The following is a 43,924-nucleotide window of genomic DNA, read 5'->3' on the forward strand; positions in this document are numbered from 1 at the left end:
CGCGAACGGGAAGCGCAGCAGTCCAAGCATCGCATGATGGATGAGTTCCATCGCATCGATGAGACAGTAGCGCTCTCGGCGATGTATGCCGCCAACCATCTCGAGGGCGTGGCTGGCATCGCCTGCCTGACCGAAACCGGCTATACGCCGCTGATCGCCTCGCGCATCCGTTCCGGGCTGCCGATCGTCGCGCTATCGGGCAATCAGCGCACCATGCGTCGCATGGCGCTCTATCGCGGGGTCATCGCCATTCACTTCGATACCGACGAGATCCCCAATGGCGAAGTCAACCGGCGTGCCATTGCCGAGCTCGAAAAGCGCGACCTGGCCCGCGCCGACGATTTCGTGATTCTCACCCGCGGTGATCATGTCAACGCCCAGGGAGGGACCAATACCATGAAGATCGTGCGCGTCGGCAGCCATATCGGCTGACCTCTCCCGCGCCGGAGCAGCCGGTATCACGCCACTGCTCCGGTACGCCCCAGGATCCATCCCTCCCAGTCCAGCAGTACCGGATCGGCCGGACGCTCTTCCGGTTGATGACCCGCCACCACGGTGGTCATGTGGAGCACGCCTAGCATGGCGTCAAAGGCATCCTCGCCCACAGCCCGGCTGCCAAAGCCGTCGGCCAGCTGCTCCAGCGCCGCACTCTCCCAGTACCAGACCGTCTCCTGTCGCTGCAGAAGCTGACGCCCCCAGTCACGGCGATCCGCCTGACGCCGCTTGCTGCGGCGTCCCCCGGTAGCCAGCCCGAGCGCCCGAGACGCCCAGCGCCCGCGCCAGATCGTGCTGACACTGGCCGCGCCGGGCACGGCGGGGATAGAAGGGATGTCCCGGGTGAACGGTGGCGATATCGTCGGCCACCTCGAAGAAGGCCTGCCAGCGCCCTCGCCCCAGCTCCTGCAGGGCTTCGGGGAAACGCCCTGCGGGGAGCGAGGGCCGCACTGCCCGGGACAGGCCGATGGGCATGTCGAACCCGGCCAGTGTGGCCCGCTCATCGGCCTGCTTGAACAGCAGTGTCAGGGTATCCCGCGGCACCGGTCGGGAAGGCTCGATGACCCAGCCGCCCGAAGTCCGGGTTGCCGTGGCATACCAGCACTTGTCAGCACGAACACTCCAGTCGAAATGAAGCAGACGCTCGAACATGGTAATGGGCGTTCCCTGGGCTCGCCACGGTAAAACCGGACCGCAGCAGGGTGGCAGTCGACAGCAGCTCCAGATGCGCCGCCGGCGAGGCCAGCCGGGTCCAGATCTGCTGATGGTGGTCGATGATCGTGTCAGCGGACAGCGCACCACGATCGCAGGTGGTATGAGCATCCGCCACGGCCACCACGTCGAAGCCGTGACTCAGCGCTGCGCGCAGCGTGGTATCGACTGCCAGTTCGGTGGCATGCCCGGTCAGCAGCAGGCGCGTGACCCCGGCCTCGCGAAGCGACTCGGCCAGGGCAGTCCCCAGAAAGGCATCGCTGGCGTCGCGGCGGATCACCCGATCCATGTCCGGACGCTCGATCGGGGGCAACAGCTGCCAGCCGGCGTGCAGCGGCGCCATGGCCGACTCGGGTGCGCCATCGAACTGCAGATGGATTACCGGGCTGCCCTGCGCGCGCATCCCTGCCGCCAGCGCATTGATCCGATTGATGACGCCATCGATATCGTGACAGGGCCTGCCGGTGCAGATTCCGATCTGCATATCGATAACAAGCAAGGCATCCATGAGGGGCACTCTCCGATATTCGTCACTTCCTCGCGAAAGTGCATTGATGTTGCAGTGAACGTCGCTGACGTTCCATGCCGATCAGGATGCCACCAACCGGCGCAGGCGATCGGATAAAAAGCGCGCAGACTTGTCGCCAATCGCGCCGTTCAGTCGGAATGGACCCGCTCGCTCCGGCCGCTGGCGAAAGCGTGACACTCGTGGATATCCTCGGCCAGGGTACGCCCCAGGGAGAGCGGCGGCAATGCATCAAGGGAGAAGAAATCGGCCGCATCGGTTTCGTTGTTGTCCACGAATTCGCCCCCCAGATGATCACAGACGTAGAACAGCTTGTAGATGTGATCCGGCGTCGCCGGCTGATAGGGATGCAGGCTGCGGTCCTTGAGCATGGCCAGTCGCGGGTTCTCGGCACGATGACCGGACTCCTCGACAATCTCTCGCAGCACGCCTGCTGACGGTGCTTCACAGACGTCCGCCCAGCCACCCGGCAGGGTCCATCGACCATCCTTGCGCTCGCGTACCAGCAGCACCCGGTTTTCGACGAATACCGCGCCACGCACATCCACCTTGGGCGTCGCGTAGCCGCGATCGGGCACGATGAAGTTTTCCACCCGTTCGACGGGGACATCACCGAGTACCGCAAACATCTGATTGGTCAGTGCTTCCAGCTCACGGTAGCGCTCGAGTTCATAGTGGTTGGTGGTATAGGTCTGCCCGGTCTGCGCAATCGAGCGCAGCTGCTTGGCGAAATCGACCCAGTCGTGTGCCATGTAACACTTCCCGTTGCTGAATGCCCGGATCACAAGTCGATCCCGGCGGATGGATGGATGCGGTCGCAGGGGGCGGCCTCTCCGTGTTGCTCGTGACTGCTGATCAGAACGGCTCCCTGATCAGGCCATGCACCACCGAGGATGGCACACGAGCCGGTTTTCCGCCTTGCACCGGGCGGCTTTCGGTGAGTCCATCCTGTACCCCCGGCAGTGGCCGTAAAAGGCGCAGCACCGCCCTGTAGCTGTTACCATACCCGAAGTCGGCCATCTGCAGTGACAGACGCTGTCATGCCACACAGGCAGCCAGTGCAGCGTCGCGCGCGAGCAGTCATCTGCTGCGCTGCCCGGCCGGAATTTCTGCCGCCACCCGACCCGGATCTCTGCATGACCCAGCCCGCGCTGCTCAATCGGCTGACCTTTCGTCAGTTGCAGGTTTTCCAGACCGTCTATCGCCAGCACTCCTATTCCCGTGCCGCGGCCGAACTGGGCCTTACCCAGCCGGCCGTCAGCGCCCAGATTCGGCAGCTGGAACAGGCACTCGGTCAGTCCCTGTTCAAGTATGCCGGCAAGACGCTGCATGTCCTGCCGCCGGCCGATGCGCTGGCGGAGTCGATCGGTACCATCTTCAGCGAGGTTGCCAGCCTGCAGATGGCGCTCTCCAGGCTGACCGGGACACTGCGCGGAGAGCTGAATATCGCGGCGGTCAGCACGGCGCAGTATATCGTGCCTCACATCCTGGCACGCTTTCGTGCCCGCTATCCCGAGGTGCGGCTGCGCCTGCGGGTGGTCAATCGCAACGAGGCCCTGGCCCATCTGGCCGAACGCTGCGATGACCTGGTCATCATGGGCATGGCCCCCGAGGACAGCGATCTGACCTTCATGCCGATCCTGCACAACGATCTGCTGCCGATTGTCTGGCCCGGCCACCCGCTGCTGCAGGCCGAACAGCCGGGTCTGGCGGCCTTCACCCGCTATCAGGTCCTGATGCGTGAACCCGGCAGCGGCACCCGGCTGGCGCTCGAGACATTCACCCGGCAACAGCAACTGGCACTCGATCACACGCTCGAACTGGGCACCAGCGAAGCCATCAAGCAGGGCGTCATGGCGCGGCTGGGGGTCGCGGTACTGCCCCGGGTAGCCGTCCAGCTGGAGTTGCAGAGCGGTCTGCTGGCGACCCCCAAACTGCCGGGCTTTCCCCTGCGGCACGCATGGGGGGTGGTACAGCATCGCGAGCGCTATCCGACACCGGTGACCGAAGCCTTCATGCAGCTGTTGCGTGAACTGCTGCCCGAACTCGAACAGCTTTTCAGCGACTCCCTTGCACCACGTTCCGATGCCACCTTCAGCTGTCTGCCCTAGGCCCTGGCGTGCCGGGGTGTGCTGGGCCACAATGAAGGCATCGAATCACATCGCCGAACAAAGAGGATCCGATGAAGGCAATTGCAACGAAAGGCGCCAGTGATGTCCGAGCGACCGGTGCACTGGAACTGATCGAGCTCGATATCGAAGAACCGCACGGGCACGATCTGCGGGTGCGCATCGAGGCCATCGCGGTCAATCCGGTCGATACCAAGGTACGTGCCGGGGCGCTCGGCCCGCTTGATGACGCCAGGATCCTGGGCTGGGATGCCGTCGGCCGGATCGAGGCGATCGGCGAGCGGGTCACGGATTTCGCGGTAGGCGAACGGGTCTATTATGCCGGGCAGGTGGATCGACCGGGCTGCAACGCCGAACAGCAGCTGGTGGATTCACGGCTGGTCGCGTATGCCCCGCGCTCGCTGGAAATCGAGGAAAGTGCGGCCATGCCGCTCACCGGTCTGACCGCCTGGGAGGGACTGTTCGATCAGCTGCGCCTGGCGGTCGATCCGAAGGCACACGGCGACGAGACACTGCTGGTCATCAATGGTGCCGGCGGCGTCGGCTCCACGGTCATCCAGCTAGCGCGCCAGCTGACCGGCCTGACCGTGATCGCCACCGCGTCGAGACCCCAGTCCGCCGAATGGTGCCGCGAGATGGGCGCCCACGAGGTCATCAACCATCATGAGCTGGTCAGCGAGCTGCACGCCACCGGCCGCCAGACGGTGGATTACATCTTCAACTGCCATGATATCGGCGTGCACTGGGAGAACATGGCGACGCTGATTCGTCCGCTGGGGCGAATCGTGGCGATTGCCGAAACCGCACAGCAGGTCGATCTGAATGCGCTGCAGAGCAAGGCGGTCAGCTTCAGCTGGGAGTTCATGTTCGCTCGCGCCCTGCACGGCTATCACCCCGAACGTCAGGGCGAGATTCTGGCCGAACTGGCCACCCTGCTCGACGAGGGACGGATCCGCAGCATCCTGGGCGAGGTCATCGGCCCGCTCGATGTCGACCATCTGACCCGTGCTCACGAACAGCTGGAAGCCGGCCATACCACCGGCAAGCTGGTGCTGACGGCCATGCGCTGAGCTGCGGCGGGCTCCCCGGAGACCGGCCCTCAGGGATCGAAAGGCCCCGGCGAGGGTCGGGGCGTCGGCCGCCGGCGCCCCAGCCGGGAGAGCCTCCGGCTTACCGGCGGCAACCGCAACAGCATCAGCGTCGTCGCCGCCAGCGCATACCCGCCCCACTGCCCGAGATCGGCCCGCACGATCCAGAAGAAGTGCAACAGGATCAGCGCCAGCGCGGCATACACCCATCGGTGCAGCGGCTTCCAGCGCTTGCCCAGCCGCTTCATGGCAGCACGATTGGAGGTCGCGGCCAGCGTCAGCAGGATGAGCAGCGCCAGCGCCCCGACAATGATGTAGGGACGCCGGCTCAGATCCGCCCCCAGCGCCGACCAGTTGAGTTCGAGAATGAACAGCAGATAGCAGACCAGGTGGAGTACCGCGTAGCTACAGGTCCAGAGCCCCAGCTGGCGCCGTATGACGCTGAACCCTTCCAGCGGATCAGCCGCGTCAGCGGTGTCAGACAGAGGGTCAGCAGCAGCAGGATCAGTCCGCCCTCCCCCAGATTGAGCAGCAGATAGCGCCCCGGCTCGGGGCCGGCGGCGTTGTTCGCCACCTGCCACCCCCACCAGAGCAGCGGCGCCAGCGCTGCGAAAAAGACCGCAACCCGCCATGACCGGATCAATAGTGCTTCCTCAGGTCCATGCCCCGATAGAGTCCGGCCACCTGTTCGCCATAGCCGTTGAACATCCGGGTATCAATCACGTTGGGATTGAACAGGCTGTTGGGCAGGCGCCGTTCGGTGGCCTGGCTCCAGCGTGGATGATCGACCTGCGGATTGACGTTGGCATGGAAGCCATACTCGTCCGGAGCCAGCTGATGCCATGAGGTCTGCGGCTGCTCTTCGACCAGCGAGATGCGCACGATCGACTTGATGCTCTTGAAGCCGTACTTCCAGGGCACCACCAGGCGGATCGGCGCCCCGTTCTGATTGGGCAGCACCCGGCCGTACATGCCCACTGCCAGAAACGCCAGCGGATTCATCGCTTCATCGAGTCGCAGACCTTCCCGATAGGGCCAGTCGATCAGACCGAAACGCGAGCGCTGACCGGGCATCTGCGAGGGCCGTTCGAGGGTTTCCAGACGCACGTATTTCGCATTGCCTGTTGGTTCGAGCCGATTGATGACCTCTGCCAGCGGTACGCCCAGCCACGGGATGACCATCGACCAGGCTTCCACGCAGCGCAGCCGATAGATCCGCTCCTCCAGCCGTTCGGGACGGATCAGCTCCGCCACACTGTACTGTCCCGGGCGGGCAACCTCGCCATCGACTCTGACGCTCCAGGGCTCGGTCACCAGCTGACCGGCATTCTCGGCAGGGTCTTCCTTGCCAGAGCCGAACTCGTAGAAATTATTGTAGTGCGTCGCATCCTCGAACGGCGCCACCCTGTCCAGCTCCGGATTGTCGGGCGTGACCGCCTGCCACCGGGCCCCGGCCAGCTTCTCCCCGAACCAGGCCGGTGCATCAGCCGGTTTGACGTTCTCGTATTCGGAAGCCGCCCATACACTGCGCGGAACACCTGCTGCCAGTCCCAGCGCTGCCACGCCGGCCATGAACTGTCGGCGCGAGTGATAAACGGATTCGGGAGTAACGTCATTCTCTCCCGCGGCACTGCGATCACGGCTACGAATCAGCATGGCTGTCACCTCGCTGCTGGAGATACCGGGAGTTACAGTACATCACCGGCAAGCCGTTGCGGGGAAAATGCCGGAAATTTCCTCGGCCGGCTGTACGGCAAGTACCGACCGCCCACACAAAAGCGCCCGATCCGGCAGGATCGGGCGCCATGATGCGAATCAGCCGGCAAAGTGTCCGGAATCAGCTGACCTTTTCGCCGTGCGCCTGCTTGTCGGCATGATAGCTGGAACGCACCAGCGGACCGGAAGCGACATGCCGGAAGCCCATCTCGTAGCCCTTCTCGGCAAACCATTCAAAGGTCTCGGGATGTACCCAGCGATCGACCGGCAGGTGATCACGCGAAGGCTGCATGTACTGCCCCAGGGTCAGCATGTCGACATTGTGTGCCCGCAGATCACGCATCACCTCGAGCACCTCCTCGTCGGTTTCACCCACGCCCAGCATCAGCCCGGACTTGGTCGGCACCTCGGGACGCACCTGCTTGTAGCGTTCGAGCAGATCCAGCGACCACTCGTAGTCGGCTCCGGGCCGAACCCGGCGATAGAGCGACGGCACCGTTTCCAGATTGTGGTTGAACACATCCGGCGGCATCTGCTCCATGATGCCCACGGCACGCTCCATGCGACCGCGGAAATCCGGCACCAGTACCTCGATTTCGATCTCCGGATTGAGCCGGCGGATCTCTTCGATGCAGTTGTTGAAATGCTGGGCACCGCCATCACGCAGGTCGTCGCGGTCCACCGAAGTGATCACCACGTAATTCAGGCGCATGTCGGCGATGGCCTCGGCCAGCTCGCGCGGCTCATCCTCGTTGAGCGCGTTGGGGCGGCCATGCGCCACGTCACAGAACGGGCAGCGCCGGGTACAGATGTCCCCCATGATCATGAAGGTTGCCGTACCGCCGCTGAAGCACTCGCCCAGGTTGGGGCAGGAGGCTTCCTCACAGACCGTGTGCAGGCCGTGCTTGCGCAGGGTCTGCTTGATCCGCGATACCTCGGGTGAGGCCGGCATGCGAACCCTCAGCCAGTCCGGTTTCTGTGGCAGCGTCTCGGTGGGAATGACCTTCACCGGAATGCGCGACACCTTGTCGGCGCCACGAAGCTTGACGCCGCGTTCAGCCCGCTGCTTCTTCGGCGTTGCAGTAGTCTCGGTCATCAGTTCGATCCTGTTCCTCGAGAGTGTTCGGCCAGCACTTCCGGTATGCCGGAAGCTTCCCTGAACGCCAGTCCGCCCAGTCGGCGTGAGAGATAACCAAGCCAGCGTTCGGCTTCCCGCGCCCTGTCGACCGGCCCAGCCACCAGCTCACGCAGCTGCGTCATGGTCTGACCGGCGTGGCCGCAGGGATTGATTTGCCCGAAGGGGCCGAGGTCCATGTCCAGATTGAAGGCAATACCATGAAAGCTGCTACCCCGGCGAATGCGCAACCCCAGCGAAGCGATCTTGGCCCCGCCGACGTAGACACCGGGGGCATCAGCGCGTGCATGGGCATCAATGCCGTGTTCGGCCAGCGCATCAATGACCGACCCTTCCAGCGCACTGACCACGGCGCGCACGCCCAGCCCCCGCCGACGGACATCCAGCAACGGGTAGGCAATCAGCTGACCCGGACCATGATAGGTCACCTGGCCGCCACGATCCGTCTGAACCACCGGAATATCGCCCGCCATCAGCACATGTTCGGCCCGCCCGGCCTGTCCCTGGGTAAAGACGGGAGCATGCTCGACCAGCCACAACTGATCCGGCGTGCGGGCATCGCGCTCATCGGTGAAGCGGCGCATCGCCTGCCAGACCGGCAGGTAGTCTCGCACTCCCAGGTGATAAAGCGACACCGGGAGAGGCGGAGAAGCTGCCACCTCGGCCGTCATCTGCTTACAGCACCATCTGGACCATGCCGGTTGCCTTGAGCTCGTCAAACAGCGCCTTGAGCTGCTGCTCACCGGTAGTATACAGGGTGACATGCAGCGAGCGGTACTTGCCGCTGCGGCTGTCATGATGGGTCACCGCGCCGCGATCGACCTCGGGATCGAAGCGCTCGACCACATCGAGCATGCTGGTTTCGAAATCGACGGCATTGTTGCCGACGATGCGAATGGTGTAATAGCAGGGAAACTCTATGCGCGGCGCCTGTTCACCCTCGGTGGCGCCCGCCGGTGCGGAAGGTGTCATATGCCTTGATCCGGGACTCAGCCTTTGTATCCATTCTACGCGAACAAGGGGCGCCCCGTCAGCCGGAACGCCCCCTTCACCGCCGAAAACGGATGAAGATCAGTCAAACAGACCGAGCACGAATTTCACGACCTGGTCCCACATGCGCTTGATGAAGCCGCCCTCATCCACTGCCGACAGGGCTACCAGCGGCTCCTGATCGATGCTCTTGTCACCCTGCACCACCTCGAGCGTGCCGAGCTGCTGGCCCTTGCTGATCGGCGCGCTGAGGTCGGACTGAATGTTGAGCCGGGCGTTCAGCTTGTCATCGCTCTGCGCGGAAATGGTGGTGTAGACATCGTGATCCACCCCGATCGGCACTTCATCCTGGGCGCCTCCCCAGACCCGGGCCCGATTGAGCACGTCGCCCTTGCTGTAGAGCTTTCGGGTCTCGAAATAGCGGAAACCATAGTTCAGCAGCTTCTGGGACTCCTGGGCACGAGCGTCCTCGGACTTCGTTCCCATGACCACCGCGATCAGTCGAGTGCCCTCGCGACTGGCCGAGGACACCAGGCAGTAGCCGGCTTCTTCGGTATGACCGGTCTTGAGACCATCGACCGACTTGTCACGCCACAGCAGCAGATTGCGATTGGGCTGACGGATATCGTTCCAGGTGAAGTACTTCTCGGAGTAGAGCTTATAATGATCCGGGAAGTCATTGATGATGTGACGCGCGATGATCGCCAGATCATGTGCCGAGGAGTAGTGCCCCTCGGAAGGCAGACCGGTGGGATTTTCGAAGTGGGTGTTCTTCAGGCCCATGCTCTGCGCATACTGATTCATCAGCGTCGCGAATGCCGATTCGCTGCCGGCCACGTGCTCGGCCACGGCAACCGTGGCATCGTTGCCCGACTGCACCACGATGCCCTGCATCAGATCCTTGAGCGGCACATAGCTGCCCACCTTGACGAACATCCGCGAACCGCCCGTCTGCCAGGCGTTGTTGCTGATGCGAATTTTGTCATCTTCCGAAAGATCACCGTGGTCGATCTCGTATTCGGTGATGTAGGCCGTCATCATCTTGGTCAGACTGGCCGGCGGCAGGCGCTCGTCGGCATCATGCTGGACCAGGATCTGGCCGCTTTTGGCGTCCATCAGCACCCATGACTTGGCATTGAGGCTGGGGGGCGATGGCACGAAACTGGCAATGCCCCTGGCATCTTCAGCCCATGCAGGGGAGGCAATCAGGGTGAGTGCCAGCCCGATCAGTGCGATCAGTTGACGCCAGCAACTCTTGGGTGCAGCTAAAAGTGTCATGTTACACGTTCTCATTGTGCCTGATGTTCAGTCATTTACCGAAACGATGTAGCCCTGGTCGAAACCGGCATCGCGCAGTTCGGACCGGACGGATTCAGCCATGATCGGATCGCTGAGCGGACCAACCTGGACACGATGGAGGGCAGCGTGCCGGGAAATCCGGACCGGCTGGTTCAGACGCGACTCCAGCCGCGCCTTGAGTGCCTCGGCGCCGGCCCGGGAGCTCAACGCTGCCACCTGCAGATACAGGGGAGAATCCCCTGCCGATTTCCCGCCGGCCCCGGCCCTGCCGGAAGCGCCCGGCGAGGTCGCGACCTGCGCATGCGCCTCGCGGGTGTCATTGGCAGCGTTGCCCTCGGGCGTCGCTGACCGTGGTGTTTGCTCCTCCCTGCCGGTCCGGACGGCAGCTGTCACGGACGACTGAGCCCCGTCATTCTGCCGGCTGTCGGCTACCGCCCGGCCGGGGGATGAAGCCCCCTCATGACGGCGCTGCCAGGCTACCGGATCAATCGCCGTCACCCGTACCCGGGCCGTGCCCTGATCCAGCATATCGAGGCGTGCCGCAGCCGCATAGGAGAGATCGATCAGCCGATCTTCGTGAAAGGGCCCCCGATCATTGACCTTGACGATGACATGCCGCTGGTTGGCCAGGTTGGTCACGCGGGCATAGGTCGGCAGCGGCAGCGTCTTGTGCGCTGCCGTCATCCGATACATGCTGTACTCCTCGCCGCTGGCGGTCGCATAGCCATGAAACTTGGTGCCATAGAACGAGGCCTTCCCGACCGCACTGTAATCGTCGGCACTCTGCATGACGTGATAGGTCTGTCCCCACACCGAATAGGTCGACCGATTGCCGGAGGCCGAACGCGGCTCCACCTTCGGAACGGCATCCGGCACCTCGGAGACATCGATCGCACCGTCCGGATAACCATCCTGCGACTGACTGTAGCGGCCACCATCGCCATTACCACCGCCCTTCGTCGCACCGCCGCCCTGCACGCCGCCGCCGGACCCGGCACAGCCTGCCAGCAGCAGGCAGAGTACACTACTCAGCCATGCCGATCTGCTGCCCATCATGATCTCAGTCGTCCTGATTCAGTTCGGCATGGATACGCTCGGCCAGCGTGGTCACGGCAGCCGCATAGAGATGGCTGTGATTGTAACGGGTGATGACGTAAAAGTTGTTCAGCCCGAAGGCATAGCGCTTGTGCCCGTCCTCGAAGTCCAGTGCCAATGGCATGACCCGGGTATCGCCGGCCAGACTGCGCTCGGGCGTGATCCCCATCTTCTCGAACCGGCTGACCGGCTGATCGGGCGCGCTGACGGCGTTGAAGCTGATGCCGTCATCCGGAGTGCCGGAAGCCTGCGCCGGAATCATGACCGGCTGGCCATGCTGCCAGCCGTGTTCGGCCAGATAGTTCGCCACACTGCCAATGGCATCGACCGGCTCATGCCACAGGTCTCGCACACCATCGTTATCAAAATCGACGGCATAAGCCTGATAACTGGTAGGGATGAACTGCGGATAACCCATGGCACCGGCATAGGACCCCTTCAGGGAGAGCGGATCCAGGTCCTGCTGCAGGGTCAGGGTCAGATAGGCCTCGAGCTGCTTGCGAAAGAAATCCGCGCGCCGGGGGTAGTCGAAGGCCAGCGTCGACAGCGAGTCGATGACACGATAGCTGCCCTTGTGACGACCATAGAAGGTTTCCACACCGATGATGGCGGCAATGACCTCAGGCTCGACCCCGTAGCGCTCTTCCGCACGCTGCATGGCCTGGCGGTGATCGATCACGAACTGGACACCCGCGGAAACCCGCGACGGCTGGATGAAGATATCGCGATACTTTTCCCAGCTCAGCCGCCCCTCCGCCGGCCGGGAGATGGCATCAATGATGCTCTGCTTGTGGGAGGCATCACTCATCGCCCGCTTCAGCGCCTGTCGATCGAGCCCCTGCGCGGAGAGCTGGTCGATCATCTGCTCGACCGGAGGGTGCGAGGCGGGGTCGAAATCGTTGGCAGCCTGACCCGCTCCGGGCAGGGTACCTGCTGCTGCCAGCACCATCAGGAGCATCTGGCGCGAACGACCGGCAAAACGGCGTGACTTCATGCAGTTTCTCTCTAACGCGGCGACATTTTACGGTGACCGAAAACGGCCATCAGAATACCGAAGCCCGCCAGCAGGGTCACGCTGGATGTCCCACCGAAACTGATCAGTGGTAGCGGCACTCCGACAATCGGCAACAGTCCACTGACCATGCCGACATTGACAAACACATACACGAAAAAGGTCAGCACGATACTGCCTCCGGCAAGACGGCCGAAGGTATCGGGCGCCTGTGCTGCCATGTAGAGCCCGCGCCAGATCAGGAGCAGATAGACGCTCAGCAGCACCATCATGCCGATCAGCCCGAACTCCTCGCCCAGCACGGCGACGATGAAGTCAGTATGGCGCTCGGGCAGGAACTCCAGCTGCGACTGGGTACCCTGCATCCAGCCCTTGCCCCACAAGCCTCCCGAGCCGATGGCCGTCTTCGACTGGATGATGTTCCAGCCGGTCCCCAGCGGATCGCTTTCGGGATTGAGAAAGGTCATCACCCGCTGGCGCTGATAGTCATGCATGTTGAACCACAAAAGCGGCATGACCGCGGCGACCATCAGGGCACAGATCCCCACCACACGCCATGACAGGCCCGCCAGCAGGATCACGAACACGGCCGAGGCAGCAACCAGCAGGGAAGTCCCCAGGTCCGGCTGATCGGCGATCAGCCCCACCGGAATGACGATCAGCAGCACACAGAAGATCAGATCCATCCAGCTCGGCGGCAGCTGACGCCGGGCCAGATAGCTGGCCAGCATCATCGGCATGACCAGCTTCATCAGCTCCGAGGGCTGGAAACGGAACAGCCCCGGGATCTCCAGCCAGCGCTGGGCACCCATGGCATGGCTACCGATCAGATCCACCGCCAGCAGCATCAGGGTCACGGCCAGGTACAGCAGCCATGCCAGACGCATCATCAGTCGTGGCGGGATCTGGGCAATGCACAGCATCACCGCAACGGCCAGCAGCAGACGCAGCGCCTGCCCCTTGACCAGCACCATCGACTCCCCGCCCGCGCTGTAGAGCACCATCAGTCCACCGGCCATGATGACCAGCAGCATGAGCAGCAGCCATGGATCAATGTTCAGCGTGGCCCAGTTGAAGCGCTGATAGCGGCGGCGCGAACGTCGAATCCAGCGGGACCAGGTTTCCTTCATCTCATACCTCAGTCATGCACGTCCTGCGTGGATTCCCGAACGGGCTGATCGAGCAGTCCCGGCTTGTCCTTCCTTTTGAGCCGGGGCAGCAGCCAGTGATCGAGCAGCTTGCGGACTACCGGCCCGGCATTCTTGCTGCCCCAGCCGGCATTCTCGACCACGACCGCCACTGCGATCTGCGGGTTCTCGACCGGTGCGAAGGCGGAAAACAGTGCATGATCGCGCAGGTGTTCCTTGAGCTCTTCGGCGTTGTATTTCTGATCGTTGTTGAGCGTAAAGACCTGCGCGGTGCCCGACTTGGCCGCCATGGTGTATTCGCGACCGGGCCCGGTCGCCTCGGTCTTGTTGGCGACATCCTGCATGGCGTCGATGATCAGGTTCCACCACTCGGGATTCTCGAGCTCGATATCCGGTGGCGTATCGGGAAACGGCGGCTCGATGTCACGATCCCCGATCCTTTTGGCCAGATGTGGCCGTACCCACTCGCCCCGGTTGGCCAGCACCGACATGGCATTGGCCATCTGCAGCGGTGTTGCCAGCCAGTAGCCCTGGCCGATCCCTGCCGACAGGGTTTCGCCGGGATACCAGACCTTGTCGTAGCGGGCACGTTTCCACTCCCGGGACGGCATCAGGCCGTCGCCGGCCCCCCAGACATCGAGGGTATGATCCTCACCGAAGCCGAACTTGTGCATGAAGGGGGCAATGCGGTCGATGCCAAGCTCATGGGCCAGGTGGTAGAAGTAGGTGTCGTTGGACACCACGATCGCCCTGTGCATGTCCACCCGACCGTGCCCCCAGCGCAGCCAGTTGTGATACCGGCGATCGCCGTTGGGCAGCTTGTAGTAGCCCGGATCATAGATGGTGTCCGAAGGCCTGACGGCCCCCGTCTCGAGACCATCCAGCGCCATGTAGGGCTTGACCGTTGATGCCGGCGGATACTGGCCACGGGCGGCCCGGTTGTAGAGCGGCAGGTCGGTATCCTGCTGCAGTGCCTGGTAGGCCTTGCTGCTGATGCCGTTGACGAACTGGTTGGTGTCATACCCCGGCGTCGAGACCATCGCCAGGATATCGCCGTTGCGCGGATCGATGGCGACGATGGCGCCCCGCTTGCCCTTGAGCAGCCTGGCGCCGAAGGCCTGCAGATCCTTGTCGATGGTCAGGGTCAGATCCTTGCCGGGCTGCGGCGGGGTACGGCTGATTTCCCGCAGGATGCGCCCCCGGGCATTGGTTTCCACCCGGCGCACGCCGGCATTCCCGTGCAGTTCCTGTTCGTAAAAGCGCTCGATGCCGGTCTTGCCGATGTAATGGGTACCGGCATAGTTACCGCTGTCGATGCGCTTTTCATCCTCCTGGCTGATACGCCCGACATAGCCCAGCACATGCGCCATGATCCGGCTGTCGGGGTAGTAGCGCATCAGCTGGGCCTCGACCTCGACGCCCGGCAGTCGGTACCGATTGACGGCAATGCGCGCGATCTGGTCCTCGGTCAGATCACTCAGCAGCAGTGCCGGCTCGAATGGGCGCTGACGCTGACGTGAACGCTTCTGCAGGGTGTCATACATGTCATCCGGCAGGGCCAGGATCCGGATCAGGCGCTCGAGGGTCTGATTGACGTTATCGGCCTGTTCGCGCACCAGGGTGAGGTTGTAGGTCGGCCGATTCTCGGCCAGCACCTGGTGATTGCGATCGTAGATCAACCCCCGATTGGGCGGCAGCGGCTCGACCCGGATGCGGTTGTTATCCGAACGGGTGATGAAGACATCGTGCTCGAAGATCTGCAGGTAGACGAGCCGTCCGACCAGGGTCCCCATCAGCAGCAGCACGATCAGCGCCGCCAGCAGGCTGCGTCGGCGAAAGACCGCGAGCTCACGCTCGGTATTGCGCAACGAAGAGTGTGGACGACGCATGAACTAGCGATGAACCGGAAGGAAAGAGGAGATGACTGCAGTCGGCATGACAACGATCAATAGCGGCTCGAGCATTAGACACAATCGCCTGACTGAAGGATGAAACCGGTTCCCGGGGCGCACCTGTACACGGGCCGTTGATCGAGTAATCACCGGCTCCGACCCTGCCATGTCGGCCCCGCCGCTGCCTCAGCGGTGATAGGGATGCCCCACCAGCAGCGTCCAGGCCCGATAGAGCTGCTCGGCCAGCACGATCCTGACCAGCGGATGCGGCAGGGTCAGGGCCGACAGCGACCAGCGCTCTGCCGCCTTCGCCAGACAGCGTTCATCCAGGCCATCCGGCCCGCCGACCAGCAGCGCTACATCACGCCCGCCATGGCGCCACTCATCGAGCCGCCCGGCGAGCCGTTCCGTGCTCCACTGCCGGCCTGCCACGTCCAGCGCTACCACATGATCATCCCGGCCCAGGCGGGAGAGCATGCGCTCCCCCTCGTGCGCCACGGCACGGGCAGGATGATCGCTGCCGCGCCGGTTACCGGGCGCTATCTCGATGATCTCCAGTGCCATGTCTCGCGGCAGACGCTTGCGATATTCGGCAACGCCCTGCTCGACCCAGCCCGGCATCTTCTGACCGACAGCCAGAACACGCAGCCTCATTGCGGTGCCGGGCTTGCGCCTTCGCGTACCACATCACTGGGCAGCTCGGTCCAGAGCCGCTCGAGATCGTAAAGCTTGCGGGTCTCGGGCATCATGACATGGACCACCACATCGCCGAGATCCACCAGCACCCACTCCTGGCTGCCCTCGACTCCCAGCGGTCTGACACCGCTCTTCTTGGCATGTTCCACCACGTTGTCCGCCAGCGCGCCAACGTGGCGACTCGATGTACCGCTGACCACCACCATCACGTCGGTGACACTGGTCAGCCCGGCAACGTCAAGTTCGGCAATCTCGCGCCCGCGGAGTTCCTCGAGCGCCTCGATTACCAGCGATGAGAGTGCTTCTGTCTGCATAGCTCCTCATGGATGTAGTCACGCAGTCGGCATTGTACCGATGCATGGCGGTTTCGGCACTGATGTTTTGCCCTTCCCCGCGGTCGAATCGGCTCTCGGGCGCCTGCCCCTCACTGGCTGTCGGGACCGTAAAGCTGATGATCGCGGATATAGCGCTCTACCCCTGCCGGAAGCAGATAACGCACACTCGTACCAACAGCAAGCCGTCGGCGAATTTCGGTGGCCGAAATCGCCATGGCCGTGGGCAGCTCCAGATACATCATCCGCCCGTGCGCGTGCGCCATCAGCGATGGGATATCACTGACCTCGCGCCCGCGGATCAGCGCCTCGAGCGCCGGATCGTCCGGGCGCTGATGCTCGGGACGCCCGATGACGACAATGTGTGCCTGATCAAAGAGCGCTGCCGGCGCATGCCATTCGGGTAACAGCCGAAAGGCGTCCAGTCCCAGCACCATGATCAGCCGGGCCTGCTCGCCATACTCGATACGCAGTGATTCGAGCGTCTGCAGCGACCATGACGGACCATCACGACGCATTTCGCGATCATCGGCCGTCAGTCCCGGAGTGTCACCGATACCGGCCGCCACCATGGCCAGCCGATCGCTTGAAGCCACGCCCGGCGCCTCGCGATGCGGCGGCAGGTGGCTGGGGATGAGATGGAGGCGATCCAGCGCCAGCACTTCCCCGAGCTCGACCGCTGCCCGCAGATGACCGAGATGTATGGGATCGAAGGTACCGCCCAGCATGGCAACCCGTGGCGGCCCCGTTTCATCGCCTGTTTCAGTGCCGGACATGGCCATCGCCGATCACGATGTATTTCCGGGTAGTCAGCCCCTCCAGCCCCACCGGACCGCGCACATGCAGCCGGTTGGTCGAGATGCCGATCTCCGCGCCCAGGCCGTACTCGGCACCATCGGCAAAGCAGGTAGCCGCGTTGACCATCACCGAACTGGAGTCAACCGCCGCCATGAAGCGGCGGATATTGCCCTGATGCTGGCTGACAATGGCATCGGTGTGATGGGAGCCGTAGTGATTGATGTGATCGATCGCGCTCTGCAACCCATCCACCACGCGAATCGACAGGATCGGGGCCAGATACTCGCTCGACCAGTCGCTCTCCTCGGCAATACCGGCCTCGATCAGCTGCCGGGTGCGGTCGCAGCCGCGCAGTTCAACGCCCTGCTCGCCCAGCCGACGCGCCATCTCCGGCAGGAAGTCGGCGGCCACTGCCTCATCCACCAGCAGGGTTTCCATGGCCCCGCAGATGCCGTAGCGGTAGCACTTGGCATTGAGCGCAATCTCACGGGCCTGGTCGAGATCGGCATGGCGATCGACATGCACGTGACAGATGCCTTCCAGATGCTTGATGACCGGCACGGTCGCACCGGCACTGATGCGCTCGATCAGCGACCGGCCACCTCGCGGGATGATGACATCGACATGCTCATCCATGCGGATGAGCGCACCGACCGCTTCCCGGTCACTGGTGCCCACACGCTGTACGCACGCCTCCGGCAGACCGGCCTGCACCAGTCCGGCCCGGATGCACTCGGCAATCGCCGTGTTGGAGTGCACCGCCTCCGAGCCGCCGCGCAGGATGGCGGCATTGCCCGACTTCAGACAGAGCGCGGCGGCATCGATGGTGACGTTGGGACGGGACTCGTAGATGATCCCGATCACCCCCAGCGGCACACGCATCTGTCCGATCTGCAGGCCGTTGGGACGGGTACGCAGGCTATCGATCTCGCCGACCGGGTCCTGCAGGGCAGCCACCGTTTCCAGGCCGGTGATCATGGCGTCGATGCGCCGATCATCCAGCTGCAGACGATCGACCAGCGCTGCCGAAAGGCCCTCCTGCCGGGCATGTTCGAGGTCACGCGCATTGGCCGAACGCAACTGTTCACGCTGCTGTTCGAGCTGGGCCGCCATGGCTCGCAGGGCGGCATTCTTCTCCTCGGCAGTGGCTTCACGCAGGATGGCCGCTGCACGGCGGGCCTGCTGACCCAGACGGGTCACATGCGCGGCAACATCCTCGCACCGCTCGCTGTCGGCAATGGTCCGGGTCTCGGCTGAAGACGCCATCTGGCGCACTCTCCCGTGGGCAGATACATGGAACCGTCGGAGCGGCGTATAGACGAACGGGTACCGTCGGTCGGGGCGGTCACCTATACTGGCTGCCCCCGGCGACCTGCAACGCGCTCGGCAGGCCGTTCGCCGACTGTCCGGCGGCGCAATGGTACTGCCTGTCACTATACGGCAGTCGCCTGACCCGATACAAAGTCGCCGGCCGAACCCCCATCGTTCGCCCTTCCGCTCATGGAGTCCCGGATGTCGCCCGTTGACTGGATCACCCAGCTGAGCCACAGTCCGCTGCTGCTGATTCTGGCCGTGGCCGTGACCGCCTTTGCCGAATCCCTGGCGCTGGTGGGGCTGCTGGTCCCGGGCGTGATCATGCTGACGGCAGCCGCCTCGCTGGCGGGCCACGACCAGGTATCGATCACGGCACTGCTGATCAGCGGCTTTATCGGCGCGGTACTCGGCGATGGCATCAGCTACTGGCTGGGTCACAGATACCGCGAGCGCATCGTGCAGTGGTGGCCGTTCACACGGCATCCGGAACTGATCGAGCGCGGTCGAGCCTTTTTCGAACGTTACGGCAGCCTCTCCATCATCTTCGGCCGTTTCGTCGGGCCGGTCAGACCGGTCATTCCGCTGGTCGCCGGCATGATGGCGATGCCCTGGCGGCGCTTCATGCTGGTCAATGCGCTGTCGGCCGCCGCCTGGTCACCCGCCTATCTGCTGCCCGGTTACTTCCTGGGGCGCAGCTGGCAGGAGCATTTCGATCTGCCGATGCACAGCGAACACTGGCTGAGCGTGCTGCTGCTGATCGTGATCGTGGCCGGCCTGCTGTTCTCATGGCTGCGACGCCGACTCGATCGGGACAGCCGCTTCTACCGGCTGCTGCTGCGTCAGGCACGACGCCACCAGCCGCTGCGCTGGCTGTGGCTGCGTCTGCGTCACGACCATCTGCATGGCGAAGTGCCGCTGGCCTCGGTCGCCATGCTGCTCACCACGGCCATCGGCTTCGTGACCTGGACCCTGCTGGCCACGGGGCTGCAGCAGCCGCTGCTGATGGATGTACAGGTCCAGTCCATCTTCCAGCTTGTCCAGCACCCCTGGCTGACCCGGCTGGCCGTGATCTGTGCGCGCATCGGTGACGCCTATGGCACCCTGGCACTGCTGCTGCCCTGGCTGCTCTGGCTGCTGGCAGGGCGCTATCGTGCCGCCCTGTTTCACTGGCTGGTGGGGCTGGGGCTGCTGTCGATCGGCAACACCCTGCTCAAGCAACTGATCGGCCGCACTCGCCCGGACGCCCCGGAGTATCTGGCCCACTCCTTCTCCTACCCCAGTGCCCACGCCTCGACGGCAGTCCTGGTCGCCGGCCTGGCCAGCGCCTTCTGGGCCGAATCGCTATCGCTCAAGCGGCGCCACTGGCCCTATCTGCTGGCAGTGCTGTGGGTCACCGTGATCGGCATGTCACGGCTGGTCTTCGGCGTCCACTGGAGCAGCGACATCATCGGCGGCATTCTGTTCGGGCTGACGCTCTGCGCGGGATTGCGCATCAGCTATCACGCCAGCACCCACAAGGTAGTGACCGGCGCTCCCTGGCTGATGCTGGGGATGGCCTCGCTGGTCCTGGTCGGCGCGCGCATCCTCTGGCTGCCGCCCTTCTAGCAGCGCCCGGCTGCCATGTCAGCCGGGCAACCCTCATGACAGCGGAGCGTCGGCACGCTGCATGAGCGCCTCGAGCAGGCGCTCGTGCAGCCCGTCAAAGCTGCCGTTGCTCATGATCACGATGCGATCCCCGGGCTCGGCATCGCTGACCAGCGCATTGATCAGCGCATCGATGCCGTCGAAGACCGCCGAAGGAGGACGACAGGCCTCGGAGACCTCGTGCACCGACCAGCTCAGATTGGGGGGCTGATACCAGTAAACCCGATCGGCAGTGGCAACGCTCTCCGGCAGGCGAGTCTTCATGGCACCCAGTCGCATGGTATTGGAACGGGGCTCGATGACCGCCAGCAGTCGCCCGCTCCCCGCCAGCGAACGCAGCCCGGTCAGGGTGAAAGCAATGGCGGTGGGATGATGGGCAAAATCGTCGATGACCTCGATGCCATTGACCACGCCGCGCAGCTCCTGACGCCGCCGCGGCGAGGCAAATTCGGCCAGCGCCCGGCCGGCGGCTGACACACTGACGCCCTGGGTTTCGGCCGCGACTATCGCCGCCATGGCATTGGCCAGATTATGCTCACCGCTCAGCGACCATTCGATGGCAACCGGCGCGTGATCGCGATGATGCAGGGTAAACCGGCGCGTCTCGCCCGGCTCATGGCTGACCTGCCAGTCACCCTGTCGTTCACCGACGACACCACCGAACCGGGTCACCGGCGTCCAGCAGCCCTGCGCCAGCACCCGCTCCAGCGCCGGCTCAGCGGCATTGACGATCAACGCCCCCCGTCCCGGCACGGTACGCACCAGGTGATGAAACTGGCGCTCGATGGCCGCCAGGTCGTCGAAGATATCGGCGTGATCGAATTCGAGATTATTGAGTACGGCCACGTCCGGTCGGTAGTGCACGAACTTGGAGCGCTTGTCGAAGAAGGCCGTGTCGTACTCGTCGGCCTCGATGACAAAGGGAGCGCCCGCGCCGCCCAGCCGGGCCGAAACACCGAAATTGCGTGGCACGCCACCGATCAGAAAGCCCGGTGCAAGACCGGCATGCTCGAGCAGCCAGGCCAGCATGCTGGCGGTGGTCGTCTTGCCATGGGTACCTGCCACGGCCAGTACCGGCCGCCGTGTCAGCACGTGCTCCTGCAGCCACTGCGGGCCGGAGGTATACGGCAGATGGCGATCCAGCACCGCCTCGACCTCGGCATTGCCGCGCGACAGGGCGTTGCCGATGATGACCAGATCGGGCGCCGGCTCGAGATTGGCGGGCGCATACCCGTCCATCAGGGCGATCCCCTGCGCTTCAAGCTGGGTACTCATCGGGGGATAGACACCGGCATCCGAGCCTGTCACCCGATGCCCGAGTTCGCGTGCCAGCAGCGCCAGACTCCCCATGAAGGTGCCGCAGATGCCGAGGATATGAATATGCATGCCACTCTCTGTATGAAATCAGCCAACCGGCCGGAGCTTACCAGAAGGCGACAGCCACGAACGAACATCATTCGACGCCGGCCCGCCATCCATCGGGGAGCCACGCCGATGCCCGGATCGGCCTGGCAGCCACAGGAGCGCGGCCTCACCCTGTAGCCGGCAGCGACATCCTGTCGCACCCGGTCCGGGAGTCGACTATGCTGCCCGGGCGGCGAGCGGCTTCGCCGTCGCGAGCTTCATCCGCCCGCCGGATGGAGCATCATCGGCCGTTACCAGAACGGCTACTGTCGAGAGAGCTCCGATAACGAAGCAGGAATTCCATGACTGCCTATAATGCCTTCTACGCGCAATCCGGCGGTGTCTCGGCCGTCATCAATGCCAGCGCCTGTGGCGTGATCGAAACCTGCCGCCGGCATGACGATCGGATCGGGCGTGTCTACGCCGGCCGCAACGGTATCATCGGCGCCCTCACCGAGGACCTGATCGACACCACCCCGGAGAGCGATGAAGCCATCGCCGCGCTGCGCCATACCCCGGGCGGCGCCTTCGGCTCCTGTCGCTACAAGCTCAAGGATATCGAAAGCCACCGGCGTCAGTACGAGCGTCTGATCGAGGTCTTCAAGGCCCACGATATCCGCTACTTCTTCTACAACGGCGGCGGCGACAGTGCCGATACCTGTCTCAAGGTTTCCCAGCTTGCCGAGCACATGAACTATCCGATCCAGGCCATTCATGTTGCCAAGACCGTCGACAATGACCTGCCGGTGACCGACAACTCCCCCGGTTTCGGATCGGTTGCCAAGTACATTGCCACTTCCGTGCGTGAAACCGCCCTGGATGTGGCCTCGATGTGCTCGACCTCCACGAAGGTCTTCATCCTGGAAGCCATGGGGCGCCACGCCGGCTGGATTGCCGCGGCCGGGGCGCTGGCCAGCGAGGACAACGACGGACCGCCCCACATCATCCTGCTGCCGGAAGTCCCCTTCGACCGCAAGCGCCTGATGGCACGCATCGACGAGACCGTGAAGCGCTGCGGCTACTGCGTGATCGTGGTCTCCGAGGGAACCCGCTACGAGGATGGCACCTTCCTGTCCGATGCCGGCAACACCGATGCCTTCGGTCACCGCCAGCTCGGTGGCGTGGCGCCCACGCTCGCCGGCATGGTCAAGCAGGATCTGGGGCTGAAGTATCACTGGGCCGTCGCCGACTATCTGCAGCGCGCAGCGCGTCACATTGCCTCCCGGGTCGATGTCGAACAGGCCTATGCCGTCGGCCAGCGCGCCGTGGAGTGCGCGCTCGAGGGGCAGAATGCGGTGATGCCGGCCATCCGCCGCGACAGTGAATCCCCCTACCGCTGGTCACTGTTCGATGCGCCGCTGAGCGAGATCGCCAATCAGGAGAAGTTCATGCCGCGGGAGTTCATCCGCGAGGACGGCTTCGGCATCAATGAGCTCGGGCGGCGCTATCTGCGACCGCTGATCCAGGGCGAGGATTTTCCACCATTCGAAAACGGGCTGCCGAAGATGGCGCAGCTGGCACTGCGTCCGGTCGAACGCCGGCTGCCCGAATTCGAACTGTAGGCAGTCGTCGGCCGGTTCGGCCCGCCGGGCCGGACCGGGTCAGTGCAGCCACCAGGAAAGTACCAGCAACAGCAGCAGCACACCCGCCACCATCTGCCAGAGCTTGGCGGGCTCGCGCCAGACCGGACGCTTCTCCCTCTCCTCTTGCTCGGTGGCAACGGCTGCCACGTCGGCTTTCCGATCCCCGCCCCGGGGTTCCTGACGCAGCGCATGCACGAATTCCGACAGGCGCCGATAGCGCAGTGCGCGCTGCGGCGAAAGCGCCCGCTCCAGCGCACTGTCCAGCGCCTCGGGAATCGCCGGATCATAGCTGCGAATGCTGCGATACCGCAGCTGCGAGAGCTCGGCAGGCTGACGCAGCGATGTCATCGGATAGTCATAGGGCAGCGCACCTGACAGCAGCCAGTAGATGGTCGAGGCGAGCGAAAACTGATCGCTGCGCCGGCTGACCTGCCCCTCCAGGGCATACTCCGGCGCGCTGTGCACGCTGAGCCCCACCTCGCGTGCCAGCCGCACGGCCTCTCCGTGCTCTTCGTCCTCACGCCGTGAGCAGGCGCCGAAATCGATCAGCACCACCTGCTCATGCGGGTCGAGCATGACATTTTCCGGGCGAATGGCCTGGTGCAGCAGCTCGCGGCGATGCAGCGAGTGCACGGCCTTGGCGAGCTGACGCGCAATATCCAGCCGCTGCTCGAGCCCCGCCGCGGCATGGGTCTTCAGCCACTGATCCAGAGTCACACCCCCGACATCGCGCATCAGATAGTAGAGATAGCGTCGCGGCCGGGGCGGGTCGACCACCTTGACCACGAACGGTGATCTGACCCGACTGGCAACCCAGTGCTGCAGCATGAAATGCTCCAGGTAGGCGTTGCGCTGTGACAGCTCCGGGCTGGGAGCCTTCATGATCAGACGTGTGCCGTGCTCGCCATCACGCACCCGATAGACCCGCGCCTTGGCGTTGCGCGACAGCACCGCCTCCACCTCGTAACCATCGAGCCGATCGCCCGGCTCCATTTCCGAGGGGATCGGCAGGGTGTCATAACGCTGAAAGCTCGGCTCGCCCTTCGCCTCCGGCAGCCGATCCACCCGCACCAGCTGAAAGCAGAAGGCCTCGGCGCCGTAGCCCCGATCCAGCGCCCGCTCGCTGGCAAAATGGGCCAGCCGCTCACAGGCAGCATCGAGATCGCTGGCATTGCGACGGATCAGCTGGACATAGTCCGAGGGCAGCAGCGTGCCCCGCACGGCCTGGGTGGTGAAGAGAAAGATATCGCCCTGCTTGAGCGGCATGCTCAGATAGTCGATATCGATGCTGCCATCCATGCCCAGCGCCCGGGAGGGGTAGCGATAGCCGCCGAGATCGGTGACATGATCACGCGAGAGCTGCTCGAACTCCGCGCCGCGCAGCCGGAACACCAGCGTGTCGCCCATGTGGAAGAGATGGGCCTCTTCCCCGCGGAACACCACCGCCGACAACGAGCTGACATAGCTGCCCCCGGTCACGAAACGGCTCTGGCTGAAGCACCAACCGTTGAGGGCCCGCAACACCCGGGTAGCGGATGTCTTGACGTCCCAGTGCTCGGGAGTGGAAAAGTAATCCGCCAGAAAGCCGCGCACCGAGAGATCGCCCGCCTGGCGGGCAATGGCATTGCGCCAGGTGGAATCGGCGATCACCGCGCAACCGCCCTTGGCCGCCAGCTGCACCGATTGTTCCGGAACCTGAACCGCCATCGAGGAGCGATGATGGCGCTGATCGGGTGCAACAAAGGCGTGGCCGAAGCTCAGCGATAGTTCATTCTCCACGTAACCCCCTGTCATACCGCGTCCACTGTCTCCCTGCGCACTATGCGCAGATGGCGATCGTTCCGGACCCGTATTGGTAATCGCACAACCCAGTTCGTATAATTCCGGGGATTCTCGCCCTTAAGACCATCAACCCGCAATGCAAGGACTCAATCAATGAGTTTCGACAGGCTCCCTGCCGGCAAGGATATCCCCGATGATCTGTACATCGCGATCGAGATCCCTGCCAACCATACGCCGATCAAGTACGAGATCGACAAGGAACTGGATGCCGTGATGGTCGATCGCTTCATGGCGACTCCCATGTTCTATCCGGCCAACTACGGTTTCATCTCCAACACCCTGGCAGATGACGGCGATCCACTGGATGCCCTGGTCGTGACCCCCTATCCGGTACAGGCCGGCTCGGTGATCCGGGCGCGTCCGGTGGGTATCCTCAACATGAGCGATGAAGCCGGTGAGGATGCCAAGCTGATCTGTGTGCCGCATCGCAAGCTGACCAGCCTCTATGACAGTGTCGAGGAGATCACCGATCTGCCCGAGCTGCTGCGCCAGCAGATCGCCCACTTCTTCGAGAACTACAAGGATCTCGAGAAGGGCAAGTGGGTCAAGGTCGACTCCTGGGACAACGCCGACGCTGCCCGCCGCGCCGTCGAGAAGGCCGTTCGCGCCTGGGAGCAGGAACAGCAGCAGTAATCCGGCTGCTGCCGGTCGACAGTGGCCAGCCCTGCCTCCCTTCTGCGCCCGGCCTCGCCGGGCGCAGCTTTATCCAGCCCGCTCCGCGCTCTCGTCAAGCGCCATCGGGACGGCTATCCTGCCGCCTGATTCACTGCCGGAGCTCACGATGCCTCGTCCCGTTTGGGTCCTGCTTGTTCTGCTCGGCTGGATGCTGCTCCTGCCTGCCATGGCTGAACCAACGGCATCATCGACCTTTCCCGATAGTACCTCATCCCCGGCGTCCGGTCGCTGGTTCGACGGTACATCACCGAATGACCTGCTGCCTGCCGAGCGGGCCTTCAAGAGTCATGTCTGGCGCAGCAATGGCCAGGTTCATGCCGGCCTGCAGAGTGCCGAGGGCTACTACCTCTATCGCCACAGCCTCGCCCTGCACAGCGCCACGCCGGGACTCCTGCTCGGCTCCTTGCAGATGCCCGCCGGCGAGCACAGGCAGGATGAGTGGATGGGCGAGGTGCAGGTTTTCCACGACCGTGTGACAGTCAGCGCCCCGCTCAGCACCGTGGCCGATGTCGACCCGCGGCTGCTTGATGTTCGACTGGAGTTCCAGGGCTGCGCCGAATCACGTCTCTGTTACCCGCCCCGGCAGCGCCAGCTGGCGGTTTCCGCCCGCCAGCCGCCAGCTGGTTTCACCCCTCCCGACACCTTCAATGCAGCACCATCCGGCGAGCGTTCCACTGCCACTTCGGATCCGGCTGCCTCCATCCCCGACCCGGCCACCGGCAACGGGCATTATACCGACCTGCTTGCACAGGCTTCGCTGCCCTGGCTGCTGGGCCTGTTTCTGCTGGCGGGACTCGGCCTGACCTTTACTCCCTGTGTGCTGCCGATGCTGCCGATCGTCACTACCCTGGTCGTGGGACAGCACGCCCGGCGCAGCCGGGCACTGGTGCTGTCGCTCGGCTATGTCGCGGGCATGGCCGCCACCTATGCGCTGGCAGGCACCCTGACCGGGCTGTTCGGCGCCGGGCTCAACCTGCAGGCACGCCTGCAGTCTCCCTGGGTGCTGGGCAGCGTTGCCCTGCTGTTCGTACTGCTGGCGCTCTGGCTGACGGAGTGGGTTCGCCTGCCCGCGCTGCCCGGCAACCGGCTGCGTCAGGGCCTCGAGGCCCTTCAGCACCGACTGCAGCAGGCCGGCCTCGGCGGCGCCATGCTGGCCGGCGCACTCTCCACGCTGGTGGTTTCGCCCTGCATCTCGGCGCCCCTGGCCGGTGCCATGGTCTACATCTCGACGACCGGCAATGCCCTGCAGGGCGGGCTGGCGCTGCTGGCACTGGGGCTGGGCATGGGCATTCCACTGATACTGGTTGCCACGCTCGGCGCCGGCTGGCTGCCCCGCAGCGGCCCCTGGCTGCACAGCGTACGCCTGGCCTTTGCCCTGCTGCTGCTGGCCCTGGCGCTCTGGCTGATCCAGCGTCTGCTGCCGCCACCGGTCACCGTGCTGCTCTGGGGCGCCCTGGCGCTCTGCATCGGCGTGGGGCTCGGCGCCCTGCGCCTCGACACCCCGGCCGGCTGGCCGCGCCTGCGTCAGGCCCTCGCCCTGGTCGCCACGGTCTGGGGCATTGCCTGCATCATTGGCGCAGCCCGGGGTACAAGCGATCCGCTGCAACCACTGGGAGCGACGGAAACATCCGCTCCAGCCGGGGCCTTACACCATGCCAGCGAGCCGCAGTTCACCACGGTCACCTCTCCCGACGAGTTGCAGGCCGCTCTGCAGCGTGCGGCCGAGCGCGGCCGGCCGGCACTGGTGGACATCTACGCCGACTGGTGCATCAGTTGTCGCAAGATGGAACGGGATGTCTTCCCCGCTGCCACCCTGGCCGAGCGGCTCGACCGCTTCACCCTGATCCGGGCCGATGTCACCGCATCGCCCGGGCAGGCCATCCTGCGCAATCGCGACCTTTTCGGCCCACCGGCCGTGCTGTTCTTCTCGCCGAACAGCGATGGTGCGCCAACAGAGCAGCGCGCCCTGCGCAGCCAGGGAGAGATCGGCATCGAAGAGCTGGGCCGGCTGCTCGATAGCGCTCTGGCGAACGCGACCTCCCGGCACTCCCTGTCCGAACGGCAGTGACATGGGGGTCGCAAAACGGTGTTCGTCATGCGCTGGACAGCACAGTTTTTTTTCGGCAAACTCCGCCGACATCGTACCCGGACGGCAACGTCCCTGATTGTGACGTGATCTTGTCGCTGAAAGGGCAGGTTAACAGCGTCTCTCATGCCCGCGATCACGGCGCCCATCACGGCCATCGCTGCCCGTCCGGATTCGGGTTCCCCCGCGGGACCGGGTCGACCAATCACTTATTCAGCGGAACAACGACATGGACATTCGCAAGGTCAAGAAACTGATCGAGCTGCTGGAAGAGTCCAACATCAGCGAAATCGAGATTCAGGAAGGCGAGGAGTCCGTGCGGATCAGCCGCAATCTGCTCGGTCAGGGATCAGCGCCCCAGCAGCCGATGGGCTACTATCCGCAGCCCCAGGCACCGCAGGCCGCACCTCAGCAGGGGGCAGCCCCCACTGCGCCCGCCGAGGAGGCACCAGCCGAGACACCGACCGGCAACAGTGTCAACTCGCCCATGGTCGGCACCTTCTATCGCGCTCCGGCACCCGGCGCCAAGCCCTTCATCGAGGTCGGCCAGCGCGTTCGCAAGGGTGACACCATCTGTATCGTCGAAGCGATGAAGATGATGAACCAGATCGAAGCCGATCATGACGGTGTGATCGAATCCATTCTGGTCGAGGACGGCGAACCGGTCGAATTCGATCAGCCGATGATCATCATTGCCTGACGGAATGTGACCATGCTGGAAAAGGTACTCATCGCCAATCGCGGCGAGATTGCACTGCGCATCCTGCGTGCCTGCAAGGAACTGGGCATCCGCACGGTAGCCGCCCACTCCAAGGTCGACCGTGACCTGATTCATGTCCGTCTGGCCGATGAAGCCGTCTGTATCGGCCCGACGCCTTCACCGGGTTCCTATCTCAATATCCCGGCGCTGATCTCGGCTGCCGAGGTCACCGACTCGACCGCCATCCATCCCGGTTACGGCTTCCTTTCGGAGAATGCCAATTTCGCCGAACAGGTCGAGCGTTCCGGTTTTGTCTTCGTCGGCCCGACGGCGGACGTGATCCGCATGATGGGTGACAAGGTCTCGGCGATCGAAGCCATGAAGCAGGCCGGTGTCCCCACGGTGCCCGGCTCGAACGGCCCGCTGCCGGACAATGACGACGAGGTGGTGGCCATCGCCCGGCGCATCGGTTTCCCGGTCATGATCAAGGCAGCCGCCGGTGGCGGTGGTCGGGGCATGCGCGTGGTGCGCGACGAGACGCAGCTGGTCTCCTCGGTCGCCATTACCCGCTCGGAAGCCAACGCGGCCTTCGGCAGCGACGTCGTCTACATGGAGAAATATCTCGAACGGCCGCGCCATATCGAGGTCCAGGTACTCGCCGACGGCCAGGGCAATGCGATCCATCTGTATGACCGCGACTGCTCGCTGCAGCGTCGTCATCAGAAGGTGCTCGAGGAAGCCCCGGCACCGCATGTCAACGAGGAGTCACGCCAGCGGGTGCTGCAGGCGTGTGTCGATGCCTGCATCGAAATCGGTTACCGCGGCGCCGGCACCTTCGAGTTTCTCTACGAAGACGGCGAGTACTTCTTCATCGAGATGAATACCCGCGTGCAGGTCGAGCATCCGGTTACCGAGATGGTCACCGGCGTGGATATCGTCAAGGAGCAGCTCAAGATCGCCTCCGGCATGCCGCTGTCGATCCGGCAGGAAGACGTGACCGTGCTCGGCCACGCCTTCGAATGCCGCATCAATGCCGAGGATGCCCGCACATTCATGCCCTCTCCCGGTCGCATCGAGTTCTATCACGCCCCTGGCGGTCTGGGCGTACGCATGGACTCGCACATGTACACCGGCTATACCGTGCCGCCCAGCTATGACTCGCTGATCGGCAAGCTGATCACCTGGGGCGAGCATCGCGAGAGTGCCCTGACGCGCATGCGCAACGCACTGGATGAACTGCTGGTGGAAGGCATCAAGACCAACACCGACCTGCACAAGGACCTGGTCCGCGATCCGGCCTTCCGGGAAGGTGGCGTCAACATCCACTATCTTGAGCACAAGCTCGGCCTCGAATAACCCCCGGGGCACATCACGATCGATGACGGAGGCGATTCATTCGCCTCCGTTTTCGTTTCCTCCCTTACACCGCCGACAGCAACGGGATACCACCATGGCCTGGCTGCAACTCAAGGCACATGTCTCACCGGACAATGCCGAACTGCTCGAGGAACTGCTGACCGCCGAGGGGGCCAGCGCCATCACCCTGGAAGATGCCGTCGATGATCCGGTATTCGAGCCCGAGCGCGGTACCACGCCCCTGTGGCAGCAGACCGTGCTGACCGGGCTGTACGATGATCTCGAGGACGTCCAGGCAATGATCGAGCGCGTGGCCCGTGGCTGGGCCGAGCAGGCCGCCGAAGAGCCCTGCCCCGAGATCGAATACGATGTGCTCGAGGATCGCGACTGGAGCCGCGAGTGGATGGAGGGCTTCGAGCCGTTGCAGATGGGCCGGCGACTGTGGATCGTCCCCAGCTGGCAGGAGGCTCCCGACCCGGAAGGCGTCAATCTGCTGCTCGACCCCGGCCTGGCCTTCGGTACCGGCACCCATCCGACCACGGCACTCTGTCTGCGCTGGCTCGATGAACTCGCCGATCAGGGCGCTCTGACCGGCGCCGAGATCATGGATATCGGCTGCGGCTCGGGCATTCTGGCCATTGCCGCACTGAGGCTGGGCGCGCGCCATGCCATCGGCACCGACATCGACCCCCAGGCGCTGCAGGCCAGTCGCGATAATGCCCGGCGCAACGAGATCGAGGACGATGACTTCGATCTCTACCTGCCCGAACAGGCGCCCGACAGCGCGCACGGCGTGGTGATCGCCAACATCCTGGCCATGCCGCTGATCGAGCTGGCCGATACCATCGCCGGCAGCGTGGCGCCCGGCGGCCGCATTGCCCTGTCCGGCATTCTCGTCCATCAGGCCGAAAGCGTGCTGGAAGCCTATCGCGAGCGCGGGCTGATCATGCATGAGCCCACCGAGCAGGAAGGGTGGATACGTCTGGACGGCTACCGACCGGCCTGACACCCTGCGCCATGGCAAACGCCGACACCATGTCACCGACGGTTGCCATGCGGGCATGGAATTATCCATCAATGGTTCTTCAAGAAGCGCTGCCGTGCCGTTATCATGTGCATCCTCTTCCCGCAAAGCCCGACTTCATGACTCAGCCTCTGCCTCGCATCGGTCAGCATGAGCTGTCCGGTCGTGCCATTCTGGCCCCCATGGCCGGGGTCACCGATCGCCCCTTCCGGCAGCTCTGCCGAAGGCTGGGTGCGGCGCTGGTGGTGTCGGAAATGGTCACGGCCGACAAGCGGCTGTGGCATACACCGAAGTCGCGGCTGCGGCTGGATCATCGCGGCGAACACGGACCGCGCAGTGTACAGATCGCCGGCGGTGATGCCGCCATGCTGGCCGAGGCGGCACATATCAATGCCGACCATGGCGCCGACATCATCGACATCAACATGGGCTGTCCGGCCAAGAAGGTTTGCAACAAGGCCGCAGGGTCGGCGCTGATGCGCGACGAATCGCTGGTCGCGGAGATTCTCGCGGCAGTCGTGGCCGCCGTCGATGTACCGGTCACCCTGAAGATACGCACCGGCTGGTGTGAAAACAGCCGCAATGCGCTGACCATTGCCCGGCTGGCCGAGGAGCATGGTATCGCGGCGCTGGCCGTGCACGGCCGCACCCGCGAGCAGCGCTACAGCGGCAGCGCCGAATACGACACCATTGCCGAAATCAAGTCGCAGCTGAGCATCCCGGTCTTTGCCAACGGGGATATCGATCACCCCGAGCGGGCCCGTGAGGTACTGGATTATACCGGGGCCGATGCCCTGCTGATCGGTCGTGGCGCTCAGGGCAACCCCTGGATCTTCCGCGAAATCGAGCACTACCTGCGCACCGGCCACCACCTGGCACCCCCGGATGACGAAGAGCGTCTCGGCGTCATGAGCACGCATCTCGACGCACTTCACGAACACTATGGCGAATACATGGGCGTTCGCATCGCCCGCAAGCACATCGGCTGGTACCTGGCGGCCGGCGTGCATGATGATGCGCTGCGCCAGGCCTTCAACGGGCTGACCAAACCAGACGAGCAGCACCGGTTTCTCGCCCGGTTATTCGCCGGTACGCAGGGACGTGCCGCAACCAAGGGAACTCGTGCAGCATGACCACTGAATATGCCCTGACCCCCAACGATCGGATGCGACAGGAGTCATCGGCGTCGGCGCCCGAAGCGCAGACCCTGCGTGAAGCCGTGGAGCGCGCCATGACCCGCTATTTCGATCATCTCGACGGCGAAACCGTCACCGACCTGTATCCGATGGTACTGGCCGAGGTCGAAGCGCCCCTGCTGCGCTCCGTCATGGCTTATACCAACGGCAACCAGACCCAGGCGTCCAGCATGCTGGGCCTCAACCGTGGCACCCTGCGCAAGAAGCTCAAGCAGTACGACCTGATCTGAGCCGGGCGGCCCGAACGGTCTGCTCCTCCGGAGTACCGCTCTACCCGCCCGGGCCACGCATGACACCCTTCCGACCACCCCGAACAACGGATTCACGCCATGGCCGATGCCTCTTCCGTTTCCGCCACGACTCCCGTACGTCGCGCCCTGCTCAGCGTTTCAGACAAGACCGGCATCGTCGAATTCGCTCGCGCCCTGTCCGAGCGAGGCGTCGAGCTGCTCTCCACCGGTGGTACCTTCCGGCTGCTGCGGGACAGCGGCATTGCCGTCACCGAAGTCTCCGATCACACCGGCTTTCCGGAGATCATGGATGGGCGCGTCAAGACGCTGCATCCCCGCATTCATGGCGGCATTCTCGGCCGGCGCGGCGAGGATGACGCGGTCATGAGCGAGCACGACATCCCGCCGATCGACATGGTGGTAGTCAATCTCTACCCCTTCGAGGCCACTGTTGCCCGCCCCGGATGCAGCCTCGAGGAAGCCATCGAGAACATCGATATCGGCGGCCCCACCATGGTGCGGGCGTGCGCCAAGAACCATGCCCATACCACCGTGGTGGTGGATGCTGCCGATCACGCCCGCGTGCTGGAGAGCATGGAGGCTCACGCCGGAAGCGTCGACGCCACGCTGCGTTTCGATCTCGCGGTGCGCGCCTTCGAGCACACTGCCGGCTATGACGCCGCGATCGCCCGCTACCTGGGACGCCGGGTGGAAGAAGACGACATGCCGCGTACCTGGAGCACCCAGTACTACAAGCGCCAGAGCATGCGCTACGGCGAGAACCCGCATCAGCAGGCGGCCTTCTATGTCGATCGCGAGGCACCGGAAGCCTGTGTTGCCACCGCCGAGCAGCTGCAGGGCAAGGCGCTCTCCTACAACAACGTGGCCGATACCGATGCCGCGCTCGAATGCGTCAAGAGCTTCGATGATGCCGCCTGTGTCATCGTCAAGCATGCCAACCCCTGCGGCGTCGGCGTCAGCGCCGAGGGCAGCATCGCTCAGGCCTATGAGCTGGCCTTTGCCACCGACAGCGAATCCGCCTTCGGCGGCATCATCGCCTTCAATCGTGAACTCGATGGCGAGACTGCGGCCCGGATTGTCGAGCGTCAGTTCGTCGAGGTCATCATTGCCCCGCAGGTCAGTCAGGCGGCCCGTGACGCCGTGGCCGCGAAGAAGAACGTGCGCCTGCTGGCATGCGGCGAGTGGCCCGCCGAGCGGACCCCGGATGTCGATTACAAGCGGGTCACTGGCGGATTGCTGGTCCAGAGCCGCGATATCGGTACCATCCGGCGCGAGGAGCTGCAGGTGGTAACCGAACGCGCCCCGAGCGAGCAGGAGCTCGATGATCTGCTGTTCGCCTGGCGGGTTGCCAAGTTCGTCAAGTCCAACGCCATTGTCTACGCCCGCAACGGCCAGACCGTGGGCGTCGGCGCCGGCCAGATGAGCCGGATCAATTCGGCGCGCATCGCCGCCATCAAGGCCGATCAGGCCGGCCTCGAGGTACGCGGCTCGGTCATGGCCTCGGATGCCTTCTTCCCCTTTCGGGACGGCATCGACAACGCCGCGGCGGCCGGTATTACCGCCGTCATTCAGCCGGGCGGGTCGATGCGCGACGAGGAAGTCATCACGGCTGCCAACGAGACCGGCATGACCATGGTCTTCACCGGCATGCGTCACTTCCGCCACTGAGCGGCGAATGACGCCCCAGCTGTCGGTCCCGCTACGGGGTAGCGGGGCCGCGGCGTGATGCCTGATCCATCAACCGACGGAAGTTGTCCTGCGCCACTGCGCGCGATGTGCTGCCATCCAGCTCATCCAGAAAGGGCCGGAAGCCATCCATTACCCTGCCCAGCGGGCCGAAATGGCCGACCAGATCGCTGCCCAGCATGAAGCGTGTCGGGTAGCGCTCGACCAGTGCCACCCACGTTTCCCGCGCTTCCCCCCGGCCATCCAGCAGATAGGGGTGCAGCACACTCCAGGAGAGATCGACATACAGGTTGGGGTAGCGCTCGAGCAGCCGCGCCACGGTTGCGTTCAGCCATGCCAGCTTCCCATGGCGCTGATTGAGCACTTCGCTGGTGCCGGCATGCGCCCAGATGAAGGTGGTATCGGGGTTGGCGGCGATGGCCCGCTCGAGCTCCGGCAGATAGCGGGGCTCGGCGGCATCGACCGGGGCAACATTGCTGTGCAGCAGCACCGGCAGATGACGCCGCCCGGCCAGCGCGTAGACGGCCATCAGCGCCGGATGATCGGCCCGGGCGGTTTCGCCTTCGGTGAGACGGCTGAGTTCGTCATGACGGGTCAGGATTTCTCCGATACCGCGCCAGAGTCCGGGATAGAGCGACAGCAGCCGGGCAATGCGCTCACTGGCATGCCGATCGGTGGGATTGAAGCCGGAAATGAAGGGGTAAAAGCGCTCGCGAACCTCGGGCGAGGCCCGGGAGAGCTCCGCTGCCAGCCGATAATCGGTGGCCGAGTACCAGTACAGCGCCGGCGTGTCTCCTTCCAGCGCCCGGGGCGGATGCTGAAACTGCGTTGACCACTTGCGGGTCACCGCCAGCCCCATCAGCTGTGCCTGCGCCACCCCGGCACGATCCATCGCCTCGACCAGTGCTTCCAGCCCCTCGCTGCGCTGAACAAAGTCCACATAGTGCAGGTGGCTGTCGACATAACCCGGCTCGGAAGCGGCGGCCCGGGTATCGGCTGACCACACCCCGGCCAGGCAGCCGGCCATCATCAGTATCCCCGACATTCGCTTCGCGCCAGTACCACCCTGCTTCAGCTGCCACCACCCCATGACGCCCCCCGGCTCCGGATTCGATGCTGGCATCATACACCACGCAAAAGCGGCGACACTGAAGTGTCGCCGCTGATGATCATCGAGCCGGGCAGCCGGTCAAGGCCGTAATGATCAGGCGTGCAGGCGGGGATGCCGCTCCGGCGATGTGCGAATCCGGGGACAGAGCTCACAGGGCTGCTCGGCGCTGCAGGCAGTAGCAGCAGGCTCCTGCGCGGTCACCGGATGCAGCAGCCGTCGCCACAGTGCGCTGTTGGCGAGCACGGCCACGGCATGCACCGCAGGTGCTACCAGCGATACCAGACCGCTGATCCACGGATCACGCGTGAGGGCAAACGTGATGCCGAAGGCAAGGGCAAATTGAATGATCCCCAGATTCATGCGATTGATCATGAGTGCCTCCCGTGAATGACCACCAGCGTGATTGAACCGACGACTGCCTTATCAACCTGATCACAGTCTATTAAGGGATGGTGTCATTTGCAACCCCGGTTAACTCAATACACGCACGTTGCCTTTCACAACCGCAGACAGCTCTCGGTCTGCCCGTTGCAGGCATCTCTCGTCGCTGCCACACACGCATCGTCCCGGCATCAAAAAAGGGAGGCCCCGAAGGACCTCCCTGCTACAAGCACTGCCGACGCTGTCGGCGCCGGCTTCAGGTATCGATGTTCATGCAGAGATACTTGGTCTCCATGAACTCTTCGAGCCCGTACTTCGAGCCCTCGCGGCCCAGCCCGGACTCCTTCATGCCCCCGAAGGGCGCAGCGGCATTGGAAACCAGCCCTTCGTTGATGCCGACAATGCCGTATTCGAGCGCTTCCGCTACCCGCCAGGTGCGGCCCAGATCACGCGTATAGAAATACGCCGCCAGCCCGAACTCGGTATCGTTGGCCATGCGGATACCCTCCTCCTCGCTTTCGAAGGAGAACACCGCGGCCAGCGGGCCGAAGGTTTCCTCGTGGGCAACCTTCATGTCGGGACGCGCCCCGTTGATCAGCGTGGGCTGGAAGAAGCGGCCACCCAGCTGCTGATGCTGCCGGCCACCGATCATCAGCTCGGCGCCCTTCGACAGTGCATCCTCGACGTGATCGGTCACCTTCTCGACCGCGGCATCATTGATCAGCGGGCCGATATTGACCCCTTCCTGCATGCCATCGCCGACCACCAGATCGGTATTCATCGCGGCCGCCAGCTTCTCGCAGAAGGCGTTGACCACGCCGGATTGCACCAGGAACCGGTTGGTGCAGACACAGGTCTGACCGGCATTGCGGAACTTGGCTGCCATGGCGCCGGCGACGGCAGCATCCAGATCGGCATCCTCGAACACCATGAACGGCGCGTTACCGCCCAGCTCGAGCGATACCTTCTGGATATGCTCGGATGCCTGACTCATCAGCTGACGCCCCACCGGCGTGGAACCGGTGAAGGTGATCTTGCGCACCAGCGTGGAGTGCGTCAGCGTCTCACCGATCTCACGGGGATCACCCGGCAGCACGTTGAAGACGCCGCGCGGCACCCCGGCCTGCTCGGCCAGGGCCGCCAGTGCCGTGGCCGACAGCGGCGTCTGCTCGGCCGGCTTGACCACGAAGGTGCAGCCTGCCGCCAGCGCCGCCGCCGCCTTGCGGGTAATCATCGAGGAGGGAAAGTTCCACGGCGTGATGGCGCCCACTACCCCGACCGGCTGCTTGGTGACCAGAATGCGCTGATCGCGCTTGGCTCCGGGGATCGTGTCGCCATAGGTACGGCGTGCCTCCTCGGCGAACCAGCGCATGAAGCTGGCGGCATAGGCAATCTCGCCCTCGGCTTCCTTGACCGGCTTGCCCTGCTCGAGCGTCATCAGCCGGCCGAGATCGCTCTTGTGCTCGAGCATCAGCTCGTACCACTTCATCAGGATATCGGCGCGCTCCAGCGCGGTGCGCGATCGCCAGTCGGCAAAGGCCGCGTGAGCCGCCTCGATGGCCCGCTCGGTCTCGGCGCGGCCGAGACGGGGCACCTGCGCGATGACCTCACCGGTCGCCGGATTATCAACGTCGATCTGCTCGCCGCTGTCGGCAGCGACCCAGTTGCCGTCGATATAGGCAAAGGGGCGATAGAGATTCTGGTCGGATAGCATGTCCATGCGGCTCTCCCTGTCCAATGATGTCTGCCGGAGCCAGCCGGCAGTTCCCTGAAGGATGGCGACTGATCCGGCGCTCTGCCAGTTGATGATGCCTCGCTGAAACACCGGCCGAAAGCATTCTGCGGCTAACGATCAAGGTACCGGTCAGGCCGGCATCGAGGGGCCCTCAGGCCTGCCGGCCGGCCAGGTTGAGAAACTCGTTGCGGGTCGCCTGGTGCTCGCGAAAGTCACCCAGCATCACCGAGGTCTTCATGCTGGAGTTCTGTTTTTCGACCCCGCGCATCATCATGCACAGATGCCGCGCCTCGATGATCACCCCCACGCCGCGGGCATCGGTGGCCTCGACGATGGCATCGGCGATCTGCCGGGTCAGCTCCTCCTGAATCTGCAGGCGGCGCGCATACATGTCGACGATCCGGGCAAACTTCGAAAGCCCCAGCACCTTGCCGTTGGGGAGATAACCGATATGGCACTTGCCGATGAACGGCAGCATGTGGTGCTCGCACATCGAATAGAGCTCGATGTCCTTGATCAGCACCATCTCGTCACTCGATGAGGTAAAGACGGCGCCATTGACCACGTCATCCAGCGACTGCTGATAGCCGTGGGTCAGAAAGCTCATTGCCTTTGCGGCCCGCATTGGCGTTTCGCGCAGCCCCTCGCGGTCGGGGTCTTCCCCCAGGCCTTCGATGATGGCGCGATAGTGCTGCGAGAGTTTTTCGCTCATGCCCGATTCCTGTTACTGAAAGCGCCGGATGACGGCCTCGGACTTCATGGTCCGGCAACCATCCGGCGAAAAGCGTCGATTCTAACCCGATCGCCGGGCGGACGCAGCGCTGCCTGCGTCACGCCAGCCAGTTCGGCTGCTCGAGCGCGACACGCTGCTGCTCGAGCGTCCGGATATGCTGATCCCAGTAGTGCTCCTCGGTCAGCCATGGAAAGGCACGCGGAAAGGCCGGATCTTCCCAGCGCTCGATCAGCCAGGCGCTGTAGCGCAGCAGCCGCACCGTACGCAGCTGCTCGATCCAGCCGAGCTGGCGGCGTTCGAAATCGCAGTACTGTTCGTAGCCCTCGATAAGTTCGCTGACCTGCTGCTGCCACTCCATCGGCTCGTTGGCCGAGATCAGCATCCAGAGATCCTGCACCGCCGGCGCCATGGTGCAGTCATCGAAATCCACCAGCGCGAAGTGCTCGTCGCGCCCGAGAATGTTACCGGGATGGCAGTCGCCGTGGACCCGCTGCAGTGAACTGACCGGCCAGGCATCATCCGGCAGGTGATTCAGCAGCTCACCGGTGATGCGCTCGTAGGCACTGCGCTGCCGCGTGGTCAGCCAGCCCCGCTCGAGCACCCGGTTACAGCTCTGGGCCGCCACGGTACCCGGCGACAGGGTGGCGCGGTGGCGGAAGGAGCGCCTGCGGGCCACAGCATGGACCTGTCCGATGGTTTCCCCCAGCGCAAACAGATGCGCCGGATTATCCAGCTCCGGCGGCTGGCCGGGAATGGCATGAAAGAGCGCGAAGCGGTAGCCCTCGTACTCGTGCAGGGTCTCGCCCTGCTCATTGTGCCAGACCGGACCAATGCGCACGCCGGCCTCCTCGAGCTCATCAAGGAAAGCGTGCTCTTCCAGAATGGCCGAGTTCTCGAGGCGGTCGGGCCGATAGAACTTGGCGATGAAGCGTCGACCCTCGTCGTCGCGCCAGTCGAAGACACGATTCTCGTAGCTGTTCAGGGCAAAGGGCTCGCCTTCAACGCGCAGCCCCTGTGACTCGATGGCCGCCACGATGCGCTCGGGTTTCAAGGCCTCGAAAGGATGCGTCTGAGCTGATCGCGCCATGGGTCTCGCTCCCGCTGCGGTCTTTGAGACCCAGATTAACAGATTCGGTGCATCCGGGAGGGCGTGCGTGCTACTGCCAGCACACTGACATGTCGGACCCCGGCATCACGACAGGCACCGGCCAGTGAAGCCAGTGTTGCGCCGGTCGTCATGACATCGTCGAGCAGTATAACGGTTTCGGGCAGTGCCCGCGGCACTCGAAAGGCGCCTGCGACATTGCGTCGCCGCGCCCGACGGTCAAGATCGCGCTGGCTGGGTGTTGCCCGCACCCGCTGCGCCCCGAGCAGCTGCCAGCCGCGCCGGGCCGCCAGCTGCCGGGCCAGCCAGGCGGTCTGATCGAACCCGCGCTCGCGCGCCCGATCCGCATGCAGCGGCACCGGCATCAGTATTTCGGCAGGGGCTTCGAACTTCAACGTGTTCAGGCCTTCATCCATCAGGGCGGCCAGCAGATGACCGGCGCGCCGATCGGCCTGGAACTTGAAGCGTTGCAGCGCGGCGGCAATATCGCCCTCGTAGCGCCAGGGCACATGCGTGGTTTCAAAGGGTGGCGGTGAGCGCAGGCACTGCCCGCAGCACCGTGCTTCGTTGATCTCCAAGACATCGCCGCACTGCAGACAGGCATGACGATGATGCGCCAGCCCGGCATAGCACGCCCGGCACCAGGGCTTTCAGTCATCGCTTTTTCCCAGGCAGAAGGCACAATCACCGGGCAGCAGGCGCCGCCCCAGCCGCTCCAGCCCGAGCCAGCAGCGCTCCCGCATCAGTCCCGTTACTCGACCGCTCACTGCCCTCTCCCGATCAGATGGTGATGCACCCCGGCGCCCTGCAGGCCTGTACACACCGGTATCGGCCGAAGGCGTACACCGCTGAAACGCAGGCATGAGCCGAGACCATTGACTCGCCCGTTCGCGTCTCTAGAATATGAGCGCGCTGCGGATGTGGTGGAATTGGTAGACACGCTGGATTTAGGTTCCAGTGCCTTCATGGCGTGGGAGTTCAAGTCTCCCCATCCGCACCATCTCTTCTCCTTATCCTTTCCTGACACTCTTCAAAGCCAAGTAATGGCGCATCTTCCGAACCACCTACTGTATATCCACACATAATGGTTTAAGCCATTCTGCGTTGTCTGGCTTGTAGGCCTCGCTGTATGCTTGCCTGAAAATGGCATACATGAAACGGTCGCAGATCAAGCGCAGACCGCTCTCCGATACGGCGCTGGCAAGCCTTGAGCCCGAGTCTCAGGCCTACCGCGAACTGGACGGTAATGGGCTTTATATTCGCGTAAAACCCAATGGTACGAAGTCCTAGGAGCTGCGATACAAGAAGCCCAGCGGCAAGTGGTCATGGATGGGGCTGGACGGCTACCCCAGCGTCTCGGCATAGGCCGCCCGCAAGGAATCCGAGCGGCTAAGAAAGATGGCTACTGACGGCATCGACATATCCACTGCCGAGCAGAAGCAGGCCAAGCCGACGTTCCGGGAAGCGGCTGAGGAATGGTATCAGCGCAAGATCGACGCCGGCCGAGCCCGCAGCACTACCCGTCAGATGCGCATGTACCTCGACCGAGACATCCTTCCCGTCATCGGCGACAAGCCTCTCAACGAGATCACCCGTGCCAAGTGCGCCGGCATACAGGAAGCGATTGAGGACCGGGGCGCCTTCAACATCGTCAAGAAGATCCGCGAGTGGATCAGCAACATCTTTTCGATGGCCATTGCTCAGGGCAAGTGCGAGCTGAACCCGGCAACAGAGCTTCGCCATATCGCTGCTCAGGGGCCCGCAAGGCGAAACTACCCCCACCTGATCGAGGGTGAACTACCGGGATTTCTGCAGGCGCTCAGAAAGTCTCCCGCGGGCGTCGTCACACTCATGGCCACCTGGATGGTGCTGCGCACGGCTTCTCGCCCCGGCATGGTCCGCTATGCGAAATGGTCGGAGATCGACTTCGACAATGCACTCTGGACGATCCCGGCCGATAAGATGAAAGCGAGGCGCGACATCTGGTGCCGCTGGCCGCGCAGACGCTCGACGATCTCCGTCATCTGCAGGAGGTCACCGGCCGGAGCCGCTGGTTGTTTCCCGGCAGCAGTAGTATGAACCCGACCATCAGCGATACGGCCATCAATAACTTGATCGCCCGGATCGGATACAAGAGCCGGTTTGTAGGCCATGGATCGAGGCATACAGCATCCATCCTGCTACGTGAGCATGGATGGCATCGGAATTACGTGGAGGCCCAGCTGGCGCATAAGGAGCCGGATATGGCAGGCGTTTACAATCAGGCGGCCTATCTAGAAAAGCGCCGGGAGATGATGCAATGGTATGCGAATTATTTAGATCAGTTAGAAAACAACAGCAATCACTGACGGACTGCAGAGATAACAATGTCAAAATATGAACTTTCCATCTCAGAAAGGCAAAAACATACCAAAATTAGAGAAGGTTACTGTCTGCTATGCGAGCGATATGGAAAACTAACTTTTGATCATGTGCCGCCCCAAGGAGCATCCTTCCTTTCCGAAATAGAGCAATTCCATATAACTGAACTTCTTAGCGAGCCTAAGCGCAATATTAAAGGTATAAAATCCCCCAATGGCGGAAAATTCAAAACGATATGCAACGATTGCAACAATACTGTTATAGGCGGCAAAGACGATATAATCAAAAAAGTATGCCACGATGCTTCTGAACAAATCTTGCATATAGCTGGCACCACAAACCCTGACTACAGGATAATAACGGTAAGGACCGATATTTTAAATTATTGCCGAGCCATGATAGGGCATATTTTGGCAGCTACCTCTTGTGACGAGTGCCGAAAACCTCCAAAAGAAACTTCTTATTTTACACCTTTGCAAAATTTTGTCCTTGGAAAAAGCCAAGACATAAGCGAAACACATGACATACATTACTGGTTTTACCCATATAAAAAACAGATAAGCGCAAGATTTATCTGTTATTATGAAAACGGCGCCATCTATTGCATGAGCTTACTATACTTCTACCCTATTGCCTTTCTTGTTACTCAGAAAGGGGCGCCAGTATATACAAATCATTCCAGAAAAGTAGACTTTACATCTAACACCCTGAGATTTCCGGCAACTATTAATCGTTATATTGACTTCCCATTTTGTGAGTTAAGCGGGAACAAGATGTATATGTTGGCAGCGCAGCAATGCACTATCAGTTACCCAAGATAGAATTATAATTTACAAACCTGTCCGGCGCTCTGAATCTCCTGCATCCTCGCCGGACCGATGCCATTGATTCGGGTCAGGTCGTTGACGCTCTGCCACGGCCGACCATCAATGATGTCCTGAGCCCGTGCCGGGCCAATGTTCGGCAGCGCATCCAGTCGCTCAGCGGAGCCGCTATTCAGGTCGATGCAGTTGCTCGCAGATCCATCGGAATCACCACCAGCTTCAGCTGAGGTGAACCCGGGCTCCGCATCGCCGAGCGAGAGATAGACCGGCGCGTGATCGGAGACAGTGCTGCGCCCTTCTTCATTGGTGATTCCCAGCAGTTTCGAATACTGCACGATGCCGCTACCGCTCACGTCGAGCACACTTGAGTCGTACCAGAAGTTGTCATAGAGGTGCGCGTACTGGCCGTCAGTCTCGCTGAGCGTTGATGCACCAGATGTAATGGCTGGCTGGGCACCCTGCTCTCGCAGCGGCTGCCAGGCAGCGTTATCGGGCGACAAATTGAAATCGCCGGCGATAATGCGCGGCGTGTCCGGATAGACCTCACTCATCCACTGCCAGATGCTGGCCAGCTCACGGATCTCCGGCGTGCGATCAGCGCGGCTGTCACCGTAGACGATATGTATCGCAGCCATGGCGACTTCCTGACCAACATCACGATCACGAAACTCAGCGAAGTATGGCTCGCGTGCAAACTGGTCGCCCGAATCCATGTAGACCACTGCGCCTTTCGTGTACTCGACAGCGCTGTCACGCCACAGGTACGCGTAGCTTTCCTGGTACGAGCTGCGCCCCACTTCATGAGAAACCATGGAGCTCCACTGCTCGCCGGTCTGCTGTTCAAGCGTGTGCTCAAGCTGAGTAACAGCATCAGCGCTCATAATCTCTTCAAGGGCCCACAAATCAGCACCTTGAGCAATCTGTACTACCTTCGCTAGATCCTTGCCGTTGCTCCAACCTAGGTGTTTAAGACCACGATCCGATCGTCATGTCAGCCACTACAGGGCTCGCCAGTGCTATTGTTGCCGCCAGCGCGATACTGGTGGTGAGGCATCTCGCTCGAGTCATGCTTTGTCGCTCTATGATAGATTGAGTCGCGCACAATACCGGCAGGGGCACTCGCAGACAAAAGCCCCCACCATGGGAGCTGCAAGGGCAAAACCAACTTCATAGGAAAGCGTTCACAGACACGCTCATCTTATAGGCCAAATCTTATATAGCTTGAATCTGACCCACCTATAGGAATATCTAAAGATCGACAGAGTGATGCCGATAGGAAAAGGAGTGAAAGGCTGATTAGTGCACTGGAAGCGCTCAACCGGCCCCTCGCTTGTAGAGCTGTAACGGTATTAATGTAGAGACGAGAATTAACCTGTCAGCTGCAGTATAATCATTGGCCGAACCAGTCAAAAAGGCTGCATCTGGTGGCAACTCATCTAACCAATCTGAGTTCTTTTAGTTAAGGCATAAAATGCAAAAGCTAAAAAATATAATCAGTAAAATTTTACTCGCATCATTGCTATTCCTCTTTCTTTCTATCTTATTATTCCTGGGAAGCTGCGCACTAACCATTGCTGTTATATTTATTCCTTGCATCTTCATTTTATTTTTACCATTACTAATACCTTTTATTGGTTTTTTAGGCGCTTTGTCCGTTTATGCCAGATTTTTTGGCTGGATGTTACATTTAGCCGAAATTATCTGGCTTCCACTAGAAACATTAGGAATTTGGACCACTATCCCAATAGCTTTAGGGAATCGCTGATCAATTCGTCTCTGAGCGGTTGAAGGGCTCAGAGTGGCACAACCATCGCGTCAGCGATCATTTTCTGACCACCTCAGGTGGTCCGT

Annotated in this window: 43 protein-coding genes and 1 tRNA gene (1 of these 44 running past the window's edge); 17 read left to right on the forward strand and 27 right to left on the reverse strand. The window is 62.9% G+C overall.

What is annotated here, in order from left to right; all coding sequences use genetic code 11:
- Positions 1-432: the 3' end of a pyruvate kinase gene (gene pyk / locus C7446_RS06655; protein WP_121172304.1), read on the forward strand. The gene continues 1,038 nt to the left of window position 1, outside the view; only the last 432 of its 1,470 coding nucleotides appear in the window; its start codon lies beyond the left edge, outside the window; the stop codon is at positions 430-432.
- A gap of 26 nt (positions 433-458) precedes the next feature.
- Here pyk and C7446_RS16280 read toward each other — a convergent pair whose 3' ends face one another.
- From C7446_RS16280 to C7446_RS06670, 4 genes are all read right to left on the reverse strand, one after another.
- Positions 459-812, reverse strand: coding sequence for a hypothetical protein (locus C7446_RS16280; protein ID WP_147408734.1), 354 nt, complete (start codon positions 810-812; stop codon positions 459-461).
- The gene (locus tag C7446_RS06660) at positions 700-1,146 is read right to left on the reverse strand and encodes a hypothetical protein (protein WP_121172305.1); all 447 of its coding nucleotides are present in this window, start codon (positions 1,144-1,146) and stop codon (positions 700-702) included. Before C7446_RS06660 ends, C7446_RS16280 begins: the two co-directional genes overlap by 113 nt.
- The gene (locus C7446_RS06665; RefSeq protein ID WP_121172306.1) at positions 1,103-1,714 is read right to left on the reverse strand and encodes an isochorismatase family protein; all 612 of its coding nucleotides are present in this window, start codon (positions 1,712-1,714) and stop codon (positions 1,103-1,105) included. The genes C7446_RS06660 and C7446_RS06665 overlap by 44 nt, the downstream gene beginning before the upstream one ends.
- A 149-nt stretch (positions 1,715-1,863) precedes the next feature.
- A complete protein-coding gene (locus C7446_RS06670; protein WP_121172307.1) occupies positions 1,864-2,484 on the reverse strand; it encodes an NUDIX hydrolase in 621 nt (206 codons plus the stop codon).
- A gap of 384 nt (positions 2,485-2,868) precedes the next feature.
- Here C7446_RS06670 and C7446_RS06675 point away from each other — a divergent pair, with 384 nt between their 5' ends.
- Complete coding sequence (locus C7446_RS06675) at positions 2,869-3,843, forward strand: LysR family transcriptional regulator (protein ID WP_121172308.1); 975 nt, start codon at positions 2,869-2,871, stop codon at positions 3,841-3,843.
- 71 nt (positions 3,844-3,914) lie between these two features.
- Positions 3,915-4,931, forward strand: coding sequence for a zinc-binding alcohol dehydrogenase family protein (locus tag C7446_RS06680; RefSeq protein ID WP_121172309.1), 1,017 nt, complete (start codon positions 3,915-3,917; stop codon positions 4,929-4,931).
- Between the two features lie 29 nt (positions 4,932-4,960).
- Here the strand turns inward: C7446_RS06680 and C7446_RS06685 are convergent, their stop codons facing one another.
- The 14 genes from C7446_RS06685 to C7446_RS06750 all read right to left on the reverse strand — a co-directional run bounded on the left by C7446_RS06685 (position 4,961) and on the right by C7446_RS06750 (position 18,328).
- Positions 4,961-5,581, reverse strand: a complete 621-nt coding sequence (locus tag C7446_RS06685; protein ID WP_342768350.1) for a ferric reductase-like transmembrane domain-containing protein — start codon at positions 5,579-5,581, stop codon at positions 4,961-4,963.
- Positions 5,582-5,588: 7 nt separating this feature from the next.
- Complete coding sequence (gene msrP, locus C7446_RS06690) at positions 5,589-6,605, reverse strand: protein-methionine-sulfoxide reductase catalytic subunit MsrP (RefSeq protein ID WP_121172310.1); 1,017 nt, start codon at positions 6,603-6,605, stop codon at positions 5,589-5,591.
- A 181-nt stretch (positions 6,606-6,786) separates the two neighbouring features.
- Positions 6,787-7,761 (reverse strand): lipoyl synthase, encoded by a 975-nt coding sequence (lipA, locus tag C7446_RS06695; RefSeq protein ID WP_121172311.1) that lies wholly within the window; start codon positions 7,759-7,761, stop codon positions 6,787-6,789.
- The gene (gene lipB / locus C7446_RS06700) at positions 7,761-8,471 is read right to left on the reverse strand and encodes a lipoyl(octanoyl) transferase LipB (RefSeq protein WP_121172312.1); all 711 of its coding nucleotides are present in this window, start codon (positions 8,469-8,471) and stop codon (positions 7,761-7,763) included. The genes lipA and lipB overlap by 1 nt, the downstream gene beginning before the upstream one ends.
- Positions 8,472-8,475: 4 nt before the next feature.
- Entirely contained in the window at positions 8,476-8,772 is a 297-nt protein-coding gene (locus C7446_RS06705; protein WP_121172313.1) for an HP0495 family protein, read from the reverse strand.
- A 99-nt stretch (positions 8,773-8,871) separates the two neighbouring features.
- Positions 8,872-10,068, reverse strand: coding sequence for a D-alanyl-D-alanine carboxypeptidase family protein (locus C7446_RS06710; protein WP_121172314.1), 1,197 nt, complete (start codon positions 10,066-10,068; stop codon positions 8,872-8,874).
- A 27-nt stretch (positions 10,069-10,095) separates the two neighbouring features.
- Positions 10,096-11,145: a septal ring lytic transglycosylase RlpA family protein gene (locus tag C7446_RS06715; RefSeq protein ID WP_342768351.1), complete on the reverse strand. Its 1,050-nt coding sequence runs from the start codon at positions 11,143-11,145 to the stop codon at positions 10,096-10,098.
- Between the two features lie 4 nt (positions 11,146-11,149).
- Entirely contained in the window at positions 11,150-12,178 is a 1,029-nt protein-coding gene (mltB, locus tag C7446_RS06720; RefSeq protein WP_245977731.1) for a lytic murein transglycosylase B, read from the reverse strand.
- An 11-nt stretch (positions 12,179-12,189) separates the two neighbouring features.
- On the reverse strand, positions 12,190-13,326 hold the full coding sequence (rodA, locus tag C7446_RS06725; RefSeq protein ID WP_121172316.1) for a rod shape-determining protein RodA: 1,137 nt from the start codon (positions 13,324-13,326) through the stop codon (positions 12,190-12,192).
- An 8-nt stretch (positions 13,327-13,334) separates the two neighbouring features.
- Positions 13,335-15,233 carry a penicillin-binding protein 2 gene (mrdA, locus tag C7446_RS06730; protein ID WP_121172317.1) on the reverse strand — a complete coding sequence of 633 codons (1,899 nt, stop codon included), beginning with the start codon at positions 15,231-15,233 and terminating at the stop codon, positions 13,335-13,337.
- Positions 15,234-15,422: 189 nt separating this feature from the next.
- Positions 15,423-15,890, reverse strand: coding sequence for a 23S rRNA (pseudouridine(1915)-N(3))-methyltransferase RlmH (rlmH, locus tag C7446_RS06735; protein ID WP_121172318.1), 468 nt, complete (start codon positions 15,888-15,890; stop codon positions 15,423-15,425).
- Positions 15,887-16,246 (reverse strand): ribosome silencing factor, encoded by a 360-nt coding sequence (gene rsfS, locus C7446_RS06740; RefSeq protein ID WP_121172319.1) that lies wholly within the window; start codon positions 16,244-16,246, stop codon positions 15,887-15,889. Before rsfS ends, rlmH begins: the two co-directional genes overlap by 4 nt.
- A gap of 110 nt (positions 16,247-16,356) precedes the next feature.
- Positions 16,357-17,040, reverse strand: a complete 684-nt coding sequence (gene nadD, locus C7446_RS06745; RefSeq protein ID WP_245977732.1) for a nicotinate-nucleotide adenylyltransferase — start codon at positions 17,038-17,040, stop codon at positions 16,357-16,359.
- Complete coding sequence (locus C7446_RS06750) at positions 17,027-18,328, reverse strand: glutamate-5-semialdehyde dehydrogenase (protein ID WP_121172320.1); 1,302 nt, start codon at positions 18,326-18,328, stop codon at positions 17,027-17,029. Before C7446_RS06750 ends, nadD begins: the two co-directional genes overlap by 14 nt.
- Positions 18,329-18,574: 246 nt before the next feature.
- Here C7446_RS06750 and C7446_RS06755 point away from each other — a divergent pair, with 246 nt between their 5' ends.
- Positions 18,575-19,981 carry a bifunctional DedA family/phosphatase PAP2 family protein gene (locus tag C7446_RS06755; protein WP_121172321.1) on the forward strand — a complete coding sequence of 469 codons (1,407 nt, stop codon included), beginning with the start codon at positions 18,575-18,577 and terminating at the stop codon, positions 19,979-19,981.
- Between the two features lie 33 nt (positions 19,982-20,014).
- On the opposite strand, the gene mpl is transcribed toward C7446_RS06755, so the two are convergent.
- On the reverse strand, positions 20,015-21,406 hold the full coding sequence (gene mpl, locus C7446_RS06760) for a UDP-N-acetylmuramate:L-alanyl-gamma-D-glutamyl-meso-diaminopimelate ligase (protein ID WP_121172322.1): 1,392 nt from the start codon (positions 21,404-21,406) through the stop codon (positions 20,015-20,017).
- A gap of 320 nt (positions 21,407-21,726) precedes the next feature.
- Between mpl and C7446_RS06765 the strand changes: the two genes are divergently transcribed.
- Positions 21,727-22,986 carry a 6-phosphofructokinase gene (locus C7446_RS06765; RefSeq protein ID WP_121172323.1) on the forward strand — a complete coding sequence of 420 codons (1,260 nt, stop codon included), beginning with the start codon at positions 21,727-21,729 and terminating at the stop codon, positions 22,984-22,986.
- Between the two features lie 39 nt (positions 22,987-23,025).
- Here C7446_RS06765 and C7446_RS06770 read toward each other — a convergent pair whose 3' ends face one another.
- Positions 23,026-24,714, reverse strand: a complete 1,689-nt coding sequence (locus C7446_RS06770; RefSeq protein WP_121172365.1) for a bifunctional protein-serine/threonine kinase/phosphatase — start codon at positions 24,712-24,714, stop codon at positions 23,026-23,028.
- 228 nt (positions 24,715-24,942) lie between these two features.
- Here C7446_RS06770 and ppa point away from each other — a divergent pair, with 228 nt between their 5' ends.
- The 8 genes from ppa to purH all read left to right on the forward strand — a co-directional run bounded on the left by ppa (position 24,943) and on the right by purH (position 33,805).
- Positions 24,943-25,482 (forward strand): inorganic diphosphatase, encoded by a 540-nt coding sequence (gene ppa, locus C7446_RS06775; protein WP_121172324.1) that lies wholly within the window; start codon positions 24,943-24,945, stop codon positions 25,480-25,482.
- Positions 25,483-25,630: 148 nt separating this feature from the next.
- Entirely contained in the window at positions 25,631-27,592 is a 1,962-nt protein-coding gene (gene dsbD, locus C7446_RS06780; protein ID WP_121172325.1) for a protein-disulfide reductase DsbD, read from the forward strand.
- A gap of 247 nt (positions 27,593-27,839) precedes the next feature.
- Positions 27,840-28,310: an acetyl-CoA carboxylase biotin carboxyl carrier protein gene (gene accB / locus C7446_RS06785; RefSeq protein WP_121172326.1), complete on the forward strand. Its 471-nt coding sequence runs from the start codon at positions 27,840-27,842 to the stop codon at positions 28,308-28,310.
- Between the two features lie 12 nt (positions 28,311-28,322).
- Positions 28,323-29,666 carry an acetyl-CoA carboxylase biotin carboxylase subunit gene (accC, locus tag C7446_RS06790; protein WP_121172327.1) on the forward strand — a complete coding sequence of 448 codons (1,344 nt, stop codon included), beginning with the start codon at positions 28,323-28,325 and terminating at the stop codon, positions 29,664-29,666.
- A gap of 94 nt (positions 29,667-29,760) precedes the next feature.
- Complete coding sequence (gene prmA / locus C7446_RS06795; RefSeq protein ID WP_121172328.1) at positions 29,761-30,672, forward strand: 50S ribosomal protein L11 methyltransferase; 912 nt, start codon at positions 29,761-29,763, stop codon at positions 30,670-30,672.
- Between the two features lie 137 nt (positions 30,673-30,809).
- Positions 30,810-31,823, forward strand: coding sequence for a tRNA dihydrouridine synthase DusB (gene dusB / locus C7446_RS06800; protein WP_121172329.1), 1,014 nt, complete (start codon positions 30,810-30,812; stop codon positions 31,821-31,823).
- Positions 31,824-31,855: 32 nt separating this feature from the next.
- A complete protein-coding gene (fis, locus tag C7446_RS06805; protein ID WP_425454107.1) occupies positions 31,856-32,116 on the forward strand; it encodes a DNA-binding transcriptional regulator Fis in 261 nt (86 codons plus the stop codon).
- A gap of 99 nt (positions 32,117-32,215) precedes the next feature.
- Positions 32,216-33,805: a bifunctional phosphoribosylaminoimidazolecarboxamide formyltransferase/IMP cyclohydrolase gene (gene purH, locus C7446_RS06810; protein ID WP_121172331.1), complete on the forward strand. Its 1,590-nt coding sequence runs from the start codon at positions 32,216-32,218 to the stop codon at positions 33,803-33,805.
- Positions 33,806-33,836: 31 nt separating this feature from the next.
- Here the strand turns inward: purH and C7446_RS06815 are convergent, their stop codons facing one another.
- From C7446_RS06815 to C7446_RS06840, 6 genes are all read right to left on the reverse strand, one after another.
- Positions 33,837-34,868, reverse strand: a complete 1,032-nt coding sequence (locus C7446_RS06815) for an amidohydrolase family protein (protein WP_245977734.1) — start codon at positions 34,866-34,868, stop codon at positions 33,837-33,839.
- 159 nt (positions 34,869-35,027) lie between these two features.
- Positions 35,028-35,306, reverse strand: coding sequence for a hypothetical protein (locus tag C7446_RS06820; RefSeq protein WP_121172332.1), 279 nt, complete (start codon positions 35,304-35,306; stop codon positions 35,028-35,030).
- Positions 35,307-35,571: 265 nt separating this feature from the next.
- On the reverse strand, positions 35,572-37,035 hold the full coding sequence (locus tag C7446_RS06825) for an NAD-dependent succinate-semialdehyde dehydrogenase (RefSeq protein ID WP_121172333.1): 1,464 nt from the start codon (positions 37,033-37,035) through the stop codon (positions 35,572-35,574).
- Positions 37,036-37,201: 166 nt separating this feature from the next.
- Positions 37,202-37,762, reverse strand: coding sequence for a GTP cyclohydrolase I FolE (folE, locus tag C7446_RS06830; RefSeq protein ID WP_121172334.1), 561 nt, complete (start codon positions 37,760-37,762; stop codon positions 37,202-37,204).
- 118 nt (positions 37,763-37,880) lie between these two features.
- A complete protein-coding gene (locus C7446_RS06835; RefSeq protein ID WP_121172335.1) occupies positions 37,881-38,870 on the reverse strand; it encodes a serine/threonine protein kinase in 990 nt (329 codons plus the stop codon).
- Positions 38,871-38,905: 35 nt separating this feature from the next.
- The gene (locus tag C7446_RS06840; protein ID WP_245977736.1) at positions 38,906-39,466 is read right to left on the reverse strand and encodes a ComF family protein; all 561 of its coding nucleotides are present in this window, start codon (positions 39,464-39,466) and stop codon (positions 38,906-38,908) included.
- A gap of 336 nt (positions 39,467-39,802) precedes the next feature.
- Between C7446_RS06840 and C7446_RS06845 the strand changes: the two genes are divergently transcribed.
- From C7446_RS06845 to C7446_RS16285, 4 genes are all read left to right on the forward strand, one after another.
- Positions 39,803-39,888 (forward strand) — tRNA-Leu (locus C7446_RS06845).
- Positions 39,889-40,286: 398 nt separating this feature from the next.
- A complete protein-coding gene (locus C7446_RS16545; protein WP_211327869.1) occupies positions 40,287-40,967 on the forward strand; it encodes a tyrosine-type recombinase/integrase in 681 nt (226 codons plus the stop codon).
- Complete coding sequence (locus tag C7446_RS16550) at positions 40,874-41,236, forward strand: tyrosine-type recombinase/integrase (RefSeq protein WP_211327870.1); 363 nt, start codon at positions 40,874-40,876, stop codon at positions 41,234-41,236. The genes C7446_RS16545 and C7446_RS16550 overlap by 94 nt, the downstream gene beginning before the upstream one ends.
- An 18-nt stretch (positions 41,237-41,254) precedes the next feature.
- The gene (locus C7446_RS16285) at positions 41,255-42,070 is read left to right on the forward strand and encodes a metal-binding protein (protein ID WP_147408735.1); all 816 of its coding nucleotides are present in this window, start codon (positions 41,255-41,257) and stop codon (positions 42,068-42,070) included.
- Positions 42,071-42,072: 2 nt separating this feature from the next.
- Here the strand turns inward: C7446_RS16285 and C7446_RS06860 are convergent, their stop codons facing one another.
- Positions 42,073-42,954: a helix-hairpin-helix domain-containing protein gene (locus C7446_RS06860; RefSeq protein ID WP_245977738.1), complete on the reverse strand. Its 882-nt coding sequence runs from the start codon at positions 42,952-42,954 to the stop codon at positions 42,073-42,075.
- Positions 42,955-43,924 lie beyond the last annotated feature (970 nt).

It is taken from the genome of Kushneria sinocarnis (assembly GCF_003633775.1).
Taxonomy (GTDB): Bacteria; Pseudomonadota; Gammaproteobacteria; order Pseudomonadales; family Halomonadaceae; genus Kushneria; species Kushneria sinocarnis.

Excerpts from the sequence above, each read along its gene's own strand:
- C7446_RS06660 (WP_121172305.1), bottom strand. The coding sequence starts at position 1,146 with ATGTTCGAGCGTCTGCTTCATTTCGACTGGAGTGTTCGTGCTGACAAG.
- C7446_RS06665 (WP_121172306.1), bottom strand. The coding sequence starts at position 1,714 with ATGGATGCCTTGCTTGTTATCGATATGCAGATCGGAATCTGCACCGGC.
- C7446_RS06670 (WP_121172307.1), bottom strand. The coding sequence starts at position 2,484 with ATGGCACACGACTGGGTCGATTTCGCCAAGCAGCTGCGCTCGATTGCG.
- C7446_RS06675 (WP_121172308.1), top strand. The coding sequence starts at position 2,869 with ATGACCCAGCCCGCGCTGCTCAATCGGCTGACCTTTCGTCAGTTGCAG.
- C7446_RS06680 (WP_121172309.1), top strand. The coding sequence starts at position 3,915 with ATGAAGGCAATTGCAACGAAAGGCGCCAGTGATGTCCGAGCGACCGGT.
- C7446_RS06685 (WP_342768350.1), bottom strand. The coding sequence starts at position 5,581 with ATGGCGGGTTGCGGTCTTTTTCGCAGCGCTGGCGCCGCTGCTCTGGTG.
- msrP (WP_121172310.1), bottom strand. The coding sequence starts at position 6,605 with ATGCTGATTCGTAGCCGTGATCGCAGTGCCGCGGGAGAGAATGACGTT.
- lipA (WP_121172311.1), bottom strand. The coding sequence starts at position 7,761 with ATGACCGAGACTACTGCAACGCCGAAGAAGCAGCGGGCTGAACGCGGC.
- lipB (WP_121172312.1), bottom strand. The coding sequence starts at position 8,471 with ATGACGGCCGAGGTGGCAGCTTCTCCGCCTCTCCCGGTGTCGCTTTAT.
- C7446_RS06705 (WP_121172313.1), bottom strand. The coding sequence starts at position 8,772 with ATGACACCTTCCGCACCGGCGGGCGCCACCGAGGGTGAACAGGCGCCG.
- C7446_RS06710 (WP_121172314.1), bottom strand. The coding sequence starts at position 10,068 with ATGACACTTTTAGCTGCACCCAAGAGTTGCTGGCGTCAACTGATCGCA.
- C7446_RS06715 (WP_342768351.1), bottom strand. The coding sequence starts at position 11,145 with ATGATGGGCAGCAGATCGGCATGGCTGAGTAGTGTACTCTGCCTGCTG.
- mltB (WP_245977731.1), bottom strand. The coding sequence starts at position 12,178 with ATGAAGTCACGCCGTTTTGCCGGTCGTTCGCGCCAGATGCTCCTGATG.
- rodA (WP_121172316.1), bottom strand. The coding sequence starts at position 13,326 with ATGAAGGAAACCTGGTCCCGCTGGATTCGACGTTCGCGCCGCCGCTAT.
- mrdA (WP_121172317.1), bottom strand. The coding sequence starts at position 15,233 with ATGCGTCGTCCACACTCTTCGTTGCGCAATACCGAGCGTGAGCTCGCG.
- rlmH (WP_121172318.1), bottom strand. The coding sequence starts at position 15,890 with ATGAGGCTGCGTGTTCTGGCTGTCGGTCAGAAGATGCCGGGCTGGGTC.
- rsfS (WP_121172319.1), bottom strand. The coding sequence starts at position 16,246 with ATGCAGACAGAAGCACTCTCATCGCTGGTAATCGAGGCGCTCGAGGAA.
- nadD (WP_245977732.1), bottom strand. The coding sequence starts at position 17,040 with ATGTCCGGCACTGAAACAGGCGATGAAACGGGGCCGCCACGGGTTGCC.
- C7446_RS06750 (WP_121172320.1), bottom strand. The coding sequence starts at position 18,328 with ATGGCGTCTTCAGCCGAGACCCGGACCATTGCCGACAGCGAGCGGTGC.
- C7446_RS06755 (WP_121172321.1), top strand. The coding sequence starts at position 18,575 with ATGTCGCCCGTTGACTGGATCACCCAGCTGAGCCACAGTCCGCTGCTG.
- mpl (WP_121172322.1), bottom strand. The coding sequence starts at position 21,406 with ATGCATATTCATATCCTCGGCATCTGCGGCACCTTCATGGGGAGTCTG.
- C7446_RS06765 (WP_121172323.1), top strand. The coding sequence starts at position 21,727 with ATGACTGCCTATAATGCCTTCTACGCGCAATCCGGCGGTGTCTCGGCC.
- C7446_RS06770 (WP_121172365.1), bottom strand. The coding sequence starts at position 24,714 with ATGGCGGTTCAGGTTCCGGAACAATCGGTGCAGCTGGCGGCCAAGGGC.
- ppa (WP_121172324.1), top strand. The coding sequence starts at position 24,943 with ATGAGTTTCGACAGGCTCCCTGCCGGCAAGGATATCCCCGATGATCTG.
- dsbD (WP_121172325.1), top strand. The coding sequence starts at position 25,631 with ATGCCTCGTCCCGTTTGGGTCCTGCTTGTTCTGCTCGGCTGGATGCTG.
- accB (WP_121172326.1), top strand. The coding sequence starts at position 27,840 with ATGGACATTCGCAAGGTCAAGAAACTGATCGAGCTGCTGGAAGAGTCC.
- accC (WP_121172327.1), top strand. The coding sequence starts at position 28,323 with ATGCTGGAAAAGGTACTCATCGCCAATCGCGGCGAGATTGCACTGCGC.
- prmA (WP_121172328.1), top strand. The coding sequence starts at position 29,761 with ATGGCCTGGCTGCAACTCAAGGCACATGTCTCACCGGACAATGCCGAA.
- dusB (WP_121172329.1), top strand. The coding sequence starts at position 30,810 with ATGACTCAGCCTCTGCCTCGCATCGGTCAGCATGAGCTGTCCGGTCGT.
- fis (WP_425454107.1), top strand. The coding sequence starts at position 31,856 with ATGCGACAGGAGTCATCGGCGTCGGCGCCCGAAGCGCAGACCCTGCGT.
- purH (WP_121172331.1), top strand. The coding sequence starts at position 32,216 with ATGGCCGATGCCTCTTCCGTTTCCGCCACGACTCCCGTACGTCGCGCC.
- C7446_RS06815 (WP_245977734.1), bottom strand. The coding sequence starts at position 34,868 with ATGTCGGGGATACTGATGATGGCCGGCTGCCTGGCCGGGGTGTGGTCA.
- C7446_RS06820 (WP_121172332.1), bottom strand. The coding sequence starts at position 35,306 with ATGATCAATCGCATGAATCTGGGGATCATTCAATTTGCCCTTGCCTTC.
- C7446_RS06825 (WP_121172333.1), bottom strand. The coding sequence starts at position 37,035 with ATGGACATGCTATCCGACCAGAATCTCTATCGCCCCTTTGCCTATATC.
- folE (WP_121172334.1), bottom strand. The coding sequence starts at position 37,762 with ATGAGCGAAAAACTCTCGCAGCACTATCGCGCCATCATCGAAGGCCTG.
- C7446_RS06835 (WP_121172335.1), bottom strand. The coding sequence starts at position 38,870 with ATGGCGCGATCAGCTCAGACGCATCCTTTCGAGGCCTTGAAACCCGAG.
- C7446_RS16545 (WP_211327869.1), top strand. The coding sequence starts at position 40,287 with ATGGCTACTGACGGCATCGACATATCCACTGCCGAGCAGAAGCAGGCC.
- C7446_RS16285 (WP_147408735.1), top strand. The coding sequence starts at position 41,255 with ATGTCAAAATATGAACTTTCCATCTCAGAAAGGCAAAAACATACCAAA.
- C7446_RS06860 (WP_245977738.1), bottom strand. The coding sequence starts at position 42,954 with ATGAGCGCTGATGCTGTTACTCAGCTTGAGCACACGCTTGAACAGCAG.